Here is a 57,671-nt window from a genome sequence, read left to right on the forward strand (position 1 = left end):
AAACTTCGTTTTCGTTACTAAGTTGTTGTCCTTAGCAACTCTTATATCTTATCACATCCGAACCAACTTTGCAAGCATTTTTTAAGTTTCTTTTTTCGAAGCTTATTGCTTTGCTTGCCGCACCGTGTTTCTCGGTGTTTTCTTGGCCGGAATAAGAATATACCATGTACATAAATATAATGCAAGTGTTTTTTTTAAAATGTGTTCATCCTTATTGGATCTATAACTCTGGCGACCTAATTAAAATGGATATAATGCATCTCCCTCTCAAAATCATGAGCATGCACACTGAACTGAACCAAACAAATTCAGGCGCACATGCCTTCAGCTCCCCACATGCGCACCCTTCTCACTCCACCTAGTTTACCTTCTTCAAAGGCTCTTTCTTTGGCCACAATGTGTAACTGAAACTGATCACAAAGTCGATAACCAGAATGATTCCCCATATTTGAACCAAGTCCGAAAATGCTTTTGTTCTCTCAGGGTCACCAATCCACCAAATCATGATATACAGGAATCCACTTCCGATACACCAAGCGACTGCATGCCGCAACCATCCTTTCCGCTCATGGCTGGCATGATCTTTGCCGTATCGCTTCATCTCCCGAGGATGGCTTCCTCCTTTAAACCAAAATTGAAAATATCGATCAGCCCAAGAGATCATCTGATGCCCATAAGCAATGCTCACCCCGATGTATATGGCTGCTATGCCGTGTACCAGACTTGCCGTTGCCCCTCGTTGTAAATCAATGACGGTAGCTATAAGCAACAACAGATCCACCACCGGAGTTGCCGCGAGCAATCCCATACCCACCCTTTTCATTCCAAGCAAATATCGCACACTCAAACCGGCTATCACAAAAATCCAGAATGCAATCTCGCACCCAATGATAAAATAGGCAATCACCGTTCTATCTCCCCCCTTTTTTTATAATACAAGTGTACTGAAAACAATTTAACACAATTGTATTATATTAATCAATAGTGATATAATTCGTATATGCCTAAAATTGTAGATCACGACAAACAACGCTTGCTCGTAGCCGAGGCAGCATGGCGCGTCATACGAAGGGATGGCATGGAACAAGCCTCTGTTCGCAAAATTGCCGAAGAGGCCGGCATCTCGCCCGGCTCCATGCGTCACTATTTTTCCACTCAGTCCGAATTGTTGTTATATGCAATGACCTTGGTCTCGGAGCGTGTACACGAACGCATTAAAAGGCTGGACCTTAACGGCCCGCCATTGGAAAATGCAAAGAGGCTGCTGCTTGAGGTATTGCCGACGACGGAAGAGAACATGGCCGAAATGGAGGTGTGGTATGCTTTTACGGCCAAATCCAAGACAGATCCGGCGCTGAAATCGCTAGCAGACCAGGTATATGGAGAATTGCGTTATACCGCTTCCTCCGTCATTCAGTATTTAATCAAGCTCGGGTTGGCCAAACCCGATATGCAGGAACAACTGGAAACGGAACGTTTATACGCATTGATTGACGGCCTTGCCGTTCATGCCATATTGAATCCCGAGCAGATGGAACCCCAACTGTTGGAGGACATCGTTGAGCTGCATCTATCCTCTCTATGCGGTAAACCGTAATACAGACGAAACCAGACCCTGAAAACAAAAAAAACCGCAAAACCCGATTCGACATTTCACCCGAGCTGATGCCTGGATGAAATTCGGCGGGTTTTGCGGTTATTTGGTTTATCCGATAATGATCCGCCCTTCCGGATGGCGGTACAATCTCTTCTCCTTGCGAGGGCGTAATGCATACGCAATCGTTAACGGGCCGATCCGGCCGATGAACATGGTAAGGGAGATAATGATTTTTCCCCAATCGCTAAGCTCCGGGGTCACCCCTACTGATAGTCCTACCGTTCCGATCGCCGAAGCTGCTTCAAACATCAATGCAAGAAACGGCGCATCTTCTGTCGTGAGGAGAAGCATAACAACGATCATAAAGATAATCAACGAGACCATAATGATGGTTAATGCACGCATCAACAGCTCCTTGGGTACGCGATGCCGGAAAAACACGATATCCCGATTCCCTCGAATCATGGCATACACTGCCCCGATCATGATCAGGAACGTCGTTGTTTTGATGCCGCCCCCGGTGGAGCCCGGCGAGGCCCCGATAAACATCAGCAGTATGAAGAAAAACTGCGTAGCCTGCCGCATTTCGGTAATATCAATGGTGCTTGTACCCGAAGAACGCGTCGAAACGGACTGGAAGAAGGAAGCATAGATCTTTTCGTCCCATGTAAGCGAAGCAAGCGTATGGGGATTGGTGAACTCAAAAATGAACAATACAAGCGCACCGATACCGATTAACGAACCCGAGACGGATAATACCAGCTTCGATTGCAGAGACAAACGCCGTTTTTTACGATACTCGAACAGATCATTAAGCACCACAAACCCCAGTCCGCCGGAAACGACGAGAACGGATGCAGTAATGTTGAACAACCAGTCTCCCGTAAAATATTGAAAACTGTTCCCGAACAGGTCGAAGCCACCGTTGTTGAATAAAGATACGGAGTGGAAAATTCCGTAATAAACCGCTTGGCCAAAGGGCATTTCAAGCGCCCATCGAAGAGCCAATATCACTGCAGCAATCCCCTCAATGGTAAACGAAAATATCAGCACCTTGCGGATGATGCGCACGATGCCTTCCATGCTGTCGGCGTTAATGGCCTCTTTAAGCAGCAGCCTGTCCTTCAGGGAAATCCGCTTACCCACCACAAGCGCAAACAAGGTTGCAAGTGTCATGAATCCCAGTCCGCCCAGCTGCATTAATACCATAATAACGATCTGGCCGAACAGATTGAACGTCGTACCCACATCCACCACGACCAACCCTGTAACGCAAGCAGCTGAGGTCGCGGTAAACAGCGCATCGATCAATGGCAGATGTACTCCGCTCTGATTGGCAAAAGGCATCATAAGCAGAATGGTACCGATGGTTATGATCAATAAAAATCCACCTACCAGGATTAACGGAGGAGACAGGATTTTGGCTAAATGAAGCTTGAACTTCATAAAGGGCACCTCTTCTAAAACATAATAAAAACCGCATATTAAATCTAAAGAGGAACTTGCGCCAGCGGTAATGCCGAACAGCAGGTTCCTCTTCTATTATGAACGCTGGATGCGTCCCTTATTATTAACCGCAGCCGTTATTCGCAGAACGCCGACTCTCGATACTTTGACTCTTGCAGTACAACTCCTAGTCTTGCGTACGCGGACGCATATGAGGGAACAGCAGAACATCGCGAATGGAAGGCGAGTTGGTCAACAGCATGATGAGACGATCAATGCCGATCCCCAGTCCACCTGTCGGCGGCATGCCGTATTCCAACGCACGGATGAAGTCGTCATCCATTTCATGCGCTTCGTCGTTTCCGTGCTCTTTCTCCAGCAGCTGCGCTTCGAACCGTTGACGTTGGTCGATCGGATCGTTCAGCTCCGTAAAGGCATTGGCATGCTCGCGACCGACGATGAACAATTCGAAACGGTCTGTAAAACGCGGGTCTACATCACTTTTCTTTGCCAGTGGAGAGATCTCAAGCGGATGTCCCATAATAAACGTCGGCTGAATCAGCGTCTCTTCTACGAATTGCTCGAAGAACGCATTCAGGATGTGACCGAAAGTCATATGCGGTTCAACCGGAACCTTATGTTCTTTGGCCAGACGATGAGCCTCCTCATCCGACATGTGCACGGAGAAGTCTACACCAACGACTTCTTTGACTGCATCCACCATGGTCACACGGCGCCATTGAGGCGTCAGATCCACCTGATGGTCTCCGTACTGGATGACCTGCGTGCCAAGCACTTCTTGGGCGATATGAGCAACCAAATTTTCAGTCAGACGCATGATGTCTTTATAATCGGCATATGCCTCATACAGCTCGATCATCGTGAACTCAGGGTTATGACGTGTCGACATCCCTTCATTCCGGTAAACACGACCGATTTCATACACTTTCTCCAATCCGCCTACGATCAGACGTTTCAGATGAAGCTCAATTGCGATCCGCATGTACAATTCCATGTCCAGCGCATTATGATGCGTGATGAACGGACGCGCAGCGGCACCACCAGCGATAGTATGCAACGTAGGGGTTTCCACCTCGAGATAGCCGAGGGAATCCAGGTAACGGCGCATCGACTGAATGATTTTGGAACGTGTAATGAATGTTTGTTGTACTTCAGGGTTCGTAATCAGGTCCACATAGCGCTGACGATAACGCAGCTCCACATCTGTGAGACCATGATATTTATCCGGCAGTGGGTAGAGCGATTTCGACAATACTTCCAAATCTTTAACTTTGACAGACGTTTCACCGGTTTTGGTCTTGAAGACCACACCGCTAACACCGACGATATCTCCGAGATCAAGCAGGCTGAATGCAGCAAATTTCGACTCTTCCACCGAGTCTTGACGAACATAAATCTGGATTTTGCCGCTCAGGTCCTGAATATGCGCAAAGCTCGCTTTACCCATTCCCCGCTTCGCCATAATCCGTCCGGCAATACTGACTTCGATTTGCTTTTCCTCGAGCTCTTCCTTCGTCAGTTCATTGTACTTCTTCAGAATAGAACCGGCTTCCTCGGTACGTACGTACTTTTTGCCAAACGGGTCGATTCCCAGATTGCGGAGCTCGTCCAGCTTGTCGCGGCGAATTTGCAAAAGCTCGCTAAGTTCGGTTTCCTGATTCAAGACTTCATCCGTCATGATCTATATTCATCTCCTTATTTACATTGCAGACAAAGGCGAATCTGCGCTTCCTCTCATGCCGGGAACATCGTTCATCGATGGTTTCCCGCAAAAGGCAGACCACGGTTGTCGGAAGTTTATGTTGCAGTATCAGGATGCAAGTGTACATCAATGTTTATGCATGCCGGACATGTTGAAAAAAGCTCCCCTAAGGAAGCTTTTGCCTCATTTCCCGACTGCTTCATTGATTATATTACTTCTTAATATCTACAATTTTATATTGAATAACGCCTGCAGGCACGTTTACGTCAACCACCGTACCTTTTTTCTTGCCCAAAATCGCTTTTCCGACAGGGCTTTCGTTCGAGATTTTGTTCTGCAAAGGATCGGATTCAGCCGTACCTACGATGGTATACTCCATGGTGTCGCCAAATTCCAAATCCTCAACGATTACCGTTGCGCCTACGCTTACAGCGTCGGTATCGATCTCGTCATTGTTGATGATGCGCGCGTTGCGGAGCATTTTCTCCAGCGTAATGATGCGGCCTTCGATGAACGCCTGCTCATTCTTCGCATCTTCGTATTCGGAGTTCTCGCTGATATCGCCATAACCGATGGCTACCTTGATCCGCTCAGCCACCTCACGGCGCTTGACAGACTTCAGCGTCTCCAGTTCTTCTTCCAGTTTCTTGAGTCCCTCTTGTGTAAGGATAACTTCCTTATCGCTCATCTCAACCGATTCTCCTGTCATGGGAATAATTTGATTGCACGGCAACGGAACCCATGATGTCTTTCAAAAGCCCCGCCCGCATATATCTTGAAAACTATATGAAGTTCTCCGGAGAAACAGAACGTTTCCCCTGATGCACTAAGCCTTATGACACACATTGGCGAATTTATACTGAGAAATTATAGGGGAACGACATCGAAAAGTCAATGTCACTCCCCATATGGCTGTAAACGTTTTACAACGTCGTCTTAGGATGCATTTTCAGCAACGGCACGTTCAGCGTCAGATGGCCCCTCTTGATGCAGTTGACTTACGAAATTCTCCAAAATATGCACCATTTCGTCACGTTTCGTTCCTTCCATAATAACGTCCTTGATACGTGCGGATCCTTTGAGCCCTTTCAGATACCACGCCAAATGTTTGCGCATCTCGCGTACAGCGACCACTTCGCCCTTAAGGGCAACGAGACGATCCATATGCAGGATAGCCACGCGGATTTTTTCTTCGGCTTCCGGATCAGGCAGCAGCTCCCCGGAGCTTAAATATTGAATGGTACGATACAGCATCCATGGATTGCCGAGTGCAGCACGGCCGATCATGACGCCGTCGCAACCCGTTTCATCCAGCATGCGCCGCGCATCCTCCGGAGTAGCTACGTCCCCATTGCCGATGACCGGAATGGACACGGCTTCTTTCACGTTTTTGATGTGGGACCAATCGGCTGTTCCCGTATACAGCTGCTCCCGGGTACGACCATGCACGCTCACTGCCTGTCCTCCAGCACGTTCTACGGCAAGGGCATTTTCGACCACATAGATATGCTCACTGTCCCAGCCAATACGCATTTTGACCGTGACCGGCTTCTCAACAGCATCAACTACGGCAGATACCATCTCGTAGATTTTGTCCGGATTCAGCAGCCAGCGTGCCCCTGCATCGCATTTCGTTATTTTGGGTACCGGGCATCCCATGTTGATGTCAATGATGTCTGCATTGGTTTCCTTATCGACTACTTTGGCAGCCTCTACGAGCGATTGGCGGTCGCCTCCGACAATTTGCAGGCTGAGCGGCTTCTCCCGCTCATCCACGAACAGCATCTGGCGCGTGCGCTTGTTGCCGTGAACGATCGCTTTGTCGCTGACCATCTCGGCGCAAACGAGTCCTGTTCCGAATTCTTTGGCGATCAAACGAAAAGCCGGATTGCAGACACCGGCCATAGGCGCCAGCACGACCTGATTTTTCATTTCAATATTGCCTATTTTCAGCATCCCTTGTCCCACTCTCCTTCATTTTGCAGGCATCCCTCAGAAGACCCGCAGTCAAAATTGAACATTGTATGTCGAACGTCAAGCTGTCATTCAAACTGAAGATACGATCTATTGCCCTTGAAGCTCGCTGGCGCTGACCCCAAGCGTTTCAACGATCCGTGCCAACTCCTTTTCCGTCACCACGCGGTTGCCCCGCTCAATCGTGCCCAGAACAGCCAGCGATATGCCGGTTTTTGCAGCAAGCTCCTGCTGCGTCAAACCTCTCAACTTCCGGAATGCCCGGATGCGATTGGCCAGTTGCATGTTTTCCAAAGCCGAATTCCACCCTTTCCATCCAGCGCAGACAACGATGCGTGTACAACGTCGTACAAACCTGTAGTCTCCCCTTCGGACACGATGTCGGACAACGGAACCAGCACAAATGCCCGCTCACCCATTCGCGGGTGCGGCAGCTGCAGCAATTCCGTATCCCTTGTCTCCCCATTTACCCAAAGCAGGTCCAGATCAACGGTGCGAGGGCCCCAGCGAACATCCCGAACCCGGCCAAGCCGATTCTCGATCTCCAGCATCGCAGTAAGCAACTGCTCAGGCTGAAGGCTCGTTTGGAGCGCTGCCGCCATATTCAGAAAAGCGGGCTGATCCACGTAGCCTACCGGCTCCGTCTCATAGAGCGCAGAACCCCGAAGAACCTTGATCTGCGGGTGTTCGTCAAGCAAATTTAGCGCCTCAAGCAGCGTCTGCTCGCGATCCCCCAAATTAGCCCCTAAAGCAATATAAGCCTCTGAAAATTCAGAGGTCGAATGTGCATTCATATCCGTTCTCACTTTCTTGTGCGCCGAAGCTCCACGGTCACGCCGCCAAAATGAATATCGAACGGCGGATGCGGCTTCGTCACCTTGACTGTAAGTGCAATGATACTAGTATAAGTGTCCAGTAATGAAGATGCAATATGTTCACCCAATGCTTCAATTAACTGGAATGACGTATTCTCGACGATGCCCTTCACGAGCTCGTGGATTTCCGCGTAATTTATCGTTTTGGTCAGGTCGTCCGTACGCCCGGCTTCCCCCAAGTCCATATCCAGCTCCAGGTCTATGTAATAGCGCTGCCCAAGTTTCCGTTCTTCCTCAAACACGCCATGATACCCGTAATACTCCATTCGATGCAAAACCATCCGGTCCATCATTTCATCCTCCTTCAACCTTTATGCAGTCCGCCAAACTCATCAAACGCATTCCGTTAGCAACCTTCTCCTCTTTCCCAAAAACGCTGCGCTTCCTCCGGACGCGTCCAGGCAGACCGCCGTTTCATCTTCTCCGCAAGCCCGGAGAAGCGTATAACATGGCGTCACACATGTCCACCGTGCGCCGAATCGGCTTCACGTCATGGACGCGAACCATCTGGCAGCCTTGGGCGATGCCGAAGGCAACCGTTGCCGCCGTGCCTTCCACCGCATCGCCCGGCTCCACGCCGAGCGTGGTCTGAATGAACCGCTTGCGCGATGTGGCGAGCAGAACGGGATATCCCAGCTCGTTCAATTCCCCAAGCGCAGACATCAGCGTCAAATTCTCGTTCAGGTCCTTTGCGAATCCGATACCTGGGTCCAGCCAGATTTGGTTTTCTTTTACGCTCGCCTCCTTTGCGATCCGTACGCTCTCCTGGAGGTCGCGGACGACGTCAGGCACATAATCGGTGTAGTCGCGCGCCTGCCGATTGTGCATTAGAATGATGGGACATCCCAGCTCTGCAGCCGTGCGGGCCATATCCGGATCAGCTTTCGCCCCCCACACGTCGTTAATGATGTGAGCTCCGGCAAGGATGGCTTCACGGGCAACGCCTGCCTTGTAGGTATCCACCGAAATGGGAATATGCGGAGCTTCCCGGCGCAGCGCCTCGATCACCGGAACGATCCGGCTCATCTCTTCCTCGGCGGTCACGACCTGTGAGCCGGGACGCGTCGACTCTCCGCCGATGTCGATCAAATCGGCGCCGTCCTCCATCATCTGAAGCGCATGAGTGACGGCGCGCTCCACATTGTTGTAACGCCCTCCATCCGAAAACGAATCGGGCGTAACATTGAGAATGCCCATAATAAGCGTCCGTTCCCCGAGCTTTAGCCCGGCCGGCCCCCATGCATAATCTCGTTCATATATGATTGGTGCAAGCGTCATGAATTTAACCCCGCTTTCTCTCGGTACTTATGAAGAAGCCCGGCTGTAATTGGACCTATTCTTCCGTCGCTGATGATTCGGACTTCACCCATCGGATCACGCAGCGAAGTCACGGGGACCAATTCGGCCACGGAGCCTGTCAGGAAAATCTCATCCGCCTCCAGCAGGCTGTCCCATGCATACAAACCTTCTTCGCAAGGTATGTTCTGCCCGCCCGCCAATTCCAACACCATTCCACGGGTGATGCCAGGCAGTATGCCCGTATGGATGGACGGCGTATACAGGACACCCGATCTTATCCAAAATACGTTGCTCACGATGCCTTCCGCCACATAGCCCTCCCTGGTCAGCTGAAGGCCTTCCGCGCCATGAGCCGCCTCGCCATATCCATTCAGCTCGCGTTTGGCTAGAATGCTGTTCATGTAATGCAGCGATTTCAGCCGCACGGCCCCTTCCGGGGTGTTGCGGGGCAGCTTCAGGCATTGCAGCATTTTGCCGCGTTCGTGCAATTCAGACGATGCGGGCGGCAGTGCCTTGGCCAGGACGATATGATTCGGCGTTCCGTAATCGGATGAAGGCAAACCGAGCGGCGCCTCCCCGGCTGAAACGGTATAGCGTACATATGCCTCTTCCAATCCGTTCGCCTGCATCAACTCCCCAATCCAGCTCTCCACCTCGGGCGCAGTCACATGGAAGGGGATGCCCAACTCCCGGCAACCGGCCGCCATCCGCTCCAGATGACGTTCCAGCAGGAAAGGCACGCCCCGATAGGTCCTGAACGTCTCGAAGAGTCCCAGCCCGTACAAAAAGCCGTGATCCGTTACCGGAACCACGGCTACTGCCATGGGAACGACTTTTCCATTCAATGCGGCATATTTCATCGCCTATGCCTTGACCTGACCTGCCAGGAAATTACGCAGCATTTGGTGCCCATGATCCGTAATGATCGACTCCGGATGGAACTGTACACCTTCGATCGCATATTCCTTATGACGCAGGCCCATAATTTCGCCTTCGGCGGTTTCTGCCGTGATTTCCAAACAATCCGGCAAACTGCTGCGCTCAACGATCAAGGAATGATAACGCGTTGCCGTAAACGGAGATGGCAATCCGGCAAACACGGACGTGCCGTTATGGAACATCTCCGACGTTTTGCCATGCATCATGCGCTCTGCGCGAATGACATTGCCGCCAAACGCCTGTCCGATGGATTGATGGCCCAGGCATACGCCAAAGATCGGGATGCGGCCTTTGAAATGTTCAATAACGGCCAAGCTGATTCCCGCTTCATTCGGCGTACAAGGGCCGGGAGAGATCAAAATGTGATCCGGGGCGAGTGTCTCAATGCCTTCCAGATCAATCTCGTCATTGCGTCTTACTTCGACGGTTTCCCCCAATTCGCCCAAATATTGAACCAAGTTGTAGGTAAAAGAATCATAATTATCGATAACCAGGATCATCGCTCGTGCTCCTCCTCTTCCGTCCTGCTTGAAGACGGCTCTCTTATTGGGCCCGGACCGGCTCAGCCTGCCCGGACTGCTTCTCTGTGGAATCGGTATGTTCCACCAATGCTCTGCTCTGAATCTCTTCTTCACTGTGCTTCACGGCTTTAATCATCGCTCTGGCTTTGTTGCGGCACTCTCTGTATTCTCGGTAAGGGTCGGAATCGATCACGATGCCCGCCCCGGCCTGGACGTAACCCACGCCATCCTTGACGGCAAGCGTCCGGATGACAATATTCAATTCCATGTTTCCACTGAAGTCTATCCAGCCAATCGAGCCCGTGTAGGGCCCGCGGCGAACAGGCTCCAGCTCCTCGATGATTTCCATCGTTCGCACCTTCGGCGCGCCGGTAATGGTGCCTCCAGGAAATGTGGCTGCGATGACATCGTACACCGATAATCCCTCGGCCAGCATTCCCTCCACTTGGGAGACAAGATGCATGACGTGCGAATATCTCTCGATCGTCATCAACTCCGGAACACGCACCGAACCGTAAGCGGCAATCCGGCCGATATCGTTTCGTTCCAGATCGACCAGCATAATGTGCTCGGCCCGTTCCTTTTCGCTGTTCAACAGCTCCGCAGCCATCGCCTCGTCCTCAGCCTGGTCCCGGCCCCTTCGCCTTGTTCCCGCAATAGGACGTGCGCTTACCTTGCCCTGATCGACCTTGACGAGCAGCTCAGGCGATCCGCAGACGAGTTGAAATTCCGGACTGCGCAGCAGGCCCATGTATGGAGACGGGTTGACGATCCGCAGCCATTCATAGATATCTTCAGCCGAAGACTGCAATCCTTTTTGTTGACGCAGGGACAGATTCACCTGAAATACGTCGCCCTGCCTGATGTACTCCTGCACCCGCTGTACCGCATTTTCGAAATCCTGCCGCGGAAACGGGGTTTGCCAACCTTCCGTTTCCGCGTCCGCCGGTTCGTTCTGCTGCACGGCCCACCGCTGCCTGCGTTGATCCAAAATCCGCTGCTGCTCGTCCGACTTCGCCGCATCCATCATCTGCGACCACTGTCGCTGCATCGCTTTTGCACGGCCTTCCGCCTTTTCAAACGCAGCGCGAAGGCCGCTGTCATTCGCTTCCGGCTGTAAAGGCGCCGGCACATGGATCATGCAATAAAGCGCACCAGACTCATGATCGTAGGCCCACAACTCTTCGAAACGCATCCACCAGTAATCCGGCAATGCCGGATCATCCTTCGCTAGTGCAGGCAGTTTCTCCAGCGAGCGGGCCACGTCATAACTTAGATAGCCTGCACATCCGCCAGCGAAGCCGGGTACTCCCTCTACTCGGGGAGCGCGATAGGGCTGTGCCCAACGCTGCAGAACCTCCAGCGGCTTACCCTGATCATTTCGCCGCTCTCCACTGGCCAGCTCCTCGATTACGGCTTCGCTTCCTTTTCCCGAAATCACCGATACCGGGTGCAGTCCCACAAACGTATAGCGTCCACCCTTGCCGTTCTCCAAAACCATGGCATGAGGAGCGGCCTGCTGCCACGCTTCAGCCCACGTCGGCGGCAAACCGCCATGCTTCGTGCCACCGTCCGACCGAATGATATAAGGCAGCATCGTCCAGTCCTGAACGGCCCACTCCATCCAATCGGCGTATGTTGTCATCAGCTCTGTCATCGCGGTTTGCCGCCCTCCATCTGTCGCAAGTTCTATTGTTTGATAGTATACTAAAGCGCCGACCCTTTTAAAAGCATCCAGACAAAAAATCCCCCACACCCGATACACGGGCATGGAGGATCGATCCAGCTCATAAAATTAAGCTTCGAAGTTGTACAATGGCGTACTGAGGTAACGTTCACCGTTACTTGGCACGATCACGACAACGCGTTTGCCTGCCCCAAGCTGCTTGGCTACCTGCAAGCCGGCACGAATGGCCGCACCGGAGGAAATACCGGAAAGGATGCCCTCTTCCTTGGCCACCTGGCGGGCAGTTTCGAATGCATCATCGTTCTCGATGTGAATGATCTCGTCATACACTTCTTGGTTAAGGATTTCAGGAATAAAGTTCGCGCCAATTCCTTGGATTTTATGTGGTCCCGGTTTGCCGCCGGCAAGAATTGGAGATGCTGCCGGTTCAACCGCGTATACTTTCACCGATGGGAACGCTTCTTTAAGCACTTCGCCTGCACCCGTAATCGTTCCTCCCGTACCGATGCCCGCAACGAATGCATCCAATGTGCCTCCGATGGATTCGATGGCCTCCACGATTTCCGGACCTGTCGTTTCACGGTGAATTTTTACGTTCGCTTCATTCTTGAATTGTTCTGCCATGAAGTATGTCGGATTGGCTTTCTGCAGTTCTTCCGCCTTCTTAACGGCCCCGTTCATGCCCTCGGACCCTGGCGTCAGCACCAGTTCGGCTCCGTATGCGCGCAGCAGGTTGCGGCGCTCCAAACTCATCGTTTCAGGCATGACGATCACTGCCTTGTAACCTTTGGCTGCGGCAACCATGGCCAAACCGATCCCGGTGTTCCCGCTGGTTGCTTCAATAATGGTGTCGCCCGGCTTCAGCTTGCCTTCCTTTTCCGCTTCTTCCACGATGCTAACGGCAATGCGGTCTTTAACGCTGGAGCCAGGGTTTTGGTACTCCAGTTTCACGAATACTTCGGCACTGCCCTCCGGAACGATGCGGTTCAAACGCACAAGAGGAGTTCCCCCGATCAATTCTGTTACGTTATTAACGACTTTAGCCATATGAATGCCCTCCTTAGGTTGGATGAGTAAATCTTGGTCCTGCGGGACCCTTCTGCGGCTGAACCAGCCTCTGGTTGCTGTATAGAAGAACCGCGGAAACCCCTTGCTTCATATTCATCCTGTCAACGACAACGCATTGGCAGGCCAGGTCTCCGAAGGTTTCTTTTCAAAAAGTATATAAGCACAAATCATGTTTAATCCGAGTAAAAAAGTAGGTATTGCTATTTTCATCTTATCAACGTTACACCTTATTGTCAATATGAGTGCCAAAAAAAATACTCTTTCCATGGGCATTTGGGCCCACAAAAAGAGTCTATTTATCACAATGCTGTCGGCAGGCTGCAAAGAGGGAACAATCGGGTTTTTACGAAGCCGGAATTTCGGCAATGATGACCGCTTCGTATTTGTCGCGCAGTCTCTCTTCCACTTCGGAAAGGGGATCTGCCTGACTTAATGCGAGCTGCATGCGAATCTCTTCAACGATCTCCTCGTCCGAAGGAACTTCTTTTTCTTTTCGGTCATTCATTTTGAGGATCGCATACCCTTCTTCCACCGGAATGGGACCTGCGATTTCGCCTTTTTGCATATGCTCGGCCCGGTTCATGATCGCTTCAGGCTGAAAGGGATCCGTTCGTTCGATCCAACCCAATCGCCCGCCGGAGTCGCGCGAGTAACTGTCGATCGATTCCGTTCGCGCGGTTTCTCCAAAGTCGGTGCCCTTTTTCAATGCATCCACCAAATCCTCGGCATATTGCCTGTCCTTGACCACGATAAGAGATAGATCGTATTTCTCGGGTGTCACGAAATCTTCCTCATGTTTGCTCCGGTAGTCCTCAATGTCCGATTCCCTCACCTGGATGCCGATCGTTGCGATCTTTTCCAGCAGCAGCTTGTAGCCTGCCTCTAATTCCAGTTCTTCTTTGGTCAGGCCCAGTTGGGACTGCATCTCGTCAAAATACGCCTGCACCGAGTCGTATCCTTCCATCGCCGCGTTAAGTTCCCGGCTAATTTCACGAGGGGTTACCGTCAGATTTCGGTTGAGCGCTTCGGCATACACCGCTTTGCGATTCAACATCTGAATCAGCAATTCGTTTCCGTAACGTCGCTTCAGCGCATCCGTCCATTCCTTGTCGGTAATCACTTCCCCATTGATTGTTGCAATGACATTGCCATCTCCCCGTCCGTTCTCGCCGGATGCATCCGCGTCTTCGCGTTGTGGCCTGAGGCCCTGCATAACCATCATGGTCCCCATCACCACCATGCCGAGCGTCAAGACAACTACCGCCGTCCACAACCCTTTTTCCTGACTTGTCATTGCGTGCCCCCGCCCGAATCAGCTCTTGGCTTGTTCTAGAATGCTCTCGAGCTGTTCGCGATCAAATTGGTATGCTTCGTTGCAAAATTGGCAAACCACTTCGGCTTTGCCATCTTCTTCGATCAATTGCTCCATCTCGGATTGCCCAAGACTAATCAGCGTTTTTTCCACGCGCTCACGTGAGCACTCGCAACGGAAATGAATGTCCATGCCATCCATAATACGCACGTCCGGAAGCACCTGGCGAAGCAGTTCCTCCAGCTCCATTCCTTGCTCCAGCAAAGTGGTTACCGGGGACAACTCGCCAAGGGATGTTTCAATCGCTGAGATCTCGTCATCGCTCAATCCTGGCAGCAATTGTACGATAAATCCGCCAGCGACGATGACCGAGCTATCCTGATCGACCAGCACACCCAAACCAACCGCAGAGGGCGTCTGCTCGGAAGTTGCGAAATAGTAGGTAAAATCTTCGGCAAGCTCGCCGGAAATGATCGGCACGCTGCCGCGGTAAGGCTCCTTCAATCCAAGGTCCTTGGTGATATGAAGGAATCCTTCCGTACCAACCGCTCCCGCAACATCGAGCTTTCCTTTGCTGTTGCTTGGCAGATGCACATGCGGATTGTGTACATATCCGCGCACTTCGCCCTTGGCGTTGGCATCGGCAACAATCTGGCCGATCGGCCCGTTTCCTTTGATCTGAACCGTCAGCTTCTCCTCGCCCTTCAGCATGGCGCCCATCATGGCCGCAGCCGTTGCCGTGCGTCCCATCGCTGCCGTGGCTGTAGGGAACGTATCGTGTCTTCGGCGCAATTCTTCTACCAACGCCGTCGTTTGAACGGCGAAGGCTCTGACCCGTCCCTCCATGGCCGTCCCACGAATCAGCCGGTCTTGCTTGTGGTTGTTTTCCAAGCTTTTCAGCCTCCTTAGTTGTTTCATCATCATATCGATGATGTTTAAATTATTTAATGAACCCGATTTCAATCCAATGATAAAGAGAAAAAGCTCCTGCAAGCGACAGAAAAGACGGCCCGTACTTCAGACTGTCCACCAGCCCGCTGTCTGCCGTCCTTATCCTTACCTTTCCCGGTTCCGTTCATAAATGATACGCAGCCCTTCCAGTGTAAGCAGCGGATCAACCTTCTCGATGCTGCGAGTCTCCTCGGCAATCAGTGATGCCAATCCCCCTGTTGCGATCACCGTCGGCTTCGCGTCCATCTCTGCGCAGATGCGTTCCACGATGCCGTCGACCTGGCCGGCATATCCGTAAATAATGCCTGATTGCATGGCATGTACGGTGTTGCGGCCAATAACCTTTTTGGGCTTTTCCAATTCGATGCGCGGCAGCTTCGAAGCCCGTTCATACAGCGCCTCGGTGGCGATATGAATGCCAGGCACGATCGCTCCGCCGAGATAATGGCCTTTCTCGTCAATGCAGTCGAAGGTCGTTGCCGTCCCAAAATCGACAACAACGAGCGGTCCGCCATACTTGGCGGTGGCAGCCACGGCATTAACGATCCGATCGGCGCCTACCTCGCGCGGATTTTCATATCGCAGATTCAGGCCGGTTTTGATACCGGGCCCAACCAGCATCGGCCTTTGGCCGATGTATTTTTCACACATCGTTTCAATCACGTTCACCAGCGGCGGAACCACCGATGAAATGATCACGCCTTCAATGTCTCGGGCAGACATGCCGGACATATGAAATAAATTATAAATCAATACGCCGTATTCATCCACTGTCGACTGGCGTGAGGTACTCAAGCGAAAATGATGGAGCAGCTCCCGTCCCCGGTATACCCCAAGCACGATATTGCTGTTGCCCACGTCCACAACAAGAATCAAAGAGGTTCACCCCTCCTTCTTTTCGTTTAAATCCAGGCTGATATCGAGGCTCTCGAAAGAATAGGTTAACCTGCCTACCGAAATTACATCCACACCCGTCTCGGCAATTCCCCGGATCGTCTCCAAAGATACATTTCCTGAAGCCTCCACCTTAACATGTGGGGCCTGCTCACGAATGACGGCGACGGCTTCACGCATCAGGCCGGGCTGCATGTTGTCGAGCATGATGATGTCCGCGCCGGCCTGCAGCGCTTCCTGCACCTGTTCCAGATTCTCCGTCTCTACTTCAATGGTCATTGTATGCGGGATAGCCCTTCTTGCCCGTTTGACCGCTTGAGTGATACCGCCTGCACCTTTAATATGATTGTCTTTGATCATGACTGCATCATAGAGGCCAAACCGATGATTCGCTCCCCCGCCGACGCGTACGGCATACTTCTCCAGCATGCGGTGGCCCGGCGTCGTTTTGCGCGTATCCACCAATCGGGTTGGCAGCCCTTCCAATGCGTCCACATACATACGCGTGCGGGTCGCAATGCCGGACATGCGTTGGAGCAGATTCAAGGCAAGTCGCTCTCCCGTCAGCAGACGATGCGTACTGCCCTCCACCTCGGCTAAAATCGTTCCACGTGTAACACGATCGCCATCTTTCACTTTGGCGGCAAAAGAAAGCGTTCGGTCCACCTCGCGGAAAACAAGCTCGGCTACATGGATTCCGGCAACGATACCATCGTCCTTGGCATGGATCACCGCTTTGGATTGATGACCTTCCGGGATTGTTACAGTTGTCGTTACATCACCCGAACCGACATCTTCGCGAAGCCAGCCCTTAATCGATTCAATCAGTGCTTCATTATATCCATCGAGTATCATGACATCAATTCCTCCACGATCGCTTGTTCCCGCTGCTGCAGGCTGTGTCTCTGCCAAACCGCGTCATTACGTTCGGGGTAATCCTCACGATAATGAGCTCCCCGGCTCTCCTGCCGGTGCAAGGCTCCGCTTGTCACCAGCCAGGCACATGTCAGCAGGTTTGCATATTCCATTTCCTCAACTTGCTCAAGCTCCTGTTCAAAAAAGGCCATCTCCTGCTTCAACTTCTCGGAGGCTTCGCGCAATCCGTTCAGGTTACGCCGCAATCCGACTTGTCTTACCATTAGCTTCTGTAACCGTAGACGCCGCTCGGAAACAGGTTTTTGATCTAACGTTAACCGGTTGACTCTTGGATCAGGGTTCCCGATGAAACTTGTTTTCGAATGGTTTTCCTCCTGTGCAGTTAACGGAGGCAGCTGAGAAATCCGTTCGACGATGCGGCTTCCGAACACGATCGCTTCGGACAATGAATTGCTGGCCAGACGGTTTGCACCATGCACGCCTGTGGACGAGACTTCCCCGCAAGCGAACAATCTTGAAATGCTGCTCTCCCCGTTCATATCCGTCTTCACGCCACCCATCATGTAATGGGCCGCAGGAGCGACGGGTATCCAATCGGATGTCAAATCAAGTCCGTAACGCATGCAGGTTTCATAAATGGTTGGAAAACGGTGTTTGACCATCTCTGCCGATTCATGCGTAATGTCCAGATAAACAAACGTGCTGTTCGTAGCTTCCATCTCGCTAATGATCGCCCTTGCTACGATATCACGCGGTGCAAGCTCCAGCTGCGCATGATACCGCGCCATGAACCGTTCGCCCTTCACGTTGCGCAGATACGCGCCCTCGCCGCGAACCGCTTCGGAGATCAGGAATCTCGGGGCACCGGGATAACAGAGCGAGGTTGGATGAAACTGAATGAACTCCATATCACGAACGACGGCGCCAGCACGATACGCCATAGCTACCCCGTCGGCTGTCGCTACTTCCGGGTTCGTTGTGTATCTATACAGCTGCCCCGCTCCGCCTGAGCAGAGCACCGTCGCTTTTGCCTTCACAAACACTCTTGTTCCATCAGGCTTTTGCACAAGCACGCCTCTACACTCGCCATCCCCGGTTATCAAGTCGATGACGAAGTGTTCATCCCAAACGTCGATGCCGGGATGCTCGCTCACTTCAACGGCCAGCGCACGCACGATTTCGTAGCCTGTCGCATCTCCGTTTGCATGCAGTATGCGGCGGTGGCTATGCGCGCCCTCCTGTGTCAGTGCCAGCTCGCCGTCCTCGAGATCGAACGAGGTGCCCAGGCGGATCAGTTCCTTGACTCCGTCGGGCCCTTCATTTACCAAAGCTTCCACCGCTTCAGGACGACAAAGCCCGGCCCCGGCCACCATCGTGTCCTGCAGATGGTATGCCGGCGAATCGTCCTCAGCAATCACCGCGGCGATGCCTCCCTGAGCATAACGGGTATTGCTTTCGAGCAACGATTTCTTCGTAATCATGAGTACGCGGTTCTGCGCGCTCGCCTTGATGGCCGTAAACAAACCTGCGATGCCCGATCCAATCACCAGCACATCCGTTTCATGCACCGGCAGCAGGGATATATCAAAATCTACTACATATTGCGGTATCATGTTATTCACCTGTCTTGGAGCAAGAGTAGCGCACGCTACTTCACGAGTAACATGCGCTCTAGCGATTCTCTGGCTTTATCGGCAACGGCCGGCGGTACGTAAATTTGCGGTTTCATCGTTTCCAGGCATTTCACCAGTTTCTTCAGGTTGTTGACCTTCATGTTTGGACATACGAGGAATTTGGTCGCGAAATGAAATTGTTTATCCGGGCTGTCCAAACGAAGCTGGTAGCCTGTTCCGTCTTCGGTTCCTACGATGAATTCTTTGGCCGTAGAATTTTTGCAATATTCCAGAATGGCCGTTGTGCTGCCTACGAAATCCCCCATGGCCACTACTTCCGGGCGGCATTCCGGATGCACGACAAATTCGGCGTTCGGATACTTGGCTTTCATCTCCACAACATCTTTTACAGTCAGCATGTCATGTGTGTTGCAGTAACCTTCCCAAATAATCATTTTCTTGTCCGTGTGCTGCTGCACATAATGGCCCAGATTTTTGTCCGGCACCCAGATGATTTCGTCAGAATCGACAGATTGAATGACTCTGACCGCATTGGCTGATGTACAGCAAATATCGGTTTCTGCCTTGATTTCGGCGGAAGAGTTGATGTAAGTAACAACCTTGGCATTCGGATGCTGGGCTTTCAGCTTTCGCAATCCGTCCACATTCACCATATCTGCCATCGGGCAGCCGGCACGTTCGTCCGGGATGATAACCGTTTTGTTCGGCGCCAAAATCTTAGCGCTCTCCCCCATGAAGTGTACGCCGCAAAAAACAATGACATCGGCATCCGTCTGCGCTGCCTTCTGGGCAAGCAAGAACGAATCCCCACGAAAATCGGCGACCTCCTGCACCTCGTCACGTTGATAATAATGGGCAAGAATAATGGCGTTACGTTCTTTTTTCAACTGCAGCAGCCGCTCCCGCAGCTCCCGATTCATCTCAGCCTTGCGCTCTAATGCCAGAGCTTCCACCTGCGATCCTCTCCTTTATCAGGACAGCGCATAGCGCTGTGTTGTATAAGGTTGTGTACCGTAATTTTCGCTTGAGAAACGAATCACAAGCGGTTTAACACCTAATGTACACAACGTTCACGAGTCTGTCAATTAATGAAAACGCCACAGAATTGCCACGTATCGGCCCATTTCCTGCCCGGTTCGCGTCCTAGCTCTCCATTTGCGTTATCTTGATCCATTCATGTATTTTTGCAAAAAAAAGAGAGCCGGAAGGCTCTCTTTTTAATCCGCGCTAACAACGAGCGGTTATGATTATGCTTAGGATGTCGGCTTCGAACCACCATCGCTTGGATCGGTGCTATCGCCTTTATCCAGGTTCGGAGCTTCGTTGGGAACATCTCCGGCCGGTGTCTCAGGCACTACATCATCCTTGCCTTGAATACGAACGCGCACATCACCGATATTATCAATGATTGCCTCGCCGCTTTCATTAGGTGTACCTTCATTGCCATTGTCGCTGGCGGCTTTATTGCCCAGGGATCCTGTTTCAATCAATTGCTTGATTTGTTCCATCTCCAGGGTTTCTTCTTCCAGCAACGTTTGTGCAATCAGGTGAACTTCCTTCGAATGTTTCACGAGCAGGTCTTTACATTTCTCATAACATTCCGTGATGAAACGCTGCATCTCCTGATCGATCTCATAAGCGATGGAATCCGAGTAGTTTTGTTCGTGACCGATATCGCGACCAAGGAACACTTGCCCTTGCGAGCTGCCGAATTGCATTGGTCCCAATTTCTCGCTCATACCGTACTCCATTACCATGCTGCGAACAATACCTGTTGCTTGCTGGAAGTCGCTATATGCGCCAGTACCAATCTCGCCGATGAACAATTCCTCTGCTACACGGCCCCCCAGGAGACCCGTAACTTTGTCCAGAAGCTCTTGCTTGGTGACGAGCATGCGATCCTCTTTTGGCAACATGATGACGTATCCACCCGCGCGTCCACGCGGTATAATGGTCACTTTATGTACCATATCGGCATGTTCCAGGAAATAACCTACGATGGTATGACCCGCTTCGTGGTAAGCAACGATGCGTTTCTCGCGATCACTGATGACACGGCTTTTCTTCTCCGTACCAACGATGACACGGTCAATCGCTTCATCTACCTCGCGCATCGAAATATCTCTACGATTACGGCGTGCCGCAAGCAATGCCGCTTCGTTCAGGAGATTTTCCAGATCCGCACCGGAGAATCCGGTTGTACGCTTCGCGATCACATCCAGCTTCACATCTTTGGTGAGCGGTTTGTTACGGGAATGTACTTTCAGTACAGCTTCACGGCCTTTAACATCCGGACGATCTACCGTAATTTGACGGTCGAAGCGGCCTGGACGCAGCAACGCCGGGTCGAGAATGTCTGCACGGTTGGTTGCGGCAACGATAATGATGCCTTCGTTCGCCCCGAAACCGTCCATCTCAACGAGCAACTGGTTCAGCGTCTGCTCACGTTCATCGTGACCGCCGCCAAGTCCGGCACCACGTTGACGTCCCACGGCATCAATCTCGTCAATGAAGATGATACATGGTGCGTTTTTCTTTGCATTTTCAAACAAATCGCGTACACGGGAAGCACCGACACCGACGAACATTTCCACGAAATCGGAACCGGAAATGCTGAAGAACGGCACTCCTGCTTCACCCGCTACGGCACGCGCAAGCAAAGTTTTCCCCGTACCCGGAGGACCTACAAGCAACACGCCTTTCGGAATCCGTGCGCCGACGGCCGCAAACTTGCGAGGATCCTTGAGGAAGTCAACGACCTCGACAAGCTCCTGCTTCTCTTCGTCCGCACCGGCAACATCTTCGAACGTGACCCGTTTCTTCTCTTCATTGTAGAGACGGGCACGGCTTTTACCAAAGTTCATTACTTTACCGCCGCCGCCTTGAGCCTGATTAAACAGGAAGAAGAACAGGAGGAACATAATGATCAAAGGAATAAAGGAGGTCAGCAATGTCAACCAAATGCTGTCACCTCTCATGGGCTCCTGATTAAACTCGAAATTATTGGTTTCGCTTGCCTTTACAAGCTCCCCAATCGCTTCGTCTGTAGGAGGAATGTACGTCGAGAAATTTTCTGATTTGGCTTCTGCTGGCTTGGTTCTGTAATGACCGGTTACCAGAAATGACTGTCCATCGAACTGAACCGTCAAATCTTTGACGTTATCGGCCTGAATCGCCGAACGCAACTGATCATATCTAGGATTATCGGTGGCTTCGCCGCCATTGCTGACGAATTGGACTATGCCCACCACAACTAAAAAAAGAATCAAATAAAAACCAGAATTCCGGATGAACCGATTCATCCCCTACCTCCTCTCGAGACACTTTATTTATTTTAACATAGCCCGATATGGCTTCTCAACAGAAGCAAAAAAGCCGCTCGGGGCTGGGGTCCAGCACAGATTAACTGGTGTAAACCTCTGGTTTCAAGATCCCGATATAAGGGAGGTTCCGATACTTCTCGGCGTAATCCAGACCGTAACCAACAATAAAGGCATCCGGAATGTCAAAGCCCGTATAATGCGCTTCCAGCTCGACCTTGCGGCCGGACGGCTTGTCAAAGAGTGTCACTACGCGAACCGATTTGGCTCCGCGGCCTTGCAGCAGTTCGATTAAATAACTGAGCGTAAGTCCGCTGTCGATGATATCTTCAACAATCAGGACCTCGCGTCCATCGACGGATACGTCCAAATCCTTGATGATTTTGACAACGCCGGACGATTTGGTTGAAGCGCCGTAGCTGGATACCGCCATGAAATCCATCTCCACGGGTACAGTAATGTTTTTAACCAAATCAGCCATAAATATAAACGCACCTTTGAGCACGCAAATGACCAAAGGATTGCGACCTGCATATTCGGCGCTCAATACTGCACCAAGTTCCTTCACCTTGTTTTGAATCTCTTCCTCGCTGATCAATACTTCCTGAATGTCGTTCTGCAACTGCGTGAACCTCCTAAGTTATACTATGAAAGCCTTACCTGAACCATAACCACTACCCCTGAATCGCTGAATCGCCTACAGTCATGTACAGAATGGCAGAAGTATCCTCCTTCACCGGAGCCAGACTGGACCGGCGCACGCCCGGCAACCAAATAATGTTGCCAGCACCGTCACATACCACAGGAATGCGTGGTCGGACAGAGGGAGGTACCTTTTCGTCGATGAAAATATTTTTCACCTTTTTGCTTCCGTTTAATCCCATGACCTTCATGGTATCTCCAGGTAACCGTGAACGCACAACGAGCGGCATGATCAGTTCGTCCGCATCAAATGCGGCCACGTCAGCCGATTCGGGTGCAAGGTAGTCCTTGGGGCTCAGGGGGAATAACCGCAGTTGACGATTAATCTCCATGAGCGAAAGCTCGCAAACTCCGCTCCATCGCTCGAGACGATACTCATAAGATTGATCCTGTACTTCATTCCGTACGCCAAAGGAAATATTGTCGTATTCCCGAGTACAGACAAAGGTTTGTCCCAGATCCAGACTCCAGGTCGTCGAATCGTTCTCCGTGACCTTGCGCCGAATGGTTTCGATCCGGGTAAAGTCGACAAAATCACTGTCCAAAGGCAGATAATTCAATATTAGTTTAATCAACCTCCGTTGTAAAGCGACATGTAACTTCAAAAAGGAAGGCAACTCAAAGGTCTGCCTTCCGCCGTTCTTCTGCACTAGACAGCTGTATGCGTCGAGTGCACCCTGCCCCATGAATTCGTCTTCATCGCCCACGATTTCGGCAAGACGATTCAAAGACGGCGTGATCTGTCCGTTAAATTGCTCCAAGAAAGGGAGCACATCCAGACGGATGGCATTCCGTGTATATTTTCGGTTGGTGTTCGACTCGTCGTTCACATACGGGAAACCTTGTGTATTACAAGCTTCTACAAGGTCCGTCTTGTTTATACGAAGGCATGGCCGAATTAGTTCCACATTTTTTTCGCGACGTTTAAACCTCATGCCAGCAAGGCCGGAAAGCCCGGAGCCGCGCAATAAATGAAGCAAAACCGTCTCCGCCTGGTCATCGGCATGGTGAGCCAGCGCAATGCTGGATGCATCGTATTTGCGTGCGACCTCATGCAAAAAGGCATAGCGACGGTCGCGTGCAGCTTCCTGCGAACCCAAGCCTGTAAGCTTCATATATGAAGGAATATCGGCTTTGATCCACTCGAAGGCAATCCCTAACCGACCTGCCAATTCTTTGACCATCTCGGCTTCCTGGTCCGATGCTTTTCGGAACCCGTGATGCACATGTGCACAGATCAGTTCAAGGGGCGTATGGCGGGTGCTGATTTCATGCATGATATGCAAAAAGGCCACCGAGTCCGGTCCGCCGGACACCGCAACGACGATCCGATCCCCGGAAACCCATAACCGATGCTCTTCTGCTGCTTCCATCACAGTCTTCACCAACATGTCCCAGCCTAAAGCTTCCATCCCTGCTTCCTCTTTCCTTGCGTTATGTATATGCACTCGCATCAGTCAGTTCAGGAGTGCATAGATGAGCGCCACAATAAGTATAATGATAGAAATGGCAAATGCGCTTTTAAGCCAGCCCGGCGTCGCACCTCTGGACGAACGGCGGAGCTTCGACGGCCGCGCCATCATCTCTTTCCAGCCGCGAATCGCTTGCTCCGCATCGGTGAACTGTCCCCGCAAGGCTTGGACCGTCCAGCTCTGGAGCGGCTTCATCCGCTCGCTGCGCATGACCAGGGCAACGAGTTGATTGACGCTCCGCAATTGCGGCAACCCCTCTGCTGCCAGCCTTTTTAATTCTTCTCCCTCCAACACATGAATAAGCAATAAAGCAAATGCAAAAATATCATAAGTCCCGTCAGCAGCACGGCTCCCTGCATTCCAGAATCCGCGATCATACCATTCGGTAAATTGTTTGACGCTGCGCCCCATCGATGTTACACCGCCGTAATCAATCAGTTCGACTTGGCCGTAATCGGTTACGAGCACGTTCTGCGGTTTGAGGTCTCCGAACACCCATCCGGCCTGATGCAGTTGGGACAGCTTCTGCAGCAACCGCAGACCGACAACGATTGTCCACTCCGTTCCCTGGCGCCTTATAAAGTGATGAAATGCCTCGCCGCGAACGTAACGCATCACGTAGAAGGGGATATCCCGTCCCTCAACGGAGTAATCGTCAACCTCTTTTAAATAAGAAGGAATGCCGCTCTGTTGCAAGGCCTCGTGCTTGCGTTGCAGTTGAAACGATTTGAGCACGTTGACTTCCGATTGCAGATCTACCGGATCGAACCCCATTTTGAGTGCATAATGTTTCCCGTTTTCCCGCCGCTGGACAAGAAAAACGATGCCGTTGGCCCCCTTGCCCAGCAGCTTCCGGACGGTATAACGGCTTCGATTCCATTTTCCCGTAATGACGGTGCCCGGCGGGAAAGAAGCATCAGACAACGTTGTCACCGAGCATCCCTTCTCTTTCAATGCGATAGTTCCCTTCTATTTCCTGCTGTTCCTCCAGTGTACCATAACGATAAAAATCAATCACCCTCTGAATCGCAGGACCCGTGGGCGTCGCGCCTTTCATTTGCAGACGTCCAAACAGCGACTTCACGCTGCCAGGATCGTCCGTCCAGTCTATATCCATCACGGCCTCTTCACCGCTGTGCCGGCCGGGAAAGTGAAATACCGCAAGCCGGCTCTTTCCAACCCTCGCCTGCAAGCTTAGCATCAAGTCGCGGATGCCTTCTTCCACGGCAGGCAGCTTGGGCTTCATGCTTGCACTGACATCGATCAGCAGCACAACCTGCAGCGGAGCGGTTTCCGTCATGTTATCCATAACTTCAACAACCTGCGCCCGCTGCGCAGGCGCAAGATCGGTCACGCTTTTAGGCGAGTTTTCTCCGAAAATCTGCGTGAGCTCGCGGTTAACGGCCTGTTGGATCGTCTGTACCACCGTTTTTCTGGTCATCATCTGCATCGTTTGGGCCAGCTGTCTGGTGCCCACGATCTGACTGATCCCTCCCCCTGCTCTGGCAATGTCTTCGATTTCTCGGCTTCCGAGTTCTCCAATCGTGCCATAATCGATAACCCCGACCACATTCACAGTTATGCCTTCTTCATGCGCCTCAGCCGCAGCAAGCACAGGACTTGTGCCCACATTGGAACAACCGTCGGTAATCAATAGAATTTGCTTCATCCGGTATCCCTCCGTTTCGTTACTCTTCAATTCTATGACTAGCATTGCCAGATTGAAGAGATTTCAAACAAGAGGGAACGGGCTTCAACTTACGGTGCGCGGCCGTTCCATCCGGCTAATTCCGGGGACCCGCAATGTGGCCCACTCCGGATGGTAGTGCTCTACCTTGGCCACGATCACGGTCATGTCGTCATAAATCTCATGCTGCTGGTATCGGATCACGCTCTCCAACAGGCAGTCTGCCACTTCCTGCGGGTCTTCGCTGCTCACCTCCTGAATCAGGCGTTTGATCCACAGTTCTTTGTTCACGGCATAACCGGGTGCATCATAAATGCCGTCTGTCATCATGATCAAAATATCGCCGGGCTGGAGCTGTACGGTCACCAGATCGACCTCGATATCTTTGATGATGCCGATCGGGAGATTGCTGGCAGACACTTGAATGACCTCGTGTCCCCTTTTAATGAAACTCGGCGTTGAGCCGATCTTCATGAAGGTGGTTTCGGCCGAATACTCGTCAATGAGCGCCATATCGACAGTGGCATACATTTCTTCAGGGGAGCGCAGCATCAGAATGGAATTCACCGATTTGATCGCCAGTTTTTCATCCATCCCGGATTGCAGCAGCTGCTCCAATATATTTAAAGCCGCACTGCTCTCCATCCGTGCCCGCTCACCATTGCCCATGCCATCGCTGAGGGCTACCGCGAACGTGCCGTTCCCCATCTCCACCGTGCTGAAACTATCGCCGGAAAACAGATCCCCGCCTTTGGCTGCGGCTGCCACTCCAGTCGTAATCTCAAACGTTTTGGCCGACCCGAAGGTGACGGTAGCCAGCCCCTGTTTAGGATCGGTCATCGTTTCATGCAGGACGGCAATGTGCTCGTCCAGCACCTCCGAAATGAGCGGAGCGATCATTTTGCGGCACTCGTCAAACCCCCGCGTGTAGGCGTGGACAATTTCAATTTCCACATTGCCTGCCTCCAGACTAATGATCTCGATGGAATGAATCGACAGGCCGAATGATTCCAGCGCTTCCCGAATTTGTTCCTCCTGCTGCACCATCTCCTCGCTTTCCCGCTGAATCTCCCTCGCCAGATCCTCCATCACCTGGGATACGCCCGACAACTGCTCGGCAACAAGCTGACGGCTGTCCATGATCTGCCGCTTCCACTGCAAATCATGCTGATACAGTCCATATTGGGCACGCATAACTTCAAGCACTTCCTCCGGTTTGGCACAGATCCGGTTCCATCCCACCGGAATCTGCTCTGCCGTCATCTCGGGGTTGGCCTCAATCGAACTCATCACGTCAGTCATATACCTATAGGTTTGAATGAACTTGGCGTCCCAGCATTGGGAACGTTTGAAGCAGGACGCGCAGGTGCCCTCCGCAACAGCATTCATAAAATGCTCCATACCACCCTCATTTTTCACGGCTTCGCCCGCCCCTGACATCTGGTCGAAGCTTCGGGACAACTGGCGGAACACTTGCGAAAAGCGGGTAACCCGCTCTGCCGTCACGTCGCGAATGCGTTTGGCATACTCATGCTGTGACTTCGTGTGGTCTTGCGTGCCTGGCACATATCTGGATATGGCGGCCATAATGCTTTTGGGGGTAAGTATGAACAAGGCGATGGCTGCACAGGTTTCCCATAACGAATTCATTACGTCATTAGGCCCGCCAAGGTAGATAGACAGAATAGATGAGCCGAGCAGCATGCCGAGTATAACGCCCGGGCGTTTCCCCTCCCGCAGCATCCCGGCCAGCATCCCGGCAAAGGCGAGCAAACTCATCTGATAGATGGCGCTCATATCAGCCAGGCTCAAGATCAGGCCGGTTATGACCCCGACCGAAGCTCCCAAGGGCGCTCCGCCTACCAAAGCAAAGATCAAAATTAGGTATCGCGATAACATATGTTCCACGGAGAGAGATTGTATCGTCCATCCTACGGCGCCTGTCATGACGGAAGCGAGCAGAATGATCAAGCAAAGGATCTCCTCGCTTTTCAAGTTAAGCTTTTTTTTGCGGAACGTGAAGAGTGGAATCGCTTGTATGAACACAAGGGTAAGCACGAAACTGAGCACCGAATCCAGCGTCAGCATCATCATGGCATACCAGCTGAACGAAGGGCCGATCACGACGGCAAACAGCTTGACCAGAAAAGTGGTCATGAACACCATGGCCGGCGCATAGGATAATTCAGCGCGATCATATGTGGACAAACCTTTGTAGAGCAGCAGGAAAATGGCAATTTCGGCCGCAACGATCAGCACAACCGGGAAGGGCGCGAAGAAGCTGCCTGCCAGCAAAGCAATGCCCACCGGGATGACATAGTCTTTCCGCATAAACGCAATGACGGCAAAATACGCGATGGCAAAGGGGGACAGTTCATTCAGAATCATCGCCTTCCCGAGTAAAAAACCCATCGCAGTGAGCAGCATTACCCACTTCCGTGCAGCAACGAACTGGACCGCCTTGCGGGAGCTGAACCATTGCTTGATTCTTCCGGACAGATCCTCCCACGCCTTCGTACGTTCTTTCCCTGCTTTCCATCCCGGAAATTGAATGACATTCCACTTTTCCATATCCCAAGGCACCCCATTCGTATGTTTTCAATTCCATCTCATTGGTACCGATTATAGATAGAATGAAAGACATAGTTTGTCACAATAACTGGACAGGCCATAAAAAATTTACGACAAAAGACTCGGCGATTGCGCAGTGCGGCAGAACCCCGTCCCTATGCTTGCTTTGCCGATTTTTGCTCCTCCATCCAAGGGAGGCGATTGTCTGATTTTGAATCGTTTCTGTTCCAAGCGCTGCAGCATTCAAACAAAATACCTGCGGAATGCCATGGAATGCTGTCGGTAAAAAATGGTAGACGACAAATGTTCTTATTTACTGCCTGGGCAGCTGCAAAAATCGCAAAGAACGCTAAAAAGCCGCCAGCCCGAGGGCTAACGGCTTTGAACGTATATATTTTAAATCAGGTTGAACAGATTAGACACGTTTAGCTCCGCGACCTCCGCGTTTGCCTTCCGTGTTCTTCTTGAGCGAAGAGATCCGTTCCTCGCTATCTTTCAGGAAGCGTGACATTTTATCCTCAAATGAAGGTTTGCCTGCTGCGGGCTTGAAGGAACGTCCTCCGCGGTCACGGTTGAAACCACCTCCGCCGCCGCCACCGAAACGTTCGCGATCTCCTCCACTGCGTTCCGGTCTAGGACCTCTCGGGGGTCTCGACTGCGTCTGTTGCTCAACCGGTTTGTCAACAGCCTGCTTGATTGAAAGTCCGATCTTTCCGTCTTTGTCAACGTTGATGACCTTCACTGTAACCACGTCATTAAGCTTCAGGTGGTCGTTGACATCTTTGACGTAATTGTCGGCGATTTCCGAGATGTGAACGAGACCCGTGACACCTCCTGACAGATCCACAAATGCTCCAAAATGCGTGATGCCTGTCACCTTGCCCTCTAACTTGGTGCCCACTTCAATTGCCATAGAATAAAATGATCCTCCCTTAAAAATATACAACCCGATTTTTGGATGCAAAAATCAATGCTGTGCTAAACTGATTATACCTTATGCCTCAAACCAAGGTCAACTGAGCTGCTCCCTATAATAGAGCCTATTTTTTCCGGATTCGATGACCCTGGAACCGTATCGAGCGCCTATCCCTTCGTATGGACCAAACTCGTCAGTTTCCTGAGCCCTCCACCTTAATCGGCGTTTCTTCAGGGAGGTAATACCCTTTTTTACGTGCCAGCTGTCCTATGTATTCAGGGTCCTTCAACCGGCTGACTTCATACTTCAACTGATCCAGCTTTTTCAACGTCTCTTCCTGGGATGCCTGTTGAGCGGCCAGTCGAGAGCTCTTGTCCGAAATCTGTGCGTTCTGTACGAAGAACGTATAGAGTGCCCAGATGGTGAATAAAACAACAAAAACCATCCATAACATCAACCTTCTTCGTGAAGCAGCAGATTTCCCCTGGCCTGTTGGAGCGGCGGTTCGCCCCAAGGTTGTTCTGCCCATATACGGACCTCCTTAAAACCAGCGTTTCCATATCGCTGCAACCCTTGTCCACGCCTGAATCATCCAGCGCGGCGTTACCCAATGCTTCAGCAGCGGCCTGAACATCCAGCGAAGCAGCTTTCCGAAAGGCACCAAGCATTGCAATACGAGCTTGCCCACAAAAAGGAGAATCGCCAGTATAAATCCCAACAACACGCGCACTAGCTTATATACCCCTTTGGCGGGCATGACGACAAGGACGTTAAGGATATGTCCACACCAATGAATCAGCGTTCTTGCGAGTTTAATTAACATTACCACAAAACGTTGGGTTGTAACACTTAAAAGCCAAAAATAGAAGCAAACCCCCACAATCAGCCCCAAAAAGACATAAAAACGCAGCTGCCCATGGTTGCCGGCGTACAGCATCCGAAAAACGAACAGCGCCGAAGCGATCCAATACAACAGATCGAGCGTGTGGACGCTCCATCTCGGAAATCGTAGTTGCCCGCATAACACCCGGTAACTGTCATAGGCCACTCCCATTACGGCTCCCGAAAGGACCATCCACACCAAAGTGATCCATTGAGTATCCGGACTCATCGGAACATCTTGCCGAACAAGCCCTTGCCGTTTTTGGTCTGGGAACCGGGGTCCAGATACTGGAGTGAACTCACTGTGCCTTCTATGGACAGCAAACCTTCCTCCAAGTTCAGGTTTTTGATATGTAAATTATGTCCGCGGATGGTCAAATGTCCAAGTTCAGTTTGAAGCAAAAACTCCTCGCTGTCAAAACTCTCCACATTCGAAACACCTGTCAGATCCAACAGCTTTCGATTTTGCATGTTCACATGATGCTGCTTTGGCTTACCGTACTCAACCATGGCATGTACCCCTCCTTCTACACCTAGCTTATGGAGCAGAAGAAAGGAATAGAACCTTGGGTACTAACAGAAACAAAATAGAATTGTCGCTGAACGAAAAGCCAAAAGGGCTGCCCCTCGTCAATTGCATGACTTACGGGACAGCCCTATGTCGATGGTTTTGCAGAAAGATGCTGCAAGGCATCCCAGGCGAATGTTACCAGTTCAGCCCGTTATCCTTTGCGATCGGCTCTTCCTTAACCAAGGTATAGAGGCTGGTCGCCTCCTCCTTCTTGGTGCTCTCCGCAAGTCGCTCTACCTTTACCGTGACCAGTTTCTGACCGAACTGAACCGTCAGCTCATCGCCTACCTTAACGGCAGCGCTTGGCTTGGCTTCTCGTCCATTGATCAGCACGCGTCCCTGTTCGGAAACGTCTTTGGCCACCGTGCGGCGTTTGATCAGCCTTGAGACCTTCAGGAATTTATCAAGACGCATTATTTTACAGCTTCTTTAAGCTTGTTGCCCGCTTTGAATGCAGGAACAATGGACTCAGGAATAACGATTTCATTCCCTGTTTGCGGGTTGCGGCCAGTGCGGCCGGAACGTTTGCGGGTTTCGAAAGTGCCAAAGCCGATCAATTGTACTTTGTCTCCGCTAGCAAGTGCATCTGTAATTTCGCCCAAAAAGCCGTTCAGTACAGCTTCGACGTCTTTTTTAGTCAATCCGCTTTTCGTGGAAATGTTGTTGATCAGGTCTGTTTTGTTCATCTTTTAGAAGCCTCCCAAATTGAAAAAAAAGTATCTGCGAATGCGCTGCAGCATATAAGCCGCACCTTGATTCGCGCAAGGTTACTACACATGTATTCTGGCTTCGGCTTCGAATTCCTGCCTTCGGCGACGACTTTTTTTAACAATCGCCACACCAATTCGCCAAAGACCGTCAAGTCCAATACCTAAACCGATCCATGCCAATCAACATTATACGGGATTTCAAATCCAGCGTCATTCATCTAAGTTGGATTTCTAAGAACGAATGTACCGACCGCTCCGTTTACAAGCCTCTTTGCTTGGCCTCCTGCCAGTATCTTTCCATCTCCTCAACATTGCTCTCTGCAGGGGTTTTCCCCTGCTCGCGCAACCGGGTTTCGATGTAGTGGAAACGCTTCGTGAACTTCCGGTTGGTTGCAGCCAGCGCTTCTTCAGGATCAGCATCGATGAAACGTGCCACATTGGCAGTGGCAAATAAAAGATCGCCGAGCTCCAGCTTGCGTTGTTCGTCGGAGTGATTCTGTTGTACGGCTTCCTTCAGCTCAGCCAGCTCCTCTTCGATTTTGGCAAATACGCCATCGACATCGTCCCAGTCAAAGCCGACTTTGGCTGCTTTTTTCTGCAGCTTGTATCCTTTCATCAGGGCAGGCAGGTCGGGCGGTATGCCGTCCAGAACAGAGGCTGCCTTCAGGTCCTGGCCTTTGCGGCGTTTCTCTTCTGCTTTCATCTGTTCCCAATTCTGCAGCGCTTCATGCGCATCGCTGGCCTGATTTTCGCCAAAAACATGCGGATGCCTGAAAATAAGCTTGTCGTTCAACCCTTCAATGACATCGTACACGTTAAAAGTGCCGACCTCCTCCTCCATTTGGGAGTGCAGCATGATCTGCAGCAGCAGGTCGCCGAGCTCTTCCTTCATGTGGTCCGGATCGTCCTCGTCTATCGTTTCGATGACCTCGTACGTTTCTTCGATCAGGTTTTTGCGGATGCTCTGATGCGTTTGCTCCTGATCCCACGGACATCCGCCAGGGCTGCGAAGAATGTTCACGATCTCGTGCAGGCGGGCAAATGAGCGGCGGCGCAAATGATCTTCCGTATTTCTTGGCACATAGATCAGCGACAGATTCCCATATCCTTCGACCCGATCGAGATCATGCAGCGGCACTTTCCGGATGATTTCCTGATCCTGCACGCCCAGCGCATGACCGACATAGACCGGATACTCATCCGGATACACTTCCATCAGGCACAATTTCACGTCGGAAGCGGTGAACGTGTCATACACTTGTCCGATCAGCGTATGCAGTTGGGGCTGAATCAACTCCGGACTCAAGCTGCTTGCATCAAGCAGCTGGAACCCTTCAATCGGGTCAAAACCGAGGCGGATGAACGCTTCGTCCAGAAAACTCTCTCCGCCCATCACCCGCAGCGATATTCCCTTGTCCGGACAGCGCTCCTTCAACAGCCGCACGCTGGCTTCGGCAACCATGGGATGCCCTGGAACGGCATATACGATTTCGCTTCCGCCTTCACCTTGACATGCAGCTTCGATAAGCCGGTTCGCAATCTCGTCATACACTTCCGGAAAAGAAGCCTTCGATTCATAGATGGAATCGAACGACGTCATCTTGAGCCCTTCCTGCCTGAGATCGTCCAGAACAGGGTGATCCAGCGTGCGGACGTACAGAACGGCCGCCTGCTTCATTTTTTTCACGATTCCTATCGTCAGTTGATCGGCATCTCCCGAACCCAGGCCAACCACCGTTAATGCTGCGCTCATGCACAAACCTCCGTATCTTGCGTCCCGCTCTTTCGAACCGGGCGTCGCATCATGATTACACGTATTATACCAGAATCTGCCGCTCGCCTGTAAATGGCGCTCATGCAGGCTGTGCAGCATGAGCGGGTGACTAGCGCAGAATACGCAGTCTGCGCAAGATCGCGGCCAGGCGAGCGCCCACTTTCGGAACGGACGCCAGCTCTGCGGCGGTAAGCAGCCCGGTTCGCGCCGTGGCCAGCACAAACACGGCTATGCCTGCGGCCATGCCCAGCAGGCTGATGCCCGTCGCGGCCAGCCTGCGATCGGCCGCGATGCCCACGCCGCCGAGCACCGCTTCGGCGGTCCAGGCGGCGACCGCCGCCGCTGCGCCCATGGCGGCGATCACCAGCGCCGGCTTCGCCAGGGCGGCGCCGATGGCCGGGCGCATGCCGCTTCGCCGCGCCAGCAGCGCCACGTTCAGGCCGGCCGCCAGCATGTAGGCGGCCGCGCCTGCCAGCGCCGCGCCGCTGATGCCCAGCGCCGGCACGAGCAGCACGTTCAGCAGCGCCTTGACGCCTGCGGCGGCAAGCATGCTGAACGCGGGAGCGCGCACGGCGCCGAGGCCTTGCAGCAGCGCCGCCGCGATAATGCTGACGGTGCTGCCCGCGGCCGTCAGCGCCATGTACCGCAAAGCTTCCGTGCCTGCGGCATCCCCGTACAGCATGCGGTTGATCGGCTCCGCCAGCACCGCAAGCCCAGCGGATGCTGCCAGGCCGATGAGCCAAAACCAGCGCAGCGCCATGCCCGCTTGCTGTCTTACGGCTTCCGGCCCACCCTTCAGCCGGGCTTCGGCCATCGCCGGGATGAACAGCACCGATAGTGACGTGGCCAGCATCGTCACCATCTGCACGAGCGGCAGGCCGCGATTGTAAATACCGAAATCGACCATGACCCCGATTTCGTCCAATCCTTCGCGCTGAAGCAGCCGCGGCACAGTGAACGTGTCCACCAGGTTCATGAGGGGAACGGCCAACGAACCGAGACAAACCGGGATCGCGTAAGCCATTAACATACGAACCCACTCGGCATTGCTGCGTTTGCCTGCTGCCCCGGTTGTCTCCATCTGCCCTTGTACGGGGTCCTCCTTCCATCGTCCTGTCCTGCTCCATGTACCCGTCGGTCCGCTCTGGTCCACAGCCTTCAGGCGATGGCGATGCCAGAAATACAGCATAACCAACAGTCCAGCGATGCCGCCCGCTGCCGATCCGAGCATCGCACCTGCGGCAATCGTCTCCAGCGAGGTTTCTTTCCTTAACAGCCATAACAAAAGAACAATCATGACCGTCACCCGAACCGTTTGCTCCAAGACTTGGGATACGGCCGTAGGCACCATTTGCTGCAGTCCCTGAAAGTATCCTCGCAGTCCTGTCATCAGAGGCACAAAGAGCAACGCAAGCGAGGCGGTACGTATTGATGCTGCTACATGGCTGTTTCCGATAATCTTTGCCAGAAGGGGGGCTCCCGCATACATCAGGGCAGCCATGACCAATCCGATTCCCCCGAGCAAGGCGGAGGACAGGCGGGCAACTCTCCGTCCTTCTTCCGGTCTCCCCAATGCATTTTCTTCAGCCACGAACTTGGAGACCGCAGCAGGCAATCCAGCCGCTGCAATCGTGATGAGCATCATATAGAACGGGTACACCGTGTTATAAATGCCGAAAACACCGTCGCCCCCCAAGTTTTGCAGCGGAATCTTCTGAAAAGCTCCGATGACTTTCGACATAATGGCCGCCAGCGCGAGCACAAACGCACCCTGCAGCAACCTCGAAGCCGTAGATGGCTGTCCCATAATCTCCTCCTGCACCATTTCCGATCAAGAATAACAAGCATATGCTTGTATTATACCTCCCGATCGGTGCGCAGACGAATAAAATAGAAAAACTCCTGTTCGCCAAAGCAGGCTTCAGGAGTTGACTAAGTAATTTATTGTTCCATTTGTTTGCCAAGAAACCCTGCGGCCGTCTCAGCCATCTTCACTTCCAACTGGGACATTTTCACGGATTCGTCCTTGTTGAACAAAATGACGGTTCCAATCGGGTCTCCACCCGAAATGATCGGTGCGATGACAAAGGATGATAACGTCTCGTCATGATCCTTGCTGATTTCGTAAGAGCCGCTTCCTGTTTCCAGAATGGTCTTCCGGTTCTCCATGCAATTTTCGACCATCTGGCCGACCTGCTTGTCCAAATATTCTTTCTTGGAGCCTCCGGCTACAGTGATGATCGTATCACGGTCCGAAATCAGAGTGACGTGGCCTGTGCTTTCATACAGCGATTCAGCATATTCCTTGGCAAAGTCCCCAAGCTCGCCGATCGGTGAGTATTTTTTCAAAATGACTTCTCCGTCGCGATCCACGAAAATTTCCAGCGGGTCACCTTCGCGAATCCGTAACGTACGGCGAATTTCCTTCGGAATGACCACGCGGCCGAGGTCATCAATACGGCGAACAATACCAGTAGCTTTCATTTCACATGTTGCCCCACTTTCTCGAGAAGATTTTTAAACTACTGTTCGTTAATGGGCAGAGGAGAATCCCAGAACGTGATTTGTAATATCTTGACCATAGTATTCATCTGTTCCCATTTCCTTATACATGCCTTGGGGGATATCGTTGTGCTTACCAGACAAAAGGTGACTTTATGCCTATTCTTCCCCGATCAGACAGCAAAAAAGCAAGGGCGGGCCAAAAGGCCTCCCTCGCTTTCATAACTTGTCCACCCACTGGTGTATTGGCTCTTACTTGCTGCCGGATTCCGTGCTTTCGCTTTTTGCATCTGTTCCAGTCGTACCTTGATCCGTTTTGGAATCGGTGCTGCTTGTACCGTCGGTTTTCGTTTCGCCGGCTTTATCGCCTTCCTTGCTTGTTCCTGCATCGGTTCCAGTGCCCGTTGTTCCGCTTTCCGTCTTGCCTTCTTCGCTCGTTTCGGACTTAGGCAGTTTTACTTCTTTGACGATCTTATCCAGTTCATCAGACATGAACTTGTCGATCTCGGTAGCGGCCAGCTGGCTCTTCAGGCTCTCTTTTTGCTCATCCGTCAATTTGGCATAATCTGCTTCCGTGCGCGCTTCTACCTTCATGATGTGATAACCGTACTCGGTTTCGATCGGATCGCTGATTTTGTTGAGCGGCAGCGTTTTGGCAGCCTCTTTGAAGGCTTCTACCCAATTGCCGACAGGCACGTTTTCATACAGGCCGCCTTTTTCCGCGGAACCCGGGTCTTCGGAATATTCTTTCGCCACTTTGGCGAAATCATCGCCGGCATCCAGTTTCGCTTTTACTTCTTTGGCCAATTTCAACGCGTCTTCTTTTTTGCGTTCTTTTTGCGTATCCGGATCCGTGAAATTGATCAGAACGTGACGAACGGTTGCCGTCGTGTATTGATCTTTGTTCGTTTCGAACTCGGATTTGATCTGGTCTTCGGTTACACCCGTTTCCTTGTCCTTGATGACCGTCATGATGCGAGTCATGTAATCCTTGATGTTTTGGTCGGTCAAGTTTTGTGCCTTGGTCATTTCGGTCCATTGATCGGCTGCGACCTGGGCTTTCATTTTGTCAAACTGCTCGGTCGCCGCCTTGGCGCCTGCCGTCTTTGCTTCTTCGCTTGCCTTGTTGCTCAGGTATTCATAAGCGACTTCCTGACGTACCAGAAAGTCCTTGAAGTCGTCCATGTCCATCATTTGTGCGTATTCCGGATACAGGAATTTCATAACCCGTTGTTCCATATCGAATTCATTGGCGGTAATGGTACCGCCCTCGTAGCTTGCCACAACAGCGCTCGTATCCTTCGGATCGTTCGTGCTTTCGGCATCCTTTTTGCCGCATGCGGCAAGCAAGGACAGGGAAAGTACTGCAACCATGCTGACGGACAGCACTTTCCTCACGTTTTTATACTTTAGTAACATTCTTTGGTTCCCCCTTTGATTTAAAAGCACTTTGTAAGGACTCCATAAACTTCTCGACCAGTTCCATCAATTGCTTGTCCTCGAGACCTTTGCCTTTGACATGGACCAGCATGTGGCTCCCTTGCTCAAATTGTACACGTCTTTCGAACTGATTTCCAATGTTCGCGATTTTGGACAGTTCAAAGGCATGTTCACGGCCTTCATAGAATTTGATGGTCAAGTCATCGCCACGGCGGGTTATGGACTCAATGCCGTAGGTTTTTCCATACACTTTAAGTCTCGCTACAGCCATGAGGTTAATAACCGCCTCCGGCAGATCGCCGAATCGGTCTACCAACTCGTCTTCCAACTCCATCGCGTCCTCAAAGGAGGAAATTACCGCTACTTTTTTGTAAATCTCTATTTTTTGAATGCTGTCGTAAATATAATCGGACGGCAAATACGCGTCAATGCTGAGATCAAGCGTCGTATTCCACTGATCGGATGGCACTGGTGCTTCGCCCAACATGGTTACTTTACGTTTGTTGATCTCCTCGGCAAGCATCTGGGAGTACAGATCGAAACCGACGGATGCGATAAAGCCGTGCTGCTCCGCACCGAGCAGATTGCCCGCCCCGCGGATCGACAAGTCGCGCATCGCGATTTTGAAGCCGGAGCCCAGTTCCGTAAACTCTTTAATGGATTGCAGGCGTTTTTCCGCCACCTCGGTCAACACTTTATCCCGCTGATACGTAAAATAAGCATACGCAATCCGGTTGGAGCGCCCTACACGTCCGCGCAGCTGATAGAGCTGGGATAATCCCATCTTATCGGCATCGTGAACGATTAACGTATTGACGTTCGGAATATCTACGCCCGTTTCGATGATGCTTGTGCTGACGAGTACGTCATATTCGCCATCCAGGAAGTCCAGAATGGTTTTCTCCAGCTCCGTTTCCGACATCTGTCCATGGCCTACGCCAACCTTTGCTTCCGGCACCAGGTCGGATATCTCTGCTGCCTTTTCGTGAATGCCCTGAACCCGATTGTACAAATAATACACCTGCCCTCCCCGGGCAAGCTCGCGTTCGATGGCTTCACGCACCAATGTCTGGCTGTGTTCGACGACATACGTCTGCACAGGGAAACGGTTCTCCGGCGGTGTTTCGATGACCGACAAATCCCGTACGCCCAGCATCGACATGTGCAGGGTACGCGGAATCGGCGTCGCCGTTAACGTCAGCACGTCCACGTTGGTTTTCAATTTTTTGAGCTTTTCCTTATGGGTAACGCCAAAGCGCTGCTCTTCGTCGACGATCAGCAATCCGAGATCCTTGAATACCAAATCCTGAGACAACAGCCGGTGCGTACCGATTACGATATCCACCGTTCCGGCCTTGATGCCTTTGGCTGTCTCGTTCTGTTCCTTGCGGGAACGGAATCGGCTGAGCACCTGAATGTTGAAAGGATATTCGCCGAAACGTTCGCGAAACGTCTCGTAATGCTGCTGCGCCAAAATCGTTGTGGGCACAAGTACAGCAACTTGTTTTCCCTCGATGGCAGCTTTGAAGGCAGCACGAATGGCGACCTCTGTTTTGCCGTATCCGACGTCACCACACAATAGGCGGTCCATAGGCCGATTCTGTTCCATATCCTTTTTGATTTCCTCGATGGCACGAATCTGATCCCGTGTCTCGTCATAAGGGAACATGGCCTCGAATTCCTGCTGCTCCGGCGTGTCTTTGTCGAAGCCATATCCTTGGGACGTTTGGCGCTCGGCGTACAGCTTGATCAGATCATCCGCAATATCCTGAACGGAGGAACGGACCTTGTTTTTTACGCGCGTCCACTCGTTGCCGCCCAGCTTGTAGATTTTCGGTTCCTTCTCTTCGGAACCGACGTATTTCTGAATCAGGTCGATCTGCTCGATTGGCACGGACAACTTGTCTCCGCCGGCATACAAAATGTGCATGTAGTCCTTATGAATGCCCGCAACCTCTAACGTTCCGATCCCCAGATATTTACCGATACCATGGTTCTGGTGCACGACATAATCGCCGACCTTCAGTTCGCTGTAGGATTTGATCCGCTCCGCATTGTCGACATTGCGGCTGGATTTGCGAACTTTGCGCTGTTTCTGCGAAAACATCTCGCCTTCCGTGACCACAGCCAGGTGAATCGATGGCAGCTCAAAGCCGGTTTGCAGATTTCCGATCAGCATTTCCGGCTCAGGAATTTCATAATCCGCAAGCACGCGCCGCATGCGCTCCAATCGTTCCTCGCCGCTCGCGAGCATGACAACGCGAACCCCTGCTTTATGCCAACGCTCCATTTCGGCCTTGAGCACGTTCATCTGTCCATGGAAATCCTGCATGCCGCGACTGATAAAGTTGAGGATGTTTTGCGGCTGCGTATGCGGTACCTGACGCAAAAAGATTGACATGAAGAGCGTCTGGAACGGACGTTCATATATCAAATCATCCCCGTCCGCGGACAGATGCAGATCAGGCAGCGTTTTACCGTTTTGCATCAAATGCAGATTCCACTCGGACTCGTCCCGCTCCAACTGTTTCGAAGTCTCTCCCAGCCTTGCAGGTTCATCCAGCACAAGGAGCGTATCCTCAGGCAAGTAATCATAAATCGTTTTGTGCTCCGGATAGAGCGGGGATATATATTTATATATTTCATCAAAATAGACATGTTCTCGCAGCAGCTCAATCTCGCGATGAATCTCTTCGCGCAGGCGCAGCTTGGCCTGCCGGTCCGTCACCTTCTCCAGCTGTTTCTCCAGCATAAGTGCAGCCGTGTCGGCCGCCCGTTCCATCCGATCGCCGTCGGCGATCAACTCTCTGCATGGCAGCACCGTGATTTCGCCAATACGTTCGATCGAGCGCTGGTCCGCTGGATCAAATGTCCGGATGGAATCAATTTCGTCGTCGAACAGTTCTACCCGGTATGCAACGGAGGACGTCACCGGGTAGAAATCAATGATTCCGCCGCGGACGCTCATCTCTCCTCGTGATTCAACCCGTTCTACCCGCTGATACCCGAGCTTCACCATCTCCAGCAGGAAGGCATCAAGCTCCAGCGTTTCTCCCTGTTTTAGCGTGATTCGGGCGCTGGCCATGACTTCTGGAGTCGGTACATATCTGCGTACCCCCGAAAACGGGATGACAACGACCCCTCGAAAGCCTTGGGCACATTGAACGAGCACGTCAATACGCTGACCCAACGTTTCCGGACTGGAAACGGCGGCTTCAGCGGCAACAAGCTCATTGGCGGGGTATAGAAGCACACGCTCTGGTGAAAGCGCTTCCTGTAAATCTTCTGCAATTTTTTGTGCGGAAAACATATTATGCGTAACGACGAGCAATGGCCGGTTCATCTCTTCATGAAGTGCAGCCAGCATGATCTGCCGTGCTGATCCGGACAACCCCGAAACCAGCTGCTCCTTCATTCCGGACTCAATACCGGCAGTGATGGACCCAAAGTCCGGATCTTTGGAAAAAGCCTGTATAAGTGCTTGTAACAAAAGGGGCACCTCTCTTATAACTTACTTAATGATGTACGCAGCCAAGCGTTCTTTTAACATTTGGATAACATTGCCTTTTTCTCCTGTTCCATCATAAGGGATTTGCCGTTTCTTTGCCACAATCCGTTTGATGCGGATTCCCTATTGTGGGGGAGAGACTGTTTTTACCCAAACCGAAAAGAAGCCTCAGCAGGCTGCCAAGGCTATAAAGGTGGAGCATTTCGCTGCCGCCATCATCTGTAATCGGTTGATTGCTGCTGCCCAGCTCCGCTACTGAAGCGGGTTGGCCAGCAAACTGAGCTCGGGATTGGAGTCCAGAGCTTCTTTGCAATAATCGCAAGTAATCCGGACGGTAATGTCACCACCGGAATTATACGCTATTATATCCCTCCGCTCGTCGGGGGTCAAGAAATGAAAACCGAGCTGCGTCTCCGTGATTCGAGCCGAATCGATCCGTCCAATAAAGGTGCGGCAATGCCTGCACACATAATTCACTGACATATCTATGCCTCCTGCACGTGGTTTATACGTTCAGCATACCCCATTCGGACCGATTTCAACCTGGAAACAATCTGTCTTTGTTCTCGCTAATGCTTCAGAGCGGTTTAGCCATTGAATTTCGCCATCGTTTGTTCAAACGTATGGTCCAGACTGAACTCCAGCGCATTGCAGGTCTGCTCAATCGTCTGTTCAAGCGCTTCTTTTTCTTTTTTCATAAACGTCGACAATACATAATCCACGATGGCATGTCCGGGTTCGGGACGGGATATTCCCATACGCACCCGGTTGAATTGCTGCGTGCCCACATGTTGGATGATCGACTTGATTCCGTTATGTCCGCCTGCGCTTCCTTGATACCGCAATCGCACTTTGCCGATCTCCGTATCCATGTCATCATACGCCACAATCATGTCCTCAAGGCTGACTTTGAAGAAGTCCATGTATGCACGTACCGATTCACCCGAAAGATTCATGTAGGTCATCGGCTTGATCAGCACCGTTTTTACTCCATTGATATTCCCTTCTCCAATCAGCGCTTTGCATTTGTTCTGCGTGATGGAAATGCCGTGGCGCTCCGCCAGGCGATCCAGCGCCATAAAACCGATGTTGTGCCTCGTTTTGGCATAATTCGAGCCCGGGTTTCCGAGTCCGACAATCCATTTCATTGTATTCCCTCCTTCGGGTAACCAACATATAGCATAGACTTCGATTGATATATTACATATAATATCAGGAAAGTGAACTTCCAATTTGCTGTAACTTTCACAGCCTAATTTCATCGACTCAGGAAGGTGAGCGGGTTTTGCGCGAAGACAATGGACAACTGACTCAGCATCATGATTTCATCTATCATCTGGAATCTCGTACCCCTGTGCAGGTATATGACCGCGATACCCACGTAGAAATCGGTGTGATTACACGTTTCGACCATCAATTTGTCGAAATTGCCGACACGCTGTTCCATCGGCGCCGATTTCGTTTTATTTCCCGCCCCGGTTATTGATCGGGGTTTATTTTTATTAGCACGCCGACAGGGGTTACATTTTCCATTGAACTGGAAAACGTAACCCCTCACTTCTAGATGATGCAGACAGCCTTATTCTATTTCAAATAGTTTGCTAATGGACAGTTCCTCATGAACCCGGATGATCGCTTCACCAAGCAAAGGTGCAACAGACAGCACTCTCAGCTTGCTCGTCGGATTGGCATGCGTAATTGGAATGGTATCCGTCACGATGACCTCTTTCAGCGGTGCGTTTTCCAAACGCTCCATCGCAGGACCCGACAATACCGGATGCGTACAGCATGCATATACTTCTTTCACGCCGCCTTCCATCAAAGCATTTGCCCCCAGCACAATGGTTCCTGCCGTATCGATGATATCGTCGATCAGGATCGCCGTTTTCCCTTCAATGTTACCGATGATGTTCATGACTTCGCTGACGTTCGGCTCCGGACGGCGTTTATCAATAATCGCAAGCGGTGCGTTCAAGAAGTCAGCCAGCTTGCGCGCGCGAACCACACCGCCATGGTCAGGCGAGACAACAACGGGATTTTCGATCTGTTTCGAACGGAAATACTGTGCCAGAATCGGCACGCCGAGCAGATGATCGACGGGAATATCGAAAAATCCTTGGATCTGCATGGCATGCAAGTCCATGGCAATGACGCGGGTAGCCCCTGCTTTTTCGATCAAATTCGCTACCAGTTTCGCCGTGATTGGATCACGGGAACGAGCCTTGCGATCTTGACGTGCATATCCGTAATACGGAATGACAACGTTGATCGTTTTGGCGGAAGCCCGTTTCAACGCATCGATCATCACGAGCATTTCCATCAAATTGTCATTCACCGGCGCACAAGTAGACTGCACGATATATACATGACAGCCGCGCACGCTCTCGGAGAGTTTTACTTGAATCTCGCCGTCACTGAAACTGGTCGTGTGAGATTCGCCCATAGGAATTCCGATATAATCCGCGATTTGATGGGCAAGCTTTGGGTTAGAATTACAAGTGAATATTTTCAATTTCGAATCAAAATAAGTCATAAAATAAAAACCCTCCGTGCTGGTTCATTGGAATCTGTAAGCGTCTGCGACATGTCGGCACCTTCCGGGCTTCCGGAAGGAAAAAAGGAATATAGATATCCCGAGTTTACTCGGACTTCGCTTGTTTCTTTGCTTTTGCACGGCCGCGGATCTTCTCCGCATAGCCCGCTTTATTCTCTTGGCGTGGACGCGCAATGGCGAGATCGTTATCGGGAACAGCATGGGTAATCGTGGAACCGGCTACAACGTATGCTCCTTTTCCGATCGTTACCGGTGCAATGAGATTGACGTTGCTGCCCACGAACGCATCGTCTTCGATTGTCGTCACTGCCTTATTATATCCATCATAATTCACCGTTATTGCACCACAACCAATATTAACGTTTTTGCCCACTTGGGCGTCTCCAACATAACTCAAATGAGACACTTTGGAGCCTTCATCAATTGTAGCATTTTTCACTTCGACAAAGTCGCCGATTTTCACTTTGCGTCCCAATTTGGTGCCTGGACGCAAGTTGGCGAACGGACCCACGGTCACTTCGTCTCCAATTTCGGATTTCGAAACAACCGAATGTTTGATGGCCACGCCGTTATGAATGACACTATCCTCAATATCCGCATGCGGCCCGATCTGGCAAGCCTCGCCGATCGTCGTTGTTCCTTTCAGAACGGTCCCCGGATAGAGTACGGTATCTGCTCCAATCGTAACATCTGCCCCGATATATGTCGATGCCGGATCAATGATCGTAACCCCGTTCAGCATATGATGTTTGGCCAAACGTTCACGCATGAATCCTTCCGCCTGGGACAAGGCCAGTCGGTCATTGACTCCGATCGATTCAGCGATGTCATCCGACATGTATGCTTCCACAACTTCACCTTCGTTACGGAAAATGCCGATCACATCCGTCAGGTAAAATTCCCCCTGAGCGTTCTCGTTCGTCACTTTTTCCAAGGCGGCAAACAGTTTTGCATTATCGAAACAGTACGTCCCCGTATTGATCTCTTTCACTGCATCTTCCTGCGGGTTGCAATCCTTTTGTTCCACGATCCGCAGTACGGACCCGTCTTCACTGCGAATGACGCGGCCATATCCATGAGGTTGATCCAGATTTGCCGTTAAGACGGTAGCTGCCGCCCCTCGGCTTTCGTGAAGCTCCATCAGTCCTTGCAACGTCTCGCTGGTTACCAGCGGTGTGTCGCCGCAAACGACAATCGTCGATCCTGACTCGCTTCCGAGCAGATCCTTTGCCTGTTTAACGGCATGCCCTGTGCCCAACTGCTCGGCCTGAAGCGCATATTCCGCCTTTGTACCCAAAAAGGATTGCACCGCTTCGGCTCCATGGCCAACCACGACGACAGTACGCTCAACACCTGCCCGAAGCGCTGCATCCAGTACGTGGCCAACCATCGGTTTGCCGCATACGGGATGCAGCACCTTGTACAATTTCGACTTCATTCGTTTGCCTTGCCCTGCAGCAAGAACGATTGCCATTTTTTTCAAAATCCACGACCTCCTGTTCTGAAAATCCTCATTGACATCCCCTTTTGCGAAGCCTTGTCAACGAGCAACGTTCAGCCGGCTTGAGCCGGTCTTGTTCATCAACCACTGTCTCAGTCATGACACGTAACAACGCGGACACCGATCATCGCAGTTATACGTATACGCCATTATCTGTAAGCCTTCGAATGTCACGACGCTTTCAGAATACGCCTGCCGTATATATTTTTGCGCACGCATATTACCCATGCGAAACATGGGAACACAGTCGCTGCGCAGATCTCCTGCATGAATAAACTCAATACTGAATATATCTTATTCCGGACAAAAAGAAAAGAGAGCCATAAGACATGGCTCTCTTTTCCTTTGAACCCCAATAATGTTCTCAGGCACCTTCTTCAATGACTTCTTCCTCAGTCGCGGCACGGTCATACTCAGTCAAAACAGCAGCCTGAATCTTCTCGCGCGTTCCGGAAGAAATCGGGTGGGCGATATCACGGAATTCTCCGTCAGGAGTCCGCTTGCTCGGCATTGCAACAAACATTCCGTTGTTGCCATCAATGACGCGAATGTCATGAACGACGAATTCGTTATCGATGGTAATGGATGCGATTGCCTTCATTCTCCCCTCAGAGTTAACTCGGCGGAGTCTGACATCCGTAATTTGCATGTGTGTTCACCACCTTTTTCCATCAGAACTTGGTGTATAATTCCACACAGCATATACGAACTCCTTCTTTTAGAACCATAAAAATGTCCTAATATCAGGAATTTTTTTATTTAATACACAATTCGACAGTATTCATGTTTGATCGATGGAATAGAAGCTTTCTCGACACGTAAACCGTCAACATTTTACTGATCGAAGTAGTTCCCCGGCTTCACGGAAATCTGTCTGCTCTTGGCGTCAACCGCTGTCAGCTTGGCCAAAGAGACGTAATCGGTCAGCAGTCTTTCCTCCGAATCCACCGCTCCCGATTCCACCAAAACGCCTACACCGGCAACCGTTGCATTAAACTCGGCCAGCAAGTCGATCATCCCTTGAACCGTTCCTCCCGCTTTCATGAAATCATCCACGATCAGGACCCGGGAATGCTCTCTCATAGCCCTGCGGGACAGGGTCATTGTATGCAGGCTTTTATGGGACCCGGAAACGTAATTGATACTAACAGCCGATCCTTCCGTAGCCTGATGGTCCCTGCGAACGAGAACGACAGGCAGGTTAAGTTGGGCTCCGGTCGCATACGCCAGCGGTATTCCTTTGGTCTCCACCGTCATGACCACATCGATATCCATACCGCCAAATGCCGTGGCGAAAATTTTGCCTGCCTCGTTCATCAGGGAAGGTTCACCTAGAAGATCCGACATGTACAGGTACCCTCCCGGCAAGATCCGATCCGGTTGTTCAAGTTCACTGCATAATTTTTCAGCAAAATGAAGAGCATGTTCTCTGGATACTTTCGGTATCCACTTCACTCCTCCAGCCGCCCCAGCCAGCGTTAAAAGCTCGCCCGATCCACCTTCTTCGAACACTTCCTTGATAATCGCCAAATCTTCGCTAATTGATGACTTCGCGGCACCGTAACGTTCGGCAAAAGTGGTGAGCGGAATGACTGTATGCGGTCTTGCCAATAAGTACTGCGTCATTTCAACCAGCCTTGCGCTTCGTTTTAATTTCTTCACAGAGATCCATCCTCACGATCACGGAAACATCCAAATCCGAATAATTATCTAAAAATATAACACCTTTATACGTGTTTGTACATTAAAATGTAAATTTAAGTCAACATGCGTACCGCATACACTTCTTTGCAGAAACCGCGAAGCCCGTTGTATATGCGGGCAACCTTCGATTCCTTCGAGACAAGCCCAAATACGGTTGGACCGCTCCCCGACATAAGAACTCCATCCGCCCCAAGCCGGATCATGGCTTCCTTCAGATGCCGGACTTCAGGATACAGCCGCTGCGTCACGTCCTCAAGCACGTTTCCTAATTGTGCGCACACCTCAGGGAATGATTCGTTACGTATGGCTTGCTCCATTTTCTCCGCACTTGGATGCCGAACGATTTTGTCGCTGCGGAATCGCCCATATACGTCCGCTGTGGATACGTTAATAGGCGGTTTGGCCAAAACGACCCAACACTGCGGCGGATTCGGAATCGCCCGAAGCTTCTCTCCCCGGCCTGTGGCGAGCGCTGTTCCTCCCGTAATGCAGAACGGAACGTCCGACCCTAGCTCGGCCCCGAGCTTCCAGAGCTCTGTGTCGGGGATATCCAGCTTCCAGAGACGGTTCAAGCCGCGCAGGGCAGCCGCTGCATCGCTGCTCCCTCCGGCGAGCCCTGCCGCCACCGGAATTTTTTTATCCAGATGGATGTGCACGCCGGTCTTGACGTCATAACGCTCCTTGATCAATCGGGCTGCTTGAAAAGCCAAATTTTTCTCATCCAGCGGGATATACCCTGCCTGACTGGAAATGACGATCGTGTCGCGCGGAAGCTCCGACATTTCCAACCGGTCGGCAAGATCAACCATCGTCATGATCATTTCCACTTCATGAAATCCATCGCTTCGTTTATGTAAGACGTCCAGCATCAAATTGATTTTAGCAGGCGCTTTTTCGTAAATTTTCAAGGCGTTCACCCGTCCTCACCTTTTCCCTAAGACAACTTAACATATTATATCAAAATGGGACTGTCAAGTCATTGCCATTCGCCATGTATGGGGAAAAAGCGAGGTGCTCCTAACGGATTCCCCCGCCCTTTAGCTTTTAAACCACTTACGATTTGCGCGCCGCCTGCTCTGCCATCTGGATGGCCCGTTTCACCATGTTTCCAGCATCCTTGGCTTTGATGCCCCCCCAGCCCTCCTGCTGGATCGTATCATAAAAACCAAGATCCTTGGCGAGCTCGTATTTCAGCTCTTCCGACATTACGCTTCTTCTTCTCCGACTCATGCCATCGTCCTCCTCGCATAAATTAAACCATGATTAGTCCAGACCACCACAGTGATTCATGCTGCATATCCGTTACAGGCATCAAACCTAAGGGTAAAGCAAATGGTTTTGAGCCTGTCCGCATAGTATGCCAAGTGCCCCTGCGTCTCATTCCTGTCTTCGCGGAGAGAAATATGCCGGAAACGAAAAAATGCGGCTCGCCTGATCGGCAAACCGCATTGTCAAATCTTGCTTACGTCTCCATGAAGGAGTTATCGGTAGATTGGCCGGGATCAACCACCATGACCTCCACCGACTCCGTAAGTATATCGGCATAACTGTAAGAAACTCGCTTAAAGGTTTCGTGTTCCTCATCGAGCTTGACAATAAAAACAGAAGGGTACGTTTCTTCCAATACTCCTGTACGCTCAATCGTCTTGCGGCGGCCACCATTGGCGCGCAGCATGATCTTCTGACCGATATGAGCATCGAGATTGCGTTTGATATCCAACAGCGTATTTTTAGCCATTGTCGACGACCACCTCTTTTCTTGTCCATTATACCTCTTTTTACAGTCAATGTCAAATTAAAGACAAATATTATATCAACCTGTAAAAGCAGTTGTCAATGAATTTTTTTGCAACAAAAAAAGCCCCTGTTTGGGACTTCCTCTGCCCACCCTTACACAACCGATGGATTGACTTTGAGCGTAGATAAATCGTTGAGCCCCGGCAAACCGACGCGGTAGCTGCCTCGGGTTTCCACACCGCCAACTCCCTGGCTGCCACTAATAGTATTGTGCAGAATATCATTCATGTTCACCGTTTCCCTTACCGAAGTAAATGCTGCCTTTGAAGCCACGTATACGGGATCAAGGGCATGAATGAGTATACGGCCCGGCGAGCTGGCGAAGTTCGCCCCTGCCCGCAATAAAGCTTCAAAATGGGACTGGCAGGCTCCCGCTACGATGGTGAGTGCATCCAAGTGGCGTTCGTACTGGCGTGCGACCTGGATGGCAGACACGAAGTTTTGGGAGTTTTTGTAGCTCGAAAGACTATACAGGTCATAGGGCTGACGGGACTTCAGCACTCCATCATGCCCCGTGATCACGACAATGTCGGGACGCACTTGGGGTAAAAGGTGGTACAAGGTATCGGCCATTGCCGATTCATGCACATAATGGCCCTCGGCCGGCACGCGGAGCTGTTCGTACAGATTCATGCTTTTTTTCAGATAATTGGGGTCGCCGTCCAGATGCAGCACCTTACCCGGCATTTCAAAGTAGGCGGGCTCTTGGGCAGACCACTCTTGAAGCAGGCCTTCCCGGTTTCGTTCAGCCTGGTCCATCCGATTTTGCTGCAGACGCGTGAGCGTCTGGTGTGCTTTCACATGTGCGCGTCTCGATTTGTCACTCTGCGCCTCTTGAGTCACCTGTATCAAATCGTCTAGCGGAGAATCGGCCAGCAACCGGAATTCGGTTCCCTTGATGATCGCTTTATCCAGTTGAAGGACCTCTACCCGAAAAGTTACGTCTCCGCCATATGATCTTCGAACGACCAGATCTCCGACATTCATCAACATCATCACCTCTACCCCATCGTATGGGCAGGAACCCGGATTGGTTCATCCAAACCGAAAATGTGAAGAACGAACGGGGCTGGGAGCCTTAATCGCGAATGCCTGCTTCCCACATAACGGTACTAAGCGCTGCGTATTCCTGAAGGCTGAGTGTCTCTCCCCGTCTGGAAGGCTGAATTCCCGCCTGTTCAAGCAATTGATCGGCTTGTTCCCGATTTTCCTTGGTGAAAAATCTGGCTTTGAGATTGTTCGATATCGTTTTTCTCCGCTGCGCAAAAGCAGCCTGAACCACTTCGAAAAAGAATGCTTCGTCCGGAACCCGAACAGGAGGCTCATCGCGGACCTTCAGCCGGATGACAGCCGATTCGACATTCGGCTGCGGAATAAAGACAGTATGCGGCACGATGCAAACCAGCTCCGGTTCGCTGTAGTATTGAACCGCAATGCTAAGGCTGCCGTAGTCCTTGGAGCCCGGAGCAGCCGCCATGCGCTCTGCCACTTCCTTTTGAATCATGACCACGATGCGATCTACCGGCAATTTCTCCTCGAGCAGCTTCATCATGATGGGTGTGGTCACGTAATAAGGCAGGTTGGCCACCACGCTTACCTTGTCCACCGAACCAAAATCATTGCGGAACAGCTCCGCCAGATCCAGTTTCAGCACATCTCCATGCTGCACTCTTACGTTGGAATACGGCTCCATAACCTCGTCTAGAATCGGCAGCAGCCGCTGGTCAATCTCTACGGCTGTTACAGTCCCCGCTACGCGAGCCAGGCGTTCTGTCAATGCCCCAATGCCGGGACCGATCTCCAATGCACCCTTGGACTCGTCCAGATCGGCAGCGTCTACGATTTTATTCAAAATATTCTGATCGATCAGAAAATTTTGGCCCAGACTTTTTTTGAAGGAAAATCCGTGTCGAGCGATAATTTCCTTCGTGCGTTTGGGTGTAGCAATTTCCAACCGTTCTTCCATGCCCTTCATGCTCCTCACATTCCTTCACGTTCAATTTTTGCCAGAGCGGCCAGGAACTCCTCCCGGGTAATCTGGAACACGCCCAGCCGCTTGTGAAACTGCTTGCCGTTGCAATAGCCGATACCCAGCAGATTGCCCATCTGCATCCGGCGTTCGGAAGCCCTGGGATGTATGATCAATCCCGCCTCGATCAGATCTTCCCAGTCAATCAGGCTAGGAACCCCTTCATACGATGTATGAACGCGGGACAACGCCAGACGGATCGCCTCCGGCGAAGCATTCTCCACGCCAATATCGCCCTTGCGGGTAGCATCCGCTTCCGGAATGAACGCATGCTTGCAGCCTGGCACCTTATTCGCAATAATTTTGCGAATGCGCTCTCCGGCATGGTCCGGGTCGGTCAGCACGATGACTCCCCGTCTCTCCTGGGCAAGCGCAATGCGACTCAGGATGCGATCATTAATGGCGGATCCTCCCGTTTCTATCGTGTCGGCTTCCACCGCCCGCCGAATCGCTACCGTATCGTCACGGCCTTCCACCACGATCACTTCTTTTATCATGTTCGATTTCTCCCTTTCTAACGCAAAAAGAAGAGGAGGACCCTCTTCTCTGGCAAACGACGTGAAAAGCATTTGCTCCCACTGCCGCATATTCCGCATGATTCAATCATGCACTATTTTATAGCATTCCCTATTTAAAGTAAAACGATTTTAGTTCAGTTCCGGCTTCACCGGACCGATGACATATACCGTCTTGCCTTTCTTTCTTCCGAAGTTCAGGGCATGCTTCACGCTATCATAATAAACATCGATTTTGTTTCCTTTGATTGCCCCTCCCGTATCCTCTGCGCGACGGAAGCCGAGGCCTTCGATGTAAACCCACCAACCAATCGGAATCACTTTCGGATCCACGGCAATGGTGCGTCCTTCGGTTACCTTCGTACCGGAAGCCGTTTTGGTTCCGATTCCCGGTTCTTCGGCGGAGTACGCCGTCATGGTTACGTTTTTGAGGACTTTGGAATATTTGAACGTCGTGCCCGAAACCGTGATGACCTTGCTGCCCGAAGCAGACTTTTTGGTCGAGCTTGCCGTTGTAGCCGATTTAGTTTTCGAAGTTTGGGCCGATACGGTTTGAACCACAGGCTCTTCCTTGACAACCGGTTTTGCTTTGGTTCCCACCGCAATGACTTTATCCACGCGATTCGTAGTCACCGTCTTGCCGACCATTTTTTTGGAGACCAATTCTCCATCCTGAAATACCTTTTCGATATGCTGCACCAATGTGCCTTCCTTGCCATTCACGATGACTCGATTGTCACCCTTGTACAGGCTCGGGTCAGCCGTTTTGACCACTTTATATGCGATCGGCTGTTCAACGTCGACTGTACGCTTTGTTACCCGCACTACGCGAATTTTCATATCTTTCTTGATCGAAGTATCCAAGGCTGGATAGATTTTGTCTTCATTCCCTACGGTGATGCCCGCCTTTTGAATGGCTTCTTCCACCGATGCATCCGTTGTATACAGAGTCTTGGTGTCTCCGTCTGCCGTAACATTAACTGGAACAGCACGCTCGATGACGATGCGATCGCCATCCGTAATGGACCCGTTCAATGGCATGGATACCTCATCGTGAGGCCCTACCGTGATGGATTGCTCATCCAGCAATTCCTGAAGCAATCCTGTACGAGTCTCAACCTCTTGAGATTTGCCGTCAATCACCAGTGATATTTGTTTTCCGGCCTGACCATAAACGACTAACAAGATCATGATTGTAAGTGCGATTGAGAAAATAGCGATCAACGCAATTTGACGCAAGTTCTCATGCTTCCACCTCAACGCGTAAGACTTACTGGATGATCGTGACTCATGGGTCTCCTCTGGTTGGAATGCGCCCACTTCTCCGTCCTCCTTCATAGCCCCGCCGTCTAAAGTAATGCATGATGTCTTTGACGCGACTATACCGAAATTTTCTACAGAACGGGTCAAAACAACAACCGGCTCTGCACCATGAACCCTTCTTCGCAACATGAGATCAGTCATCCTAAAAAGAACTCTATGATGACCGCATTTCTTTTATTCAAAAACAAAAAAGCCAAAGAAAGAGCTAAGAGGACTCTTTCGTGGCTTCCGAATGATTTTGAATATCGGAAATTCATGCACGAGATTACCTCTCTTTTTCCGCTTGCGAGGTTAGCTGTCGGGTTCGGACGAAAGAGAGCCGCCCTATCTCCGGTCACCCGCTCATGGCGGATACCCTTGAATTCACCCCGAGACCCAAAGAAGAAATCAAATACGGCTTCGCAGTCCATCCGCTGCTTTTGGGTCAGCGAATGACGCGGATCGGGAAATTTCACCGATATTCAAGCCCTATTGGTTCCCCCGCTCTCCGTGTTCGGAGACTCAGCGAGACTGGTTCATGAAAGTAAACGCTGCGTTCAAGGAAGAGTCCCTTTTGCTATCCCCCGAACATCTGTCCTTTTTCCACGCAACAATTCACTGAAAAGATGATATCCTGTTTCGATGCATGTTGTAAAGCAGCATTCAACTACGTTTTTCTAAATATTTGGTTAAAATATTGTAATAAACTTCGTTTATTTGGATCAAAAAGCAAATTCACTCCGTCTAGCTCGTTTTTTCACCTGAATTACTCCGATTTTCAACGAATCCCAAAACGTCCCATGGCATTTTTGTTTGTAATTGCCGCAATTTCCTCGACCGATACACCCTTGATTTCGGCAGCTGCCTCAGCCACGAGGCGAACGTGAGCCGTCTCATTTCTCTTTCCTCGAAATGGATGAGGAGTAAGATAAGGGGAGTCGGTTTCGATATAAAACCGGTCCATCGGCACCTTGGCGAGTACCTCTTTTGGCTGCTTGGCATTTTTAAACGTGATCGGTCCACCGAAGGAAAGGTCAAAGTTCAGATCCAGACAAAGTTTTGCCGTTTCCCAGCTCCCCGAAAACGAGTGCATCACACCGCCGACCTCTGACGCCTTCTCTTCACGCAAAATTCTCACAATGTCTTCATGCGCGTCCCGGTTATGAATGACAATAGGCATCTTCAGCTCGCGAGCCAATCCGATCTGCTGGCGAAGAACGCGATGCTGAACATCCTTGGGGGAGGTGTCCCAATAGTAGTCAAGCCCGATCTCGCCAATGGCTACGACTTTTTCGTGTTTGCACAAATCAGCGATCCATTCCAGGTCGCCCTCCTGCATGGTGATGGCATCTTGGGGATGCCATCCGACCGCGGCGTAGATAAACTCGTACGTTTCGGCAAGCTTCATGGTGGATGGAATAGTTTCCCGATTAAAACCGACATTAATCATGCGTCCGACGCCAGCGTCGACAGCACGTTGAATGACCTCCTCCCTATCCTCGTCGAATTGCGGCGCATCCAGGTGCGTGTGAGTGTCGAATAACATCATGGTTACATCTCCTTCTCTTTAATGGTCTGTCCGGAAAAAAATAATGAATTACAAAATTATGTCGATCTACATTTACTCTCCATTAAAGCAGATTACTGTATCATAAAAAAAATAAGTGCAGCTTCAAGAAAAATAACGGCGTATATGGGCTGGAAGATGGTGAAGAACGGCATCCACTTTATCCTGCGGATAATACAGATGATGCTTTCCACGCTGTATGCCGCTAATCGAACGAACAATATCGGATACCTCGGATAATTCATGCAATTTATCTTGGCGATCCAGCAGCAAAATCTGTTTCTCCGTCGATTCGTCCGGACGAAACACATCATACGGAAGATCAGTTGGAAAATCAATTTCGACATCGTACTCGGGCTCCAGTCCCACTTCGGCGAAGGCCTTCCGAATGTCATCCATTAACGCTACGTCATGCTGTTCAATCTCTACGTATTTGTACAACCTGCGATCCATGAAGCGTTCGCACAGTTCTCGAAGAATGGCATCGTTCTCCTTACGCCATTGCATAAAGGCGGTCTGGATGAGCGCTTCATCCAATTGCAAATACTCCTTGACCGAGAGCGACCCCTCAAACAGCTGCGGCAGGGGATCCAGCATGAAACGGAAGTTAAAATTCTGCTTCATCAGTTGTTTGGCCCGTTTGAATATTTGCCTAAGAATGATTTCAGAGCTTCGTGTTACCGGATGGAAATAGATCTGCCAGTACATCTGATAACGGGACATCAGGTAATCTTCCACCGCATGCATGCCCGACTCCTTGACGACGATTCTGCCATGGTAGGGCCTCAACATTCGCAAAATTCGATCAAGGTCGATCGTCCCATAATTTACGCCCGTAAAATAGGCGTCGCGCAGCAAATAATCCATTCGGTCCGCATCCAGAGGGCTTGTGATCAAATTGACCACAATAGGTTTGTCGTATGTTTTCTGAATCACGGAAGCGACTTTCTCCGGAAAGTCGGAAGCATACCTTCTCAGAATCGCCCCCACTTCGGTATCGCCAAGAATAATACGACAGGTCCAATCTTCATGATGCATATCGAATGCCTCTTCAATGGAATGGGAAAATGGACCGTGCCCCAGATCATGCAGCAATGCTGCACAAAGGGCCACAATCTTTTCTTCTTTTGGCCAATCAGGATAATGGCTTCGTTCAAACTGCGAGATGATTTTGCGCGTAATCTCGTATACGCCAAGCGAGTGGGAAAACCGGCTATGTTCCGCACCATGAAACGTGAGATAGGATGTCCCTAACTGACGGATGCGACGCAGCCGTTGGAACTCGGGCGTGTTGATCAATTGCCAAATGATTGGATCTTGCACATGAATGTAATTATGTACGGGATCTTTAAACACCTTTTCTTCCGTCAAGCGCTGCTCCATGTTAACTCACTCCTTTAAGATGATTTCCTGATCTAAGTCTACGATACGTTTGTTACTGCAGTTTATTGGATTTTGGCGAAAAGCACATCAACCATTCGACAAACAATGACGAATTATGTCGAATACAGTGATTTTGTCGTCTTCCAAATCGACAAAGCCGAACTTCGTGTCTATTTGCGAAAAAACTGCCCCAATCCCTTGCCCACCGTTACCTTATCAAAAATAACCTTAATTTTAAGCAAATTTTAAGGTTGACTGTTTTGGGAATCGTTGGTATGATGAGTATCATAAAACATAAAATAATGTCGAATAATGACACTGAACTACTGATAGTTAGTTGAGAGGAGCACTGATTATAATGATGAAATCAACAGGTATTGTAAGAAAAGTAGACGAACTGGGACGGGTAGTTATTCCAATCGAATTGCGTCGTACTCTGGGTATCGGCGAGAAAGATGCTCTTGAAATTTACGTTGATGGCGAACGCATCATGCTGAAAAAATATGAGCCAGCATGCATCTTCTGCGGAAATGCCGAAAACGTGACATACTTCAAAGGTAAAATTGTTTGCAACGAATGTATTTCTGAAATCCCTGCACCTGTGACAAAATAAGAAAGATCAGGTATAATGGACTTATAACATTGTTAATTCTAACCTTTTTATATTCCTTGGTTGCCTTCCCGATGTGAACCCCATCGTTGGAAGGTCTTTTTTTTTGGAGTTGCCCAAACCGCTCGATCCTGTCTTAGGGCATTACCCCGTAATCATCAAAGGAAACGATGAAAAAATTTTTTTTCGTCGCTTCCTTTTTTCATATTTCTTTAATATTACATTAAGGTTGAAAGTCATCCATTTTAAGGATATGTTCTCCTTTTTCAGGAACATGCAAACCATTATACCAAAGCATTGTATACCTCGCGTTTCGATAAGCCTCGGTCCGTCGCCGTTTTTTTCATCGCGTCTTTCCGGTTGAATCCTTCTGATTCATAATGGCTGACGTGTTCCTCCAAGGACATTTGCTGCCACCATGCTTCTCGCTCCGCCTTGCGCTCTTCCTCCCGAATGCCCTCCACCAGAAGGCAGTACTCGCCAAGCGGAGGGTGCTCATCCAGCCATTCCATGCACTCGCTAATACTTCCCCTCGCAAATTCCTCATGCCGTTTCGTCAGTTCACGTGCAAGCACAACCGAACGATCGCCGAGCAGCTCTTCCAGGACGGATAACGTTTTGCGTATACGGTGCGGCGATTCATAGAACAACAACGTTCCATTGGATTCATTGAACCCTTCCAGCACTTTGCGCATGTCCTTTTTCTCTCGCGGGAGGAATCCGCCAAAAGTAAAGCGTTCCGTCGATAGTCCCGACACCATGAGCGCCGACAACGCGGCATTGGGACCCGGGATGGGAACAACGCTAATTCCGGCTTCAAGAGCCAGCTTGACCAGGTCGGAACCAGGGTCGGAAATGGCCGGCAAACCGGCATCGCTAACCAGCGCCAAATTTTTTCCTTCTATTATATAGCGTATCAGTTCAGGCCCGCTGGCCACCTTATTGTGCTCATGATAGCTGAACAGCATGGATGGCGTAATTTCGAAATGGGTCAACAATTTTCGCGTTTGCCTCGTGTCCTCTGCTGCAATAATGTCGCAGCTCTGAAGTGTCTTGATCGCACGGAAGGTCATGTCATCCAAATTACCGATCGGAGTTCCTACCAAATACAATTTGCCGTAATGCTCCGGTTGGTCGGCAAAACTCTTTTGAACGTGCAGCGTCATTTACTCTCCTCCTTCCTGCCCAAGTTTCGAATTCGTGGAGCCATAGTAAATCTCCATAACTTCATCACAGTATGCCCCCTCTTCATTATAAACAATGAGCGGCGGCAGCATCCTTACTTCAGGCTTGCCTCCCTTGTGTGCCTCGATCAATACCATATTGGCTTCAAGATGGGCGCGTGGATGTACCAAACGGATCCGTTTCGGTTCAAGCCGGTACTGCCTCATGAGCGATATTATTTCAGCAAGCCGCTGTGGTCGATGTACCATGAACACCTTGCCTCCATGACGAACCAAACGGGTACACGCCTGAATGACCTCCTCCAACGTACATCCCAATTCATGTCTTGCCATGGCCTGATGTACATTGACCTTGATGTCGCTTCCGTTTAAGGGCATGTAAGGAGGGTTCACGGTAATCGCATCATAGACATCATGCCCGGTTTGTTTCACCCAATCGCGCAGATCTCCCTCGTGGATTGTAATGATGTCTTCCAGACCATTCAACTTCACGCTGCGTCTGGCCATATCGGCCAACCTCGGCTGAATTTCGATCCCCTCCAGTCGGGCCTGCGTTCGCGTCGATAATAGAATCGGGACGACTCCATTTCCGGTGCACAGATCCAAGACTCGCCCATACTTGGGTACAGCCGCAAATCGTGCCAAAAGAACTGCATCCATGGAAAAACTGAAAA

Annotated in this window: 56 protein-coding genes and 1 riboswitch (1 of these 57 running past the window's edge); of the genes, 3 read left to right on the forward strand and 53 right to left on the reverse strand. The window is 51.0% G+C overall.

Going from position 1 to position 57,671, the window contains the following annotated elements:
• Positions 1 to 358 precede the first annotated feature (358 nt).
• The gene (locus RSX24_RS30030) at positions 359 to 907 is read right to left on the reverse strand and encodes a hypothetical protein (protein WP_236421302.1); all 549 of its coding nucleotides are present in this window, start codon (positions 905 to 907) and stop codon (positions 359 to 361) included.
• A gap of 93 nt (positions 908 to 1,000) precedes the next feature.
• On the opposite strand from RSX24_RS30030, the gene RSX24_RS30035 reads away from it, so the two are divergent.
• Positions 1,001 to 1,597, forward strand: a complete 597-nt coding sequence (locus RSX24_RS30035) for a TetR/AcrR family transcriptional regulator (protein ID WP_343262689.1) — start codon at positions 1,001 to 1,003, stop codon at positions 1,595 to 1,597.
• A 108-nt stretch (positions 1,598 to 1,705) separates the two neighbouring features.
• Here the strand turns inward: RSX24_RS30035 and RSX24_RS30040 are convergent, their stop codons facing one another.
• The 37 genes from RSX24_RS30040 to pth all read right to left on the reverse strand — a co-directional run bounded on the left by RSX24_RS30040 (position 1,706) and on the right by pth (position 41,999).
• Positions 1,706 to 3,043 (reverse strand): TrkH family potassium uptake protein, encoded by a 1,338-nt coding sequence (locus tag RSX24_RS30040; RefSeq protein WP_236421304.1) that lies wholly within the window; start codon positions 3,041 to 3,043, stop codon positions 1,706 to 1,708.
• A 187-nt stretch (positions 3,044 to 3,230) separates the two neighbouring features.
• A complete protein-coding gene (lysS, locus tag RSX24_RS30045; protein ID WP_236421305.1) occupies positions 3,231 to 4,742 on the reverse strand; it encodes a lysine--tRNA ligase in 1,512 nt (503 codons plus the stop codon).
• A 235-nt stretch (positions 4,743 to 4,977) separates the two neighbouring features.
• A complete protein-coding gene (gene greA / locus RSX24_RS30050) occupies positions 4,978 to 5,454 on the reverse strand; it encodes a transcription elongation factor GreA (RefSeq protein ID WP_236421306.1) in 477 nt (158 codons plus the stop codon).
• Positions 5,455 to 5,702: 248 nt separating this feature from the next.
• Complete coding sequence (gene dusB, locus RSX24_RS30055; protein WP_343262690.1) at positions 5,703 to 6,722, reverse strand: tRNA dihydrouridine synthase DusB; 1,020 nt, start codon at positions 6,720 to 6,722, stop codon at positions 5,703 to 5,705.
• A 108-nt stretch (positions 6,723 to 6,830) separates the two neighbouring features.
• Entirely contained in the window at positions 6,831 to 7,034 is a 204-nt protein-coding gene (locus RSX24_RS30060) for a helix-turn-helix domain-containing protein (protein WP_236421308.1), read from the reverse strand.
• Complete coding sequence (folK, locus tag RSX24_RS30065; protein WP_236421309.1) at positions 6,986 to 7,534, reverse strand: 2-amino-4-hydroxy-6-hydroxymethyldihydropteridine diphosphokinase; 549 nt, start codon at positions 7,532 to 7,534, stop codon at positions 6,986 to 6,988. Before folK ends, RSX24_RS30060 begins: the two co-directional genes overlap by 49 nt.
• Before the next feature lie 8 nt (positions 7,535 to 7,542).
• Entirely contained in the window at positions 7,543 to 7,905 is a 363-nt protein-coding gene (gene folB, locus RSX24_RS30070) for a dihydroneopterin aldolase (RefSeq protein ID WP_236421310.1), read from the reverse strand.
• Positions 7,906 to 8,029: 124 nt separating this feature from the next.
• The gene (gene folP / locus RSX24_RS30075; RefSeq protein ID WP_339275481.1) at positions 8,030 to 8,893 is read right to left on the reverse strand and encodes a dihydropteroate synthase; all 864 of its coding nucleotides are present in this window, start codon (positions 8,891 to 8,893) and stop codon (positions 8,030 to 8,032) included.
• On the reverse strand, positions 8,890 to 9,774 hold the full coding sequence (locus RSX24_RS30080) for an aminotransferase class IV (protein ID WP_343262691.1): 885 nt from the start codon (positions 9,772 to 9,774) through the stop codon (positions 8,890 to 8,892). The genes folP and RSX24_RS30080 overlap by 4 nt, the downstream gene beginning before the upstream one ends.
• Positions 9,775 to 9,777: 3 nt before the next feature.
• A complete protein-coding gene (gene pabA, locus RSX24_RS30085) occupies positions 9,778 to 10,353 on the reverse strand; it encodes an aminodeoxychorismate/anthranilate synthase component II (protein ID WP_236421313.1) in 576 nt (191 codons plus the stop codon).
• Between the two features lie 43 nt (positions 10,354 to 10,396).
• Entirely contained in the window at positions 10,397 to 12,031 is a 1,635-nt protein-coding gene (locus RSX24_RS30090; protein ID WP_343262692.1) for an anthranilate synthase component I family protein, read from the reverse strand.
• A 138-nt stretch (positions 12,032 to 12,169) separates the two neighbouring features.
• Positions 12,170 to 13,108 carry a cysteine synthase A gene (gene cysK, locus RSX24_RS30095; RefSeq protein WP_236421315.1) on the reverse strand — a complete coding sequence of 313 codons (939 nt, stop codon included), beginning with the start codon at positions 13,106 to 13,108 and terminating at the stop codon, positions 12,170 to 12,172.
• 364 nt (positions 13,109 to 13,472) lie between these two features.
• The gene (locus tag RSX24_RS30100; protein WP_343262693.1) at positions 13,473 to 14,423 is read right to left on the reverse strand and encodes a peptidylprolyl isomerase; all 951 of its coding nucleotides are present in this window, start codon (positions 14,421 to 14,423) and stop codon (positions 13,473 to 13,475) included.
• Positions 14,424 to 14,441: 18 nt separating this feature from the next.
• Positions 14,442 to 15,332, reverse strand: a complete 891-nt coding sequence (hslO, locus tag RSX24_RS30105; protein WP_290371512.1) for an Hsp33 family molecular chaperone HslO — start codon at positions 15,330 to 15,332, stop codon at positions 14,442 to 14,444.
• A 165-nt stretch (positions 15,333 to 15,497) separates the two neighbouring features.
• A complete protein-coding gene (locus RSX24_RS30110; protein WP_343262694.1) occupies positions 15,498 to 16,268 on the reverse strand; it encodes a type III pantothenate kinase in 771 nt (256 codons plus the stop codon).
• Between the two features lie 6 nt (positions 16,269 to 16,274).
• On the reverse strand, positions 16,275 to 17,141 hold the full coding sequence (nadC, locus tag RSX24_RS30115; protein WP_343262695.1) for a carboxylating nicotinate-nucleotide diphosphorylase: 867 nt from the start codon (positions 17,139 to 17,141) through the stop codon (positions 16,275 to 16,277).
• Positions 17,138 to 18,775, reverse strand: a complete 1,638-nt coding sequence (gene nadB / locus RSX24_RS30120) for an L-aspartate oxidase (RefSeq protein WP_343262696.1) — start codon at positions 18,773 to 18,775, stop codon at positions 17,138 to 17,140. The genes nadC and nadB overlap by 4 nt, the downstream gene beginning before the upstream one ends.
• Before the next feature lie 35 nt (positions 18,776 to 18,810).
• Complete coding sequence (gene nadA, locus RSX24_RS30125; RefSeq protein WP_236421320.1) at positions 18,811 to 19,749, reverse strand: quinolinate synthase NadA; 939 nt, start codon at positions 19,747 to 19,749, stop codon at positions 18,811 to 18,813.
• A 300-nt stretch (positions 19,750 to 20,049) separates the two neighbouring features.
• Positions 20,050 to 22,098: an ATP-dependent zinc metalloprotease FtsH gene (ftsH, locus tag RSX24_RS30130; RefSeq protein WP_236421321.1), complete on the reverse strand. Its 2,049-nt coding sequence runs from the start codon at positions 22,096 to 22,098 to the stop codon at positions 20,050 to 20,052.
• 100 nt (positions 22,099 to 22,198) lie between these two features.
• Positions 22,199 to 22,738, reverse strand: a complete 540-nt coding sequence (gene hpt / locus RSX24_RS30135; protein WP_236421322.1) for a hypoxanthine phosphoribosyltransferase — start codon at positions 22,736 to 22,738, stop codon at positions 22,199 to 22,201.
• A 52-nt stretch (positions 22,739 to 22,790) separates the two neighbouring features.
• Complete coding sequence (gene tilS, locus RSX24_RS30140; protein WP_339275472.1) at positions 22,791 to 24,230, reverse strand: tRNA lysidine(34) synthetase TilS; 1,440 nt, start codon at positions 24,228 to 24,230, stop codon at positions 22,791 to 22,793.
• Positions 24,231 to 24,275: 45 nt separating this feature from the next.
• Entirely contained in the window at positions 24,276 to 25,223 is a 948-nt protein-coding gene (locus tag RSX24_RS30145) for a serine/threonine protein kinase (RefSeq protein WP_236421324.1), read from the reverse strand.
• Positions 25,207 to 25,959, reverse strand: coding sequence for a vWA domain-containing protein (locus RSX24_RS30150; RefSeq protein WP_236421325.1), 753 nt, complete (start codon positions 25,957 to 25,959; stop codon positions 25,207 to 25,209). The genes RSX24_RS30145 and RSX24_RS30150 overlap by 17 nt, the downstream gene beginning before the upstream one ends.
• 84 nt (positions 25,960 to 26,043) lie before the next feature.
• Entirely contained in the window at positions 26,044 to 28,548 is a 2,505-nt protein-coding gene (spoIIE, locus tag RSX24_RS30155) for a stage II sporulation protein E (RefSeq protein ID WP_339275471.1), read from the reverse strand.
• Between the two features lie 415 nt (positions 28,549 to 28,963).
• Positions 28,964 to 29,461: a S1 domain-containing RNA-binding protein gene (locus RSX24_RS30160; protein ID WP_236421327.1), complete on the reverse strand. Its 498-nt coding sequence runs from the start codon at positions 29,459 to 29,461 to the stop codon at positions 28,964 to 28,966.
• Between the two features lie 196 nt (positions 29,462 to 29,657).
• The gene (locus RSX24_RS30165) at positions 29,658 to 29,993 is read right to left on the reverse strand and encodes an FtsB family cell division protein (protein WP_236421328.1); all 336 of its coding nucleotides are present in this window, start codon (positions 29,991 to 29,993) and stop codon (positions 29,658 to 29,660) included.
• Positions 29,994 to 30,005: 12 nt separating this feature from the next.
• On the reverse strand, positions 30,006 to 30,575 hold the full coding sequence (gene yabQ / locus RSX24_RS30170) for a spore cortex biosynthesis protein YabQ (RefSeq protein ID WP_236421329.1): 570 nt from the start codon (positions 30,573 to 30,575) through the stop codon (positions 30,006 to 30,008).
• Entirely contained in the window at positions 30,572 to 30,856 is a 285-nt protein-coding gene (gene yabP / locus RSX24_RS30175; protein WP_236421330.1) for a sporulation protein YabP, read from the reverse strand. The genes yabQ and yabP overlap by 4 nt, the downstream gene beginning before the upstream one ends.
• A gap of 196 nt (positions 30,857 to 31,052) precedes the next feature.
• Positions 31,053 to 31,331, reverse strand: a complete 279-nt coding sequence (locus RSX24_RS30180) for an RNA-binding S4 domain-containing protein (RefSeq protein ID WP_236421331.1) — start codon at positions 31,329 to 31,331, stop codon at positions 31,053 to 31,055.
• On the reverse strand, positions 31,331 to 31,603 hold the full coding sequence (locus RSX24_RS30185) for an HU family DNA-binding protein (RefSeq protein ID WP_236421332.1): 273 nt from the start codon (positions 31,601 to 31,603) through the stop codon (positions 31,331 to 31,333). The genes RSX24_RS30180 and RSX24_RS30185 overlap by 1 nt, the downstream gene beginning before the upstream one ends.
• 283 nt (positions 31,604 to 31,886) lie before the next feature.
• A complete protein-coding gene (gene yabN, locus RSX24_RS30190) occupies positions 31,887 to 33,380 on the reverse strand; it encodes a bifunctional methyltransferase/pyrophosphohydrolase YabN (protein ID WP_343262697.1) in 1,494 nt (497 codons plus the stop codon).
• Between the two features lie 130 nt (positions 33,381 to 33,510).
• On the reverse strand, positions 33,511 to 35,208 hold the full coding sequence (locus tag RSX24_RS30195; RefSeq protein ID WP_343262698.1) for a putative polysaccharide biosynthesis protein: 1,698 nt from the start codon (positions 35,206 to 35,208) through the stop codon (positions 33,511 to 33,513).
• Positions 35,209 to 35,342: 134 nt separating this feature from the next.
• Positions 35,343 to 35,885, reverse strand: a complete 543-nt coding sequence (spoVT, locus tag RSX24_RS30200; RefSeq protein ID WP_236421335.1) for a stage V sporulation protein T — start codon at positions 35,883 to 35,885, stop codon at positions 35,343 to 35,345.
• 270 nt (positions 35,886 to 36,155) lie between these two features.
• Positions 36,156 to 37,322: a peptidylprolyl isomerase gene (locus RSX24_RS30205; protein ID WP_236421336.1), complete on the reverse strand. Its 1,167-nt coding sequence runs from the start codon at positions 37,320 to 37,322 to the stop codon at positions 36,156 to 36,158.
• Positions 37,306 to 40,833, reverse strand: coding sequence for a transcription-repair coupling factor (gene mfd, locus RSX24_RS30210; protein ID WP_236421337.1), 3,528 nt, complete (start codon positions 40,831 to 40,833; stop codon positions 37,306 to 37,308). Before mfd ends, RSX24_RS30205 begins: the two co-directional genes overlap by 17 nt.
• Positions 40,834 to 41,103: 270 nt before the next feature.
• Positions 41,104 to 41,334 carry an anti-sigma-F factor Fin gene (fin, locus tag RSX24_RS30215; protein ID WP_236421338.1) on the reverse strand — a complete coding sequence of 77 codons (231 nt, stop codon included), beginning with the start codon at positions 41,332 to 41,334 and terminating at the stop codon, positions 41,104 to 41,106.
• Positions 41,335 to 41,438: 104 nt separating this feature from the next.
• On the reverse strand, positions 41,439 to 41,999 hold the full coding sequence (pth, locus tag RSX24_RS30220; RefSeq protein ID WP_236421339.1) for an aminoacyl-tRNA hydrolase: 561 nt from the start codon (positions 41,997 to 41,999) through the stop codon (positions 41,439 to 41,441).
• Positions 42,000 to 42,136: 137 nt separating this feature from the next.
• On the opposite strand from pth, the gene RSX24_RS30225 reads away from it, so the two are divergent.
• On the forward strand, positions 42,137 to 42,337 hold the full coding sequence (locus RSX24_RS30225; protein ID WP_236421340.1) for a hypothetical protein: 201 nt from the start codon (positions 42,137 to 42,139) through the stop codon (positions 42,335 to 42,337).
• 93 nt (positions 42,338 to 42,430) lie between these two features.
• Here the strand turns inward: RSX24_RS30225 and RSX24_RS30230 are convergent, their stop codons facing one another.
• From RSX24_RS30230 to RSX24_RS30290, 13 genes are all read right to left on the reverse strand, one after another.
• Positions 42,431 to 43,384, reverse strand: a complete 954-nt coding sequence (locus RSX24_RS30230; RefSeq protein WP_236421341.1) for a ribose-phosphate diphosphokinase — start codon at positions 43,382 to 43,384, stop codon at positions 42,431 to 42,433.
• A 106-nt stretch (positions 43,385 to 43,490) separates the two neighbouring features.
• Positions 43,491 to 44,879 carry a bifunctional UDP-N-acetylglucosamine diphosphorylase/glucosamine-1-phosphate N-acetyltransferase GlmU gene (glmU, locus tag RSX24_RS30235; RefSeq protein WP_438286908.1) on the reverse strand — a complete coding sequence of 463 codons (1,389 nt, stop codon included), beginning with the start codon at positions 44,877 to 44,879 and terminating at the stop codon, positions 43,491 to 43,493.
• 391 nt (positions 44,880 to 45,270) lie between these two features.
• On the reverse strand, positions 45,271 to 45,555 hold the full coding sequence (spoVG, locus tag RSX24_RS30240) for a septation regulator SpoVG (RefSeq protein WP_017691372.1): 285 nt from the start codon (positions 45,553 to 45,555) through the stop codon (positions 45,271 to 45,273).
• Positions 45,556 to 45,740: 185 nt separating this feature from the next.
• The gene (gene purR / locus RSX24_RS30245; protein ID WP_236421342.1) at positions 45,741 to 46,568 is read right to left on the reverse strand and encodes a pur operon repressor; all 828 of its coding nucleotides are present in this window, start codon (positions 46,566 to 46,568) and stop codon (positions 45,741 to 45,743) included.
• A 95-nt stretch (positions 46,569 to 46,663) separates the two neighbouring features.
• A complete protein-coding gene (gene ispE / locus RSX24_RS30250; RefSeq protein WP_343262705.1) occupies positions 46,664 to 47,518 on the reverse strand; it encodes a 4-(cytidine 5'-diphospho)-2-C-methyl-D-erythritol kinase in 855 nt (284 codons plus the stop codon).
• A 145-nt stretch (positions 47,519 to 47,663) separates the two neighbouring features.
• Positions 47,664 to 47,840: a small, acid-soluble spore protein, alpha/beta type gene (locus RSX24_RS30255; RefSeq protein WP_236421343.1), complete on the reverse strand. Its 177-nt coding sequence runs from the start codon at positions 47,838 to 47,840 to the stop codon at positions 47,664 to 47,666.
• 232 nt (positions 47,841 to 48,072) lie between these two features.
• On the reverse strand, positions 48,073 to 48,348 hold the full coding sequence (veg, locus tag RSX24_RS30260; RefSeq protein WP_236421344.1) for a biofilm formation stimulator Veg: 276 nt from the start codon (positions 48,346 to 48,348) through the stop codon (positions 48,073 to 48,075).
• Between the two features lie 152 nt (positions 48,349 to 48,500).
• Positions 48,501 to 49,394, reverse strand: a complete 894-nt coding sequence (gene yabG, locus RSX24_RS30265) for a sporulation peptidase YabG (RefSeq protein WP_236421366.1) — start codon at positions 49,392 to 49,394, stop codon at positions 48,501 to 48,503.
• 91 nt (positions 49,395 to 49,485) lie between these two features.
• Positions 49,486 to 50,382: a 16S rRNA (adenine(1518)-N(6)/adenine(1519)-N(6))-dimethyltransferase RsmA gene (gene rsmA / locus RSX24_RS30270; RefSeq protein ID WP_236421345.1), complete on the reverse strand. Its 897-nt coding sequence runs from the start codon at positions 50,380 to 50,382 to the stop codon at positions 49,486 to 49,488.
• A 5-nt stretch (positions 50,383 to 50,387) separates the two neighbouring features.
• A complete protein-coding gene (gene rnmV, locus RSX24_RS30275; RefSeq protein ID WP_236421346.1) occupies positions 50,388 to 50,933 on the reverse strand; it encodes a ribonuclease M5 in 546 nt (181 codons plus the stop codon).
• Between the two features lie 150 nt (positions 50,934 to 51,083).
• On the reverse strand, positions 51,084 to 52,271 hold the full coding sequence (locus RSX24_RS30280; RefSeq protein WP_236421347.1) for a resuscitation-promoting factor: 1,188 nt from the start codon (positions 52,269 to 52,271) through the stop codon (positions 51,084 to 51,086).
• Positions 52,272 to 52,538: 267 nt separating this feature from the next.
• Positions 52,539 to 52,791, reverse strand: a riboswitch (cyclic di-AMP (ydaO/yuaA leader).
• A 240-nt stretch (positions 52,792 to 53,031) separates the two neighbouring features.
• Positions 53,032 to 53,802, reverse strand: a complete 771-nt coding sequence (locus tag RSX24_RS30285; protein ID WP_236421348.1) for a TatD family hydrolase — start codon at positions 53,800 to 53,802, stop codon at positions 53,032 to 53,034.
• A gap of 123 nt (positions 53,803 to 53,925) precedes the next feature.
• Positions 53,926 to 55,203, reverse strand: a complete 1,278-nt coding sequence (locus RSX24_RS30290; protein WP_343262700.1) for an HD domain-containing protein — start codon at positions 55,201 to 55,203, stop codon at positions 53,926 to 53,928.
• Positions 55,204 to 55,561: 358 nt separating this feature from the next.
• On the opposite strand from RSX24_RS30290, the gene RSX24_RS30295 reads away from it, so the two are divergent.
• Complete coding sequence (locus RSX24_RS30295) at positions 55,562 to 55,816, forward strand: AbrB/MazE/SpoVT family DNA-binding domain-containing protein (protein ID WP_024633700.1); 255 nt, start codon at positions 55,562 to 55,564, stop codon at positions 55,814 to 55,816.
• A gap of 281 nt (positions 55,817 to 56,097) precedes the next feature.
• Here RSX24_RS30295 and rsmI read toward each other — a convergent pair whose 3' ends face one another.
• Positions 56,098 to 56,979, reverse strand: a complete 882-nt coding sequence (gene rsmI / locus RSX24_RS30300; protein ID WP_236421350.1) for a 16S rRNA (cytidine(1402)-2'-O)-methyltransferase — start codon at positions 56,977 to 56,979, stop codon at positions 56,098 to 56,100.
• Positions 56,980 to 57,671 carry the 3' portion of a tRNA1(Val) (adenine(37)-N6)-methyltransferase gene (locus RSX24_RS30305; RefSeq protein WP_343262701.1) on the reverse strand. Its footprint extends 97 nt past the window's final position, so the window shows 692 of its 789 coding nt (coding positions 98-789); its start codon lies off the right edge, out of view; it ends in the stop codon at positions 56,980 to 56,982. It lies immediately after the preceding gene.

Origin of the sequence: Paenibacillus hubeiensis (assembly GCF_032334105.1) — a bacterium.
Classification (GTDB): Bacteria; Bacillota; Bacilli; order Paenibacillales; family Paenibacillaceae; genus Paenibacillus; species Paenibacillus hubeiensis.

What these genes read in the sequence shown, in the direction of transcription:
- RSX24_RS30035 (WP_343262689.1), top strand. Translation starts at nt 1,001, where the DNA reads ATGCCTAAAATTGTAGATCACGACAAACAACGCTTGCTCGTAGCCGAG.
- RSX24_RS30040 (WP_236421304.1), bottom strand. Translation starts at nt 3,043, where the DNA reads ATGAAGTTCAAGCTTCATTTAGCCAAAATCCTGTCTCCTCCGTTAATC.
- lysS (WP_236421305.1), bottom strand. Translation starts at nt 4,742, where the DNA reads ATGACGGATGAAGTCTTGAATCAGGAAACCGAACTTAGCGAGCTTTTG.
- greA (WP_236421306.1), bottom strand. Translation starts at nt 5,454, where the DNA reads ATGAGCGATAAGGAAGTTATCCTTACACAAGAGGGACTCAAGAAACTG.
- dusB (WP_343262690.1), bottom strand. Translation starts at nt 6,722, where the DNA reads ATGCTGAAAATAGGCAATATTGAAATGAAAAATCAGGTCGTGCTGGCG.
- folK (WP_236421309.1), bottom strand. Translation starts at nt 7,534, where the DNA reads ATGAATGCACATTCGACCTCTGAATTTTCAGAGGCTTATATTGCTTTA.
- folB (WP_236421310.1), bottom strand. Translation starts at nt 7,905, where the DNA reads ATGGACCGGATGGTTTTGCATCGAATGGAGTATTACGGGTATCATGGC.
- folP (WP_339275481.1), bottom strand. Translation starts at nt 8,893, where the DNA reads ATGACGCTTGCACCAATCATATATGAACGAGATTATGCATGGGGGCCG.
- RSX24_RS30080 (WP_343262691.1), bottom strand. Translation starts at nt 9,774, where the DNA reads ATGAAATATGCCGCATTGAATGGAAAAGTCGTTCCCATGGCAGTAGCC.
- pabA (WP_236421313.1), bottom strand. Translation starts at nt 10,353, where the DNA reads ATGATCCTGGTTATCGATAATTATGATTCTTTTACCTACAACTTGGTT.
- RSX24_RS30090 (WP_343262692.1), bottom strand. Translation starts at nt 12,031, where the DNA reads ATGACAGAGCTGATGACAACATACGCCGATTGGATGGAGTGGGCCGTT.
- cysK (WP_236421315.1), bottom strand. Translation starts at nt 13,108, where the DNA reads ATGGCTAAAGTCGTTAATAACGTAACAGAATTGATCGGGGGAACTCCT.
- RSX24_RS30100 (WP_343262693.1), bottom strand. Translation starts at nt 14,423, where the DNA reads ATGACAAGTCAGGAAAAAGGGTTGTGGACGGCGGTAGTTGTCTTGACG.
- nadC (WP_343262695.1), bottom strand. Translation starts at nt 17,141, where the DNA reads ATGATACTCGATGGATATAATGAAGCACTGATTGAATCGATTAAGGGC.
- nadB (WP_343262696.1), bottom strand. Translation starts at nt 18,775, where the DNA reads ATGATACCGCAATATGTAGTAGATTTTGATATATCCCTGCTGCCGGTG.
- ftsH (WP_236421321.1), bottom strand. Translation starts at nt 22,098, where the DNA reads ATGAATCGGTTCATCCGGAATTCTGGTTTTTATTTGATTCTTTTTTTA.
- tilS (WP_339275472.1), bottom strand. Translation starts at nt 24,230, where the DNA reads ATGGAAGCTTTAGGCTGGGACATGTTGGTGAAGACTGTGATGGAAGCA.
- RSX24_RS30150 (WP_236421325.1), bottom strand. Translation starts at nt 25,959, where the DNA reads ATGAAGCAAATTCTATTGATTACCGACGGTTGTTCCAATGTGGGCACA.
- spoIIE (WP_339275471.1), bottom strand. Translation starts at nt 28,548, where the DNA reads ATGGAAAAGTGGAATGTCATTCAATTTCCGGGATGGAAAGCAGGGAAA.
- RSX24_RS30160 (WP_236421327.1), bottom strand. Translation starts at nt 29,461, where the DNA reads ATGGCAATTGAAGTGGGCACCAAGTTAGAGGGCAAGGTGACAGGCATC.
- RSX24_RS30165 (WP_236421328.1), bottom strand. Translation starts at nt 29,993, where the DNA reads ATGGGCAGAACAACCTTGGGGCGAACCGCCGCTCCAACAGGCCAGGGG.
- yabQ (WP_236421329.1), bottom strand. Translation starts at nt 30,575, where the DNA reads ATGAGTCCGGATACTCAATGGATCACTTTGGTGTGGATGGTCCTTTCG.
- yabP (WP_236421330.1), bottom strand. Translation starts at nt 30,856, where the DNA reads ATGGTTGAGTACGGTAAGCCAAAGCAGCATCATGTGAACATGCAAAAT.
- RSX24_RS30180 (WP_236421331.1), bottom strand. Translation starts at nt 31,331, where the DNA reads ATGCGTCTTGATAAATTCCTGAAGGTCTCAAGGCTGATCAAACGCCGC.
- RSX24_RS30185 (WP_236421332.1), bottom strand. Translation starts at nt 31,603, where the DNA reads ATGAACAAAACAGACCTGATCAACAACATTTCCACGAAAAGCGGATTG.
- yabN (WP_343262697.1), bottom strand. Translation starts at nt 33,380, where the DNA reads ATGAGCGCAGCATTAACGGTGGTTGGCCTGGGTTCGGGAGATGCCGAT.
- RSX24_RS30195 (WP_343262698.1), bottom strand. Translation starts at nt 35,208, where the DNA reads ATGGGACAGCCATCTACGGCTTCGAGGTTGCTGCAGGGTGCGTTTGTG.
- spoVT (WP_236421335.1), bottom strand. Translation starts at nt 35,885, where the DNA reads ATGAAAGCTACTGGTATTGTTCGCCGTATTGATGACCTCGGCCGCGTG.
- RSX24_RS30205 (WP_236421336.1), bottom strand. Translation starts at nt 37,322, where the DNA reads ATGTTACTAAAGTATAAAAACGTGAGGAAAGTGCTGTCCGTCAGCATG.
- fin (WP_236421338.1), bottom strand. Translation starts at nt 41,334, where the DNA reads ATGTCAGTGAATTATGTGTGCAGGCATTGCCGCACCTTTATTGGACGG.
- pth (WP_236421339.1), bottom strand. Translation starts at nt 41,999, where the DNA reads ATGAAATGGATTGTCGGACTCGGAAACCCGGGCTCGAATTATGCCAAA.
- RSX24_RS30230 (WP_236421341.1), bottom strand. Translation starts at nt 43,384, where the DNA reads ATGACTTATTTTGATTCGAAATTGAAAATATTCACTTGTAATTCTAAC.
- glmU (WP_438286908.1), bottom strand. Translation starts at nt 44,879, where the DNA reads ATGGCAATCGTTCTTGCTGCAGGGCAAGGCAAACGAATGAAGTCGAAA.
- spoVG (WP_017691372.1), bottom strand. Translation starts at nt 45,555, where the DNA reads ATGCAAATTACGGATGTCAGACTCCGCCGAGTTAACTCTGAGGGGAGA.
- RSX24_RS30255 (WP_236421343.1), bottom strand. Translation starts at nt 47,840, where the DNA reads ATGAGTCGGAGAAGAAGAAGCGTAATGTCGGAAGAGCTGAAATACGAG.
- veg (WP_236421344.1), bottom strand. Translation starts at nt 48,348, where the DNA reads ATGGCTAAAAATACGCTGTTGGATATCAAACGCAATCTCGATGCTCAT.
- yabG (WP_236421366.1), bottom strand. Translation starts at nt 49,394, where the DNA reads ATGAATGTCGGAGATCTGGTCGTTCGAAGATCATATGGCGGAGACGTA.
- rsmA (WP_236421345.1), bottom strand. Translation starts at nt 50,382, where the DNA reads ATGAAGGGCATGGAAGAACGGTTGGAAATTGCTACACCCAAACGCACG.
- rnmV (WP_236421346.1), bottom strand. Translation starts at nt 50,933, where the DNA reads ATGATAAAAGAAGTGATCGTGGTGGAAGGCCGTGACGATACGGTAGCG.
- RSX24_RS30285 (WP_236421348.1), bottom strand. Translation starts at nt 53,802, where the DNA reads ATGATGTTATTCGACACTCACACGCACCTGGATGCGCCGCAATTCGAC.
- RSX24_RS30290 (WP_343262700.1), bottom strand. Translation starts at nt 55,203, where the DNA reads ATGGAGCAGCGCTTGACGGAAGAAAAGGTGTTTAAAGATCCCGTACAT.
- RSX24_RS30295 (WP_024633700.1), top strand. Translation starts at nt 55,562, where the DNA reads ATGATGAAATCAACAGGTATTGTAAGAAAAGTAGACGAACTGGGACGG.
- rsmI (WP_236421350.1), bottom strand. Translation starts at nt 56,979, where the DNA reads ATGACGCTGCACGTTCAAAAGAGTTTTGCCGACCAACCGGAGCATTAC.